General features: G+C 65.4%; 49 protein-coding genes and 1 tRNA gene (1 of these 50 cut by a window edge). 23 read left to right on the forward strand and 27 right to left on the reverse strand.

Annotated features, from left to right (window positions below):
* The 3 genes from F7R19_RS06190 to F7R19_RS06200 all read left to right on the forward strand — a co-directional run.
* On the forward strand, positions 1–626 hold a 626-nt coding region (locus F7R19_RS06190; RefSeq protein ID WP_211922714.1), incomplete at its 5' end, for a glucokinase.
* A gap of 11 nt (positions 627–637) precedes the next feature.
* Entirely contained in the window at positions 638–1354 is a 717-nt protein-coding gene (locus F7R19_RS06195; protein WP_150979678.1) for a response regulator transcription factor, read from the forward strand.
* Entirely contained in the window at positions 1354–2697 is a 1344-nt protein-coding gene (locus F7R19_RS06200; RefSeq protein WP_061955674.1) for a sensor histidine kinase, read from the forward strand. The genes F7R19_RS06195 and F7R19_RS06200 overlap by 1 nt, the downstream gene beginning before the upstream one ends.
* 85 nt (positions 2698–2782) lie before the next feature.
* Here the strand turns inward: F7R19_RS06200 and F7R19_RS06205 are convergent, their stop codons facing one another.
* Positions 2783–3718 (reverse strand): 2-hydroxyacid dehydrogenase, encoded by a 936-nt coding sequence (locus F7R19_RS06205; RefSeq protein WP_150979679.1) that lies wholly within the window; start codon positions 3716–3718, stop codon positions 2783–2785.
* Between the two features lie 501 nt (positions 3719–4219).
* Here F7R19_RS06205 and F7R19_RS06210 point away from each other — a divergent pair.
* Entirely contained in the window at positions 4220–6013 is a 1794-nt protein-coding gene (locus F7R19_RS06210; protein ID WP_150979680.1) for an OPT/YSL family transporter, read from the forward strand.
* Positions 6014–6045: 32 nt separating this feature from the next.
* Here the strand turns inward: F7R19_RS06210 and F7R19_RS06215 are convergent, their stop codons facing one another.
* Positions 6046–7455, reverse strand: coding sequence for an aminotransferase-like domain-containing protein (locus F7R19_RS06215; protein ID WP_211922715.1), 1410 nt, complete (start codon positions 7453–7455; stop codon positions 6046–6048).
* Positions 7456–7562: 107 nt separating this feature from the next.
* Here F7R19_RS06215 and cyoA point away from each other — a divergent pair, with 107 nt between their 5' ends.
* Genes cyoA through cyoD form a run of 4 tightly spaced genes read left to right on the forward strand, consistent with a single transcriptional unit; the run spans position 7563 to position 11567 of the window.
* On the forward strand, positions 7563–8543 hold the full coding sequence (cyoA, locus tag F7R19_RS06220; RefSeq protein ID WP_150979682.1) for a ubiquinol oxidase subunit II: 981 nt from the start codon (positions 7563–7565) through the stop codon (positions 8541–8543).
* 5 nt (positions 8544–8548) lie between these two features.
* Positions 8549–10525 (forward strand): cytochrome o ubiquinol oxidase subunit I, encoded by a 1977-nt coding sequence (gene cyoB, locus F7R19_RS06225; protein ID WP_150979683.1) that lies wholly within the window; start codon positions 8549–8551, stop codon positions 10523–10525.
* Between the two features lie 2 nt (positions 10526–10527).
* Positions 10528–11205, forward strand: a complete 678-nt coding sequence (gene cyoC / locus F7R19_RS06230; RefSeq protein ID WP_150979684.1) for a cytochrome o ubiquinol oxidase subunit III — start codon at positions 10528–10530, stop codon at positions 11203–11205.
* Positions 11202–11567, forward strand: coding sequence for a cytochrome o ubiquinol oxidase subunit IV (cyoD, locus tag F7R19_RS06235; protein ID WP_061955684.1), 366 nt, complete (start codon positions 11202–11204; stop codon positions 11565–11567). The genes cyoC and cyoD overlap by 4 nt, the downstream gene beginning before the upstream one ends.
* A gap of 113 nt (positions 11568–11680) precedes the next feature.
* On the opposite strand, the gene F7R19_RS06240 is transcribed toward cyoD, so the two are convergent.
* Positions 11681–11875 (reverse strand): DUF1059 domain-containing protein, encoded by a 195-nt coding sequence (locus F7R19_RS06240; protein WP_061955686.1) that lies wholly within the window; start codon positions 11873–11875, stop codon positions 11681–11683.
* 194 nt (positions 11876–12069) lie between these two features.
* On the opposite strand from F7R19_RS06240, the gene F7R19_RS06245 reads away from it, so the two are divergent.
* Entirely contained in the window at positions 12070–12720 is a 651-nt protein-coding gene (locus F7R19_RS06245; protein WP_150979685.1) for a DsbA family oxidoreductase, read from the forward strand.
* A gap of 18 nt (positions 12721–12738) precedes the next feature.
* On the opposite strand, the gene F7R19_RS06250 is transcribed toward F7R19_RS06245, so the two are convergent.
* On the reverse strand, positions 12739–13815 hold the full coding sequence (locus F7R19_RS06250; RefSeq protein ID WP_150979686.1) for a porin: 1077 nt from the start codon (positions 13813–13815) through the stop codon (positions 12739–12741).
* A 680-nt stretch (positions 13816–14495) separates the two neighbouring features.
* Here F7R19_RS06250 and F7R19_RS06255 point away from each other — a divergent pair.
* On the forward strand, positions 14496–14810 hold the full coding sequence (locus tag F7R19_RS06255) for a DMT family transporter (RefSeq protein WP_061955694.1): 315 nt from the start codon (positions 14496–14498) through the stop codon (positions 14808–14810).
* Positions 14811–14896: 86 nt separating this feature from the next.
* Here the strand turns inward: F7R19_RS06255 and fumC are convergent, their stop codons facing one another.
* On the reverse strand, positions 14897–16300 hold the full coding sequence (gene fumC / locus F7R19_RS06260) for a class II fumarate hydratase (RefSeq protein WP_061955697.1): 1404 nt from the start codon (positions 16298–16300) through the stop codon (positions 14897–14899).
* A gap of 214 nt (positions 16301–16514) precedes the next feature.
* Positions 16515–16865, reverse strand: a complete 351-nt coding sequence (locus F7R19_RS06265; RefSeq protein WP_061955699.1) for a four-helix bundle copper-binding protein — start codon at positions 16863–16865, stop codon at positions 16515–16517.
* Between the two features lie 275 nt (positions 16866–17140).
* Here F7R19_RS06265 and F7R19_RS06270 point away from each other — a divergent pair, with 275 nt between their 5' ends.
* Positions 17141–17512 (forward strand): hypothetical protein, encoded by a 372-nt coding sequence (locus F7R19_RS06270; protein ID WP_061955701.1) that lies wholly within the window; start codon positions 17141–17143, stop codon positions 17510–17512.
* Between the two features lie 122 nt (positions 17513–17634).
* On the opposite strand, the gene F7R19_RS06275 is transcribed toward F7R19_RS06270, so the two are convergent.
* Entirely contained in the window at positions 17635–19632 is a 1998-nt protein-coding gene (locus F7R19_RS06275) for a sensor domain-containing diguanylate cyclase (protein WP_150979687.1), read from the reverse strand.
* A gap of 287 nt (positions 19633–19919) precedes the next feature.
* On the opposite strand from F7R19_RS06275, the gene F7R19_RS06280 reads away from it, so the two are divergent.
* On the forward strand, positions 19920–22763 hold the full coding sequence (locus F7R19_RS06280; protein WP_150979688.1) for a bifunctional diguanylate cyclase/phosphodiesterase: 2844 nt from the start codon (positions 19920–19922) through the stop codon (positions 22761–22763).
* A 129-nt stretch (positions 22764–22892) separates the two neighbouring features.
* Here F7R19_RS06280 and F7R19_RS06285 read toward each other — a convergent pair whose 3' ends face one another.
* On the reverse strand, positions 22893–23231 hold the full coding sequence (locus F7R19_RS06285; RefSeq protein ID WP_061955705.1) for a PadR family transcriptional regulator: 339 nt from the start codon (positions 23229–23231) through the stop codon (positions 22893–22895).
* A 537-nt stretch (positions 23232–23768) separates the two neighbouring features.
* Between F7R19_RS06285 and F7R19_RS06290 the strand changes: the two genes are divergently transcribed.
* On the forward strand, positions 23769–24680 hold the full coding sequence (locus tag F7R19_RS06290; RefSeq protein WP_150979689.1) for a DMT family transporter: 912 nt from the start codon (positions 23769–23771) through the stop codon (positions 24678–24680).
* Between the two features lie 44 nt (positions 24681–24724).
* Here the strand turns inward: F7R19_RS06290 and F7R19_RS06295 are convergent, their stop codons facing one another.
* Both F7R19_RS06295 and fur read right to left on the reverse strand, forming a co-directional pair.
* Complete coding sequence (locus tag F7R19_RS06295; protein WP_150979690.1) at positions 24725–25066, reverse strand: hypothetical protein; 342 nt, start codon at positions 25064–25066, stop codon at positions 24725–24727.
* Positions 25067–25173: 107 nt separating this feature from the next.
* On the reverse strand, positions 25174–25641 hold the full coding sequence (fur, locus tag F7R19_RS06300; protein ID WP_150979691.1) for a ferric iron uptake transcriptional regulator: 468 nt from the start codon (positions 25639–25641) through the stop codon (positions 25174–25176).
* Positions 25642–26120: 479 nt separating this feature from the next.
* Here fur and F7R19_RS06305 point away from each other — a divergent pair, with 479 nt between their 5' ends.
* Positions 26121–26885 (forward strand): 2OG-Fe(II) oxygenase, encoded by a 765-nt coding sequence (locus tag F7R19_RS06305; RefSeq protein ID WP_407648928.1) that lies wholly within the window; start codon positions 26121–26123, stop codon positions 26883–26885.
* Positions 26886–26894: 9 nt separating this feature from the next.
* Here F7R19_RS06305 and selD read toward each other — a convergent pair whose 3' ends face one another.
* The 10 genes from selD to F7R19_RS06355 all read right to left on the reverse strand — a co-directional run bounded on the left by selD (position 26895) and on the right by F7R19_RS06355 (position 41390).
* Entirely contained in the window at positions 26895–28079 is a 1185-nt protein-coding gene (selD, locus tag F7R19_RS06310) for a selenide, water dikinase SelD (protein WP_150979693.1), read from the reverse strand.
* Positions 28079–29200, reverse strand: coding sequence for a transglutaminase-like domain-containing protein (locus F7R19_RS06315; protein WP_150979694.1), 1122 nt, complete (start codon positions 29198–29200; stop codon positions 28079–28081). Before F7R19_RS06315 ends, selD begins: the two co-directional genes overlap by 1 nt.
* Positions 29201–29330: 130 nt before the next feature.
* Positions 29331–29426: transfer RNA gene (locus F7R19_RS06320), tRNA-Sec, on the reverse strand.
* Complete coding sequence (gene selB, locus F7R19_RS06325) at positions 29405–31531, reverse strand: selenocysteine-specific translation elongation factor (protein WP_150979695.1); 2127 nt, start codon at positions 31529–31531, stop codon at positions 29405–29407. The genes F7R19_RS06320 and selB overlap by 22 nt, the downstream gene beginning before the upstream one ends.
* Positions 31528–32952 (reverse strand): L-seryl-tRNA(Sec) selenium transferase, encoded by a 1425-nt coding sequence (gene selA, locus F7R19_RS06330; RefSeq protein ID WP_150979856.1) that lies wholly within the window; start codon positions 32950–32952, stop codon positions 31528–31530. The genes selB and selA overlap by 4 nt, the downstream gene beginning before the upstream one ends.
* 7 nt (positions 32953–32959) lie before the next feature.
* Positions 32960–33934, reverse strand: coding sequence for a formate dehydrogenase accessory protein FdhE (fdhE, locus tag F7R19_RS06335; RefSeq protein WP_150979696.1), 975 nt, complete (start codon positions 33932–33934; stop codon positions 32960–32962).
* A 40-nt stretch (positions 33935–33974) separates the two neighbouring features.
* On the reverse strand, positions 33975–34619 hold the full coding sequence (locus tag F7R19_RS06340) for a formate dehydrogenase subunit gamma (protein WP_150979697.1): 645 nt from the start codon (positions 34617–34619) through the stop codon (positions 33975–33977).
* The gene (gene fdxH / locus F7R19_RS06345) at positions 34606–35580 is read right to left on the reverse strand and encodes a formate dehydrogenase subunit beta (protein WP_084003933.1); all 975 of its coding nucleotides are present in this window, start codon (positions 35578–35580) and stop codon (positions 34606–34608) included. The genes F7R19_RS06340 and fdxH overlap by 14 nt, the downstream gene beginning before the upstream one ends.
* Positions 35581–35590: 10 nt before the next feature.
* Complete coding sequence (gene fdnG, locus F7R19_RS06350) at positions 35591–38659, reverse strand: formate dehydrogenase-N subunit alpha (protein ID WP_150979698.1); 3069 nt, start codon at positions 38657–38659, stop codon at positions 35591–35593.
* Between the two features lie 118 nt (positions 38660–38777).
* Positions 38778–41390 (reverse strand): autotransporter family protein, encoded by a 2613-nt coding sequence (locus tag F7R19_RS06355; protein WP_150979699.1) that lies wholly within the window; start codon positions 41388–41390, stop codon positions 38778–38780.
* 404 nt (positions 41391–41794) lie between these two features.
* Between F7R19_RS06355 and F7R19_RS06360 the strand changes: the two genes are divergently transcribed.
* The 3 genes from F7R19_RS06360 (at position 41795) to F7R19_RS06370 (ending at position 45167) form a co-directional block, all read left to right on the forward strand.
* Positions 41795–43417 (forward strand): hypothetical protein, encoded by a 1623-nt coding sequence (locus F7R19_RS06360; protein ID WP_150979700.1) that lies wholly within the window; start codon positions 41795–41797, stop codon positions 43415–43417.
* 677 nt (positions 43418–44094) lie between these two features.
* Entirely contained in the window at positions 44095–44667 is a 573-nt protein-coding gene (locus tag F7R19_RS06365) for a hypothetical protein (RefSeq protein ID WP_150979701.1), read from the forward strand.
* A 161-nt stretch (positions 44668–44828) separates the two neighbouring features.
* Positions 44829–45167 carry a hypothetical protein gene (locus F7R19_RS06370; protein ID WP_211922716.1) on the forward strand — a complete coding sequence of 113 codons (339 nt, stop codon included), beginning with the start codon at positions 44829–44831 and terminating at the stop codon, positions 45165–45167.
* 127 nt (positions 45168–45294) lie between these two features.
* Here the strand turns inward: F7R19_RS06370 and F7R19_RS06375 are convergent, their stop codons facing one another.
* Positions 45295–46197: a metal-dependent hydrolase gene (locus F7R19_RS06375; RefSeq protein WP_150979702.1), complete on the reverse strand. Its 903-nt coding sequence runs from the start codon at positions 46195–46197 to the stop codon at positions 45295–45297.
* 332 nt (positions 46198–46529) lie between these two features.
* On the opposite strand from F7R19_RS06375, the gene F7R19_RS06380 reads away from it, so the two are divergent.
* Positions 46530–46880, forward strand: coding sequence for a hypothetical protein (locus F7R19_RS06380; RefSeq protein WP_061953972.1), 351 nt, complete (start codon positions 46530–46532; stop codon positions 46878–46880).
* Between the two features lie 190 nt (positions 46881–47070).
* On the opposite strand, the gene F7R19_RS06385 is transcribed toward F7R19_RS06380, so the two are convergent.
* A complete protein-coding gene (locus F7R19_RS06385) occupies positions 47071–47964 on the reverse strand; it encodes a DMT family transporter (RefSeq protein ID WP_150979703.1) in 894 nt (297 codons plus the stop codon).
* Between the two features lie 288 nt (positions 47965–48252).
* Here F7R19_RS06385 and F7R19_RS06390 point away from each other — a divergent pair, with 288 nt between their 5' ends.
* The 3 genes from F7R19_RS06390 to F7R19_RS06400 all read left to right on the forward strand — a co-directional run bounded on the left by F7R19_RS06390 (position 48253) and on the right by F7R19_RS06400 (position 50809).
* A complete protein-coding gene (locus F7R19_RS06390; protein WP_150979704.1) occupies positions 48253–48846 on the forward strand; it encodes a hypothetical protein in 594 nt (197 codons plus the stop codon).
* A 68-nt stretch (positions 48847–48914) separates the two neighbouring features.
* Positions 48915–50135: a helix-turn-helix domain-containing protein gene (locus F7R19_RS06395; protein WP_150979705.1), complete on the forward strand. Its 1221-nt coding sequence runs from the start codon at positions 48915–48917 to the stop codon at positions 50133–50135.
* Between the two features lie 38 nt (positions 50136–50173).
* Complete coding sequence (locus tag F7R19_RS06400; RefSeq protein ID WP_150979706.1) at positions 50174–50809, forward strand: Vgb family protein; 636 nt, start codon at positions 50174–50176, stop codon at positions 50807–50809.
* Between the two features lie 77 nt (positions 50810–50886).
* Here F7R19_RS06400 and F7R19_RS06405 read toward each other — a convergent pair whose 3' ends face one another.
* Together F7R19_RS06405 and F7R19_RS06410 are read right to left on the reverse strand one after the other, a co-directional pair.
* Entirely contained in the window at positions 50887–51798 is a 912-nt protein-coding gene (locus tag F7R19_RS06405; RefSeq protein WP_150979707.1) for a bestrophin family protein, read from the reverse strand.
* A gap of 80 nt (positions 51799–51878) precedes the next feature.
* A complete protein-coding gene (locus F7R19_RS06410; protein WP_223506323.1) occupies positions 51879–52847 on the reverse strand; it encodes an MBL fold metallo-hydrolase in 969 nt (322 codons plus the stop codon).
* 438 nt (positions 52848–53285) lie between these two features.
* Here F7R19_RS06410 and F7R19_RS06415 point away from each other — a divergent pair, with 438 nt between their 5' ends.
* Positions 53286–53840: a ferritin-like domain-containing protein gene (locus F7R19_RS06415; protein ID WP_061953962.1), complete on the forward strand. Its 555-nt coding sequence runs from the start codon at positions 53286–53288 to the stop codon at positions 53838–53840.
* Positions 53841–53956: 116 nt separating this feature from the next.
* Here the strand turns inward: F7R19_RS06415 and F7R19_RS06420 are convergent, their stop codons facing one another.
* From F7R19_RS06420 to F7R19_RS06430, 3 genes are all read right to left on the reverse strand, one after another.
* Positions 53957–54736, reverse strand: coding sequence for a hypothetical protein (locus tag F7R19_RS06420; protein WP_150979709.1), 780 nt, complete (start codon positions 54734–54736; stop codon positions 53957–53959).
* 243 nt (positions 54737–54979) lie between these two features.
* Positions 54980–55738, reverse strand: coding sequence for a hypothetical protein (locus tag F7R19_RS06425; RefSeq protein WP_150979710.1), 759 nt, complete (start codon positions 55736–55738; stop codon positions 54980–54982).
* A gap of 364 nt (positions 55739–56102) precedes the next feature.
* Positions 56103–56492 carry a putative periplasmic lipoprotein gene (locus F7R19_RS06430; protein ID WP_150979711.1) on the reverse strand — a complete coding sequence of 130 codons (390 nt, stop codon included), beginning with the start codon at positions 56490–56492 and terminating at the stop codon, positions 56103–56105.
* A gap of 335 nt (positions 56493–56827) precedes the next feature.
* Between F7R19_RS06430 and F7R19_RS06435 the strand changes: the two genes are divergently transcribed.
* Positions 56828–57031: the start of a DUF2239 family protein gene (locus tag F7R19_RS06435; RefSeq protein ID WP_150979712.1), read on the forward strand. 387 nt of this gene lie beyond the right edge of the window; only the first 204 of its 591 coding nucleotides appear in the window; it begins with the start codon at positions 56828–56830; its stop codon lies beyond the right edge, outside the window.

Below are 57031 nucleotides of genomic sequence, written 5' to 3' on the forward strand. Positions count from 1 at the left end.
CGGGCACGGCCGTACCCACCGCGCCGCGCGCGCTGATCGGCCCGGGCACCGGGCTGGGCGTCTCGGGCCTGGTGCCGGCGCCCGGCGGCGGCGCGGTGGCGCTGGCGGGCGAGGGCGGCCATATCGAGATCATGCCGGCCACCGACGACGAATGGATCGCCTGGCGCGCCGCGCATGCAGAGCTTGGACGCGTGTCCGCGGAGCGCCTGCTGTCGGGCGCGGGGCTGTCGCACATCCATGCTGCGCTGTCCGCAGAAATGGGTACGCCCCTGGCCGTACCGCTCGCGCCGGCGCAGGTGACCGAAGGCGCGGTGAAGCACGGCGATGCGCTGTGCCGCCGCGCGTTCGACGTGTTCTGCGGCCTGCTGGGATCGGTCGCCGCGGATGTCGCACTGGTGCTGGGCGCGCGCGGCGGCGTGTATATCGGCGGCGGCATCGTGCCGCGCTTCGTCGATGCATTCCGCGCGTCGCCGTTTTCCCGGCGCTTTGCCGACAAGGGCCGCATGGGCGCGTATCTGGCCGATATTCCCGTCCACGTGATCACGGCCGAATTTCCCGCGCTGCCGGGCCTGGCGCGCGCGCTGGCCGACCGGCTCGAAGGCGACATGCGCCACGTCCATCCCTGAACGACGACATCATGCGTGTATTGCTGGTCGAAGACGACGCCATGATTGGCGAAAGCGTGAAGCTGGCGCTGCGCCAGGAAGGCTTTACCGTGGACTGGGTGACTGATGGCGACGCAGGGCTCGAAGCCGCGTCCGATCAGCACGGTCCGCGCGCCGACGGCGGCTATGACCTGGTGCTGTTGGATCTGGGTTTGCCGCGTCGCTCCGGGCTCGACGTCCTCAAGACGCTGCGTGCGCGCAACGTGCGCACGCCGGTGCTGATCGTCACCGCGCGCGACGCCGTGTCGGACCGCGTGGCCGGCCTTAACGCCGGCGCGGACGACTACGTGATCAAGCCGTTCGATCTGCAGGAACTGGTGGCGCGCATGCATGCGATGGTCCGCCGCGCCGAGGGCCGCGCGGAGCCCGTGCTGCGCTACGGCGATATCGTGCTCAACCCGGCCACGCGCGAGGCCACGCAGGGCGGCGCGCCGGTACGGCTGTCGGCGCGCGAATACGCGCTGCTGTCGGCGCTGATGGCCCGTCCCGGCAAGGTGTGGTCGGTGGCGCAGTTGCAGGAGCGGCTCTATGGCTGGGACGACGAGGTGGGCAGCAACACGGTGGAGGTCTATATCCACGCGCTGCGCCGCAAGTTCGGCGCGGCGCTGATCCGTAACATCCGCGGCGTCGGCTATCTGATTCCGCAGCGCGACGCCGCCGCCGAGGGCACGCAAGGGGCCGCCGACTGATGCGATCGATCCAACGTACGTTGCTCTGGTGGCTGGCGGCGGGCCTGGCGGCCGGCATCGCGGTGGCCACCGCGCTGATCTATGGCCAGGCGCGACAGGAAGCCAACGCGCTGTTCGACTACCAGATGAAGCAGGTGGCCGCCGCGCTGCCCAGCCAGTTTTCCGCGCCCGTGGCGCCGCAGTTCGACGCCGGCAGCGGCGCCGGTGCGGATCTGCTGCATGCCGATGAAGACGTGGTGATCCATATCTGGGATGGCTCGGGGCGCAGCCTATACCTGTCGCACTCGCATCCGGTGTTGCCGCCGCGCGCGGAGCTGGGCTTTTCCGATGCGCGCACTGAATCGGGCGAATGGCGCATCTACAGCGTGCAGCTGGGGCCGGCCGTCGTGCAGATCGCCCAGCCGATGAGCGCGCGCCGCACGCTGGCCGCGCACATGGCGCTGCGCACCGTGGCGCCGCTGCTGCTGTTGCTGCCGCTGCTGGGCTGGCTGGTGTGGCTGGCGGTGGGTCGCGGCTTGCGGCCATTGCGCGAGATCGCCACCGAAGTGCGGCTGCGCGACGCCAACACGCTGGCGCCGCTGGCCGTGCGCGACATGCCCGACGAGATCGCGCCGCTGTCCGATGCGCTCAATCAATTGCTGGCGCGACTGTCGCACGCCATCGACACGCAACGCGCTTTCGTGGCCGACGCCGCACACGCGTTGCGCACGCCGTTGACGGCGCTGCAACTGCAGGCCCAACTGGTGGAACGCGCGGATAGCGCAGCGACGCGCCAGCAGGCCGTGGCGCAATTGCGGCAGGGACTCGAGCGCATTACGCATCTGGTGGCGCAGTTGCTGACGCTGGCGCGCCAGGAGCCCGGCGCCGCGCCGCCGCCGCACGAACCGGTGGACCTGCGCGCGCTGGCGGGCGATGTGGTGGCCCAGATGTCGCAGGCGGCGCTCGATCGCGACATCGACCTGGGACTGGAGGACACCGGCCCGGAACCCGTCACGGTGCGTGGTGACGCCGATGCGCTGCGCATCCTGCTGACAAATCTGATCGACAACGCGCTGGCCTATATTCCGCGCGGCGGCCGGATCGACGTGCAAGTAGCGCACACCGCTGACGGCGTGGAACTGGTGGTGGCCGACAACGGCCCGGGCATCCCGGCCGCCGAGCGTGCGCGCGTGTTCGACCGGTTTTATCGCGCGCCCGATGCGCCCACCGGCGGCAGCGGACTCGGGCTGGCCATCGTCGCCGAAGTGGCGCAGTCCCACGGCGCGCGCGTGGCGCTGGAAGACGCGGCGCCCGGGCTGCGCGTGCGGGTGGTCTTTCCGGCCGTGGCCCAGGCGGATGCCTAGGCGCGGATTCGGGCGGATTCCCGCGGCGCTTTAGCGATCATTAGTCGATCCCCAGCGAACAGCCTGGCGGGACAGCCGGACATGCCTAGAGCACCGGCGCCACCAGTGGGGCGCCGGTAAAGTGCCGGCGCGCGTTCTCGATGAACTGGTTCACCGACGCCAGCACTGCCTCCGGCGACCAGCCGGCCACATGCGGCGTGAGCACGACGTTAGGACAATCGAACAGTTCGACGGGTGGCGCCGGTTCGCTTTCGTAGACATCGAGGCCCGCGCCGCCCAACGCGCCCGCGCGCAGCGCATCGGCCAGCGCGGCCGTGTTGACCACGCTGCCGCGCGCGATATTCACCAGATAGCCGTGCGGCCCCAGCGCGCGCAGCACGGCGGTATCGACCATATGGCGCGTCTGCGCGCCGCCCGGCGTGGCCACGACGAGGTAGTCGGCCCATTCGGCCAGCGCCATCAAATCGGGGAAGTAGCGAAACTGCACGTCCGCGCGCGGCTTGCGGTTGTGATAGCCGATCTCCAGATCGAAGCCTTGCCCGCGCTGCGCGATGCGCCGACCAATCGTGCCCAGCCCGACGATGCCCAGGCGTTTGCCGGACACGTTGGGCGGCAGCGGGATCGTATTGCGCCAGACGCCGTCGCGCGTGGCGCGATCGAGCGTCGGCACGCGGCGTACCGTCGCCAGCAACAGCGCCATGGCGTGGTCCGCCACACAGCTGTCATTGGTGCCGGCGCCATTGCCCACGGCGATGCCGCGCGCCTTGCAGGCGGCGATGTCGATGTTCTCGTAGCCCGCGCCCAGCGCGCACACCAGCTCCAGCTGCGGCATCGCATCGATTTCCGCGGCGGTGATGCCGGTGGTGCCGTTGGTCAGCACGGCGCGGAATTTCTTGCCATTCACGGCGATCTCGATGGCGCGGCCTTCGGGTCCGGGCGCATAGAAGACGTCGAAGTGGTGGGAGATAAGGACGATGTGATCCGGTTCGAGCTGAACCATGACGAGCAAGGCGGGCTTCATGATGTGACAGTACTGAGGCGAGGCAGGTTGGGAGGGTTTGCCGGCGGGCCGACGCCACATTCTATGCCCGCCGCGCCATGCGCCGGGCAACGGCGTTGCATGTTCCGGGCGATTATCAAAGCCGGCGTCAGGGGCGTGACGCGCCGTCCCGGGCTGAATCGACAGCGCGTGCGGCGCACGCAGAAACGGGTACGCTCGATGACGCTCTGCGATTGCGGCGTGCTTCGTCGAGCGGACCGCGCGCGGAGTGCCGACGACCGGATCGCGGCCGGTCGCGCCCAGCTGCCGGCGCGTGAGGCAAGGCGCCGCGCGGGATAGCCGGCTTTATTCCCAAACGGATGCGCCACCGCCGCGCAATCGGCACCCATTTGGAACGGCGGTGCGATGGCGCGCAATTTGGGATGGGTGAATGACGCAGAAATGGGTACGCTTGCAGCGTTGCGGCATGTCGTCGGCCGCAGAATTCGCGGCTTCCATGTTCGATCCCCTCAGGCCCATTTCATGCCGACTCTGATCCGTCAATCGCCCCGCTGGCTGCCCGCGCCCGATACATGGCAGTACCACTTGCTGCTTGGCGCGGCGGGCATGCTGGTGCTCGGTCCGCTCGGTTGCGTGGCGGCCGCGTACATGAATTTCTCGCTCGGGTTCTTTGTCGGCGGGCAAGTTCTGGCCGGCATTCTTGGCTCGGCGGTCACCGCGGGCTACGGCGCGGCGGGTCGACACGGCGCCAACTACATCCAGACCGCCGCCGCGTCGGTGGCCGGCATGGGCGGCATGGTGGTGGTGATCCAGGCGATGGGTTGGATGGGCATGCCGGAGCCGCCGGTCTGGCAACTGGTCGGCTACATGCTCTGCATCGGCATGTACGGGGTTGGCGTGGGCATGCTGTACACGCCGCTGCTGGTCGATCGCATGCAGCTGACGTTTCCGTCCGGGCTGGCGGTGGCCAATATCCTGCGCGCGCTGACCGATCCGGTGCTGCTGCGCCGGGCGATTGCGCGGCTGGCTGGCGGTGTCGGACTGGGTGTACTGGCCGGCGTGGGCGCGACGCGCGTGGCCTGGCTGGGCGCCATCGACTTGTCGGCGTCGACGTTCGGCGCGGGCATGATCGTCGGCGCGCGCATCAGTATCGCGGCGCTGGTTGGCGGTTTGGTGGGCTGGGCGCTGACGCCGTGGTTTGTCTCGATTGGCTGGCTGTCGCCCGGCGATCCGTATCGCAAGATCACCTTCCTGTTTGCGCTCGGCATGATCATGGGGGCGGCCGCCATCGACGTGTCGCTACTACTGGCGCGCGCCTGGCGAGCGCGGCTGAGCACGGCCGCGCGCCCGGCTGGGATGCCGCAGCGCTGGATCGTCGCGTGGGTGGTGGTGTGGGGCGTCGCGGTGGTGGCGGCCGGCGTGGCATGGTTCGGCCAACCGGTCGGCTACCAGTCGATGGCCGTGGCGCTGGTGCTGATCTTCGCGCTGGTCAACGGCATCTCGGTCGGCATGGTCGACCAGAATCCGATTTCCTCCGCGTTTGTGCTGAGCGTGATCCTGATGGCCGCCGCGGGACTGCGCGCGCCGCAGATCGGATTGATCGCTGCGACGGTGCTGCTGGTGTCCACTGCCCAGGCCTGCGACATGCAGCAGGATCGCTCGACGGGCTGGCGTCTGGGCACGGACCGGATGGTGCAGTTCGGCTATCAGGCGATGGGCATCGTGGCCGGCGCGGTGCTGGCCGTGGCGCTCGCACGGCTGTTCATGGACGCCTATCCGGTGTTGCGACTGGACCAGACCGTGCTGCCCGCCGACCAGCAACCGGCGCGCTGGACATCCGCGATGACGTACAAGATCGTCGGCGCATTGCGCAGCATGACCGAGGATCGCCCGCACCAGCGGCTGGCCGTGTGGATCGGGCTGGCCATCGGACTGGTGACCGAAATCCTGCGCAAGGCGATCCGCGCATCGGCGCGTTATCGACGGTTTGCCGCGCAGGGCCGCGTCGGCAAGACGTGCGATTTCCTGCTCGATGCGGTACTGCTGCCGTCGCCATACGCGTCGTCGTTTGGCGGCTTCGTCAATCTGGCGGCGTCGGGGTGGATGGCGGCGGGCGGCGTGGTGGCCGGCGTGGTCGAGTGGCGGTCCCGGGCGCTGGCCGATGGGCGCGATCGCGGCGCTGACATGCGCGCTGACCAGCACGCGCTGCCCGACGACATGAGCACGACGTCGCTGGTGGGCGGCGGACTGATTGCCGGCGACGCGCTGGCGGCGCTGGGTTTTGGCATCGCGGGGCTGCTGGCGGTTGTGCGCTAGACCCGCGCGCGTTTCGCCCCGCCGCGGCGCACTCAAATCACGGGCATCGACGCGCTTGGCGGCTTGCGGGCCAGCAGCGCGGACAGCTTCTTCAGTGCCATCGACAACTGCGCGCGGTCGGCCGCGCCGCCCAGCGAAATGCGGATCGCGTTGGGCGGCGCCGCGCCTTCGTAGAACACGTCCGATGCGGTGACGCGCAGCGATTCGTCGCGCGCCGCGCGGCCGAATCCCGCCGACGACCAATAGCTCGGCAGCGCATGCCATACGTGAATGCCGGAGGGCGCCAGCGTACCCGCGCCGCTCAGCCATTGCCGCGCGATCTGCTGCCGTGCGGCCGCCTCGGCGCGTATGCCAGCCAGCAGCCCTGCCGCCGATCCATCGCGAATCCATTGCGTGGCCAGCGCCGTCGCCACCGGCGCGGCCATCAGCGTAATCGCGCGCAGCGCGCCCAGCATCGACGCCTGCATCTCGGCGTCCGGCGCCACCACATAGGCGGTGCGCAGCCCCGGACTCAGGCATTTGGACAATGTGGCGATGTAGAACGTCTGCGCCGGGGCGAGCGCGGCCAGCGGTGGCGGCGCGTCAGGGGTCAGCAGCCAGTACGGATCGTCCTCGACAATCGGCACGCCGTGGCGCGCGGCGACGTGCGCGATATCGCGCCGACGCGCTTCGGGCATGGTGTGCGTGGTTGGATTCTGCAGCGTGGGATTCAGGTAAATCATCTGCACGCCGCGCTCGCTGCATGCCGCGTCGAGCGCGTCGGGACGCATGCCGTCGCCGTCGACTTCGACAGTCACCACATGACGTCCCAGCTCTGCGGCGGCGGCGCGCACGCCGGGATAGATCAGCGGTTCTGCGGCGATGGAAGCGCCGGGCGCGGTGCGGCACAGCATCAGCGCCGCCAGTGCCGACTGCGCGCCGGGACTGGCCACCACGCGGTCGTGCGCCACATCGCCCAGCATCGGCGCCAGCCAGCTTGCGCCAGCCGCCCGGTCTGCCTGGGTGCCGCCGCCGAGCTGATAGGTCATCAGCAGGCTGGCGTCGGCGCGCAGCGTCACCTGCGTCAGGCCGCGACGCAGCATGTCGCCGAAATCGATGCCGTCCGGCGGAGGCGGCACGTTCATGCTCAGGTCCACCGCCGGGGCCAGGTCGAACGACGGCGCGGCGATGAACGTGCCGAGCGATCCGCGCGGCTCCACCAGCCCGCGCCGCCGCGCCTCGGCCAGCGCGCGCGTGACGGTGGTCAGGTCGACGCCGAGCAGCGCCGCCAGTTCGCGCTGCGGCGGCAGCCGATCGCCTGGCGCCAGCCCGCCATCGGCCATCGCACGTTCCAGAAAGTCGGCGATCTGCATGTAGCGCGGCCCGCCCGCCTTGGCGAATTCGCCGATCCAGACGGGTCTCAAGCCGCCTGCGAGACTGCTTGTACGCACGGTTCCACTCATGTTGTATGGATGTTGTCTTACCTTAGCATGCCGCGCAAACCAGGCAAATCCATACAAACACCGGTGCCTGCCGGTAGATGCCTGGGTCCTCAGACAAGGTGTTCGATATGCGTGAGCAACCTGCCGGCCAAAGACGTGCGCGCCGGCGATTTCCCCTCTCCCTGCGGTCCGCGCGCGCGTGGCTGTACGCCGCCGCGCCGCTGATCCTGACTGGCTGCTCGTGGGATCTGCTGAACCCCAGCGGATCGATCGGCGTGCAGACGCGCAACCTGATCGTGCTGGCCACCGCGCTGATGCTGCTGGTGGTGATCCCGGTGATCATCCTGACGCTGGTGTTTGCGTGGCGCTATCGCGAGACCAACACGCGTGCCGAATACGCGCCGCGCTGGTCGCATTCCACGCGCATCGAAGTGGTGGTGTGGGGCATCGCGTGCGTGATCGTGGCGCTGCTCGGCATCATCATCTGGGACACCACGCACAAGCTCGATCCGTTCCGGCCAATCGAATCGACGGTGGCGCCGCTGGAAGTCGATGTAGTGGCGCTGGACTGGAAGTGGCTGTTTATCTATCCGCAATACGGCGTGGCGTCGCTGAACGAATTGCCGATTCCGGTGGGTACGCCGATCAACTTCCGCATTACCGCCGAATCGACCATGAACGCGATGTTCATCCCGCGGCTGGGCAGCATGGTCTACGCAATGAGCGGCATGCAGACGCGGCTGCATCTGATTGCCGACCAGCCGGGCGTGTTCGACGGCCGCTCCGCCGCGTACAGCGGGGCCGGCTTTTCCGACATGCATTTCCGGACCATTGCCACCTCGCGCGCGGAATTCGATGCGTGGATCGCGCGCGCCCGCGCATCGGGCAACACGCTCGACGACGCGGCATACCGCCGCCTGGAACAGCCCAGCAGCAAGGACCCCGTCACGCTCTACGGCAAGGTGTCGCCACGGCTGTTCCAGGGCGTGGTCGATCAATACATGGCCAGCAACGGCGAGATCTGCCGTGCCGACAGCCCCGTGACCCTCGGCGCCATCGCGGGCGCCAACATACCGCCGCTGCCGGCATCGCAGCCACTGGAACGCTAATCATCATGTTCGGAAGACTTTCACTCGACGCCATCCCGCTGCACGAGCCCATCATCATGGGCACGCTGGCGATGGTGATGCTGGGCGGCGCCGCGCTGCTCGGCGCGATCACGTACTACGGCAAGTGGACCTATCTCTGGAAAGAGTGGATTTGCTCGGTCGACCACAAGCGCGTAGGCGTGATGTATATCGTCATGGCGCTGATCATGCTGCTGCGCGGTTTTGCCGACGCGATCATGATGCGCGCGCAGCAGGCCATCGCCGTGGGCGACGCAGCCGGCTATCTGCCTCCGCATCACTACGATCAGATCTTCACCGCGCATGGCGTGATCATGATCTTCTTCGTCGCCACGCCGTTCATCCTGGGTTTGATGAACGTGATCGTGCCGCTGCAGATCGGTGCGCGCGACGTGGCGTTCCCGTTCGTCAACTCGCTCAGTTTCTGGATGTCGGCAATGGGCGCGGTGCTGGTCATGCTGTCGATGTTTGTCGGCGACTTCGCCGCCACGGGCTGGGTCGCCTATCCGCCGCTGAGCGGCCTGGGATACAGCCCCACCGTGGGCGTCGACTACTACATCTGGGCGCTGCAGATATCGGGGCTGGGCACCACGCTGACCGGCATCAACTTCATCGTCACGATCCTGCGCATGCGCGCGCCGGGGCTGAATCTGATGAAGATGCCGGTGTTCACGTGGACGGCGCTGATCACCAATATCCTGATCGTGGCGATCTTTCCGGTGCTGACCGCCACGCTGGCGCTGCTGACCGCGGATCGCTATCTGGACATGCATTTCTTCACCAGCGAACTTGGCGGCAACGCCATGATGTACGTGAACCTGATCTGGATCTGGGGCCATCCGGAGGTCTACGTGCTGATCCTGCCGTGCTTCGGCGCGTTCTCGGAGATCATCGCCACGTTCTCGCGCAAGCCACTGTTCGGCTACACGTCGATGGTGTACGCGACGTCGTCGATCGGCGTGCTGTCGTTCTTCGTGTGGCTGCACCACTTTTTCACGATGGGGTCCGGCGCCAGCGTCAATGCGTTCTTCGGCATCATGACGTCGATTATCTCGATCCCCACCGGCGTGAAGTTGTTCAACTGGCTGTTCACGATGTATCGCGGACGCATCCGCTTTCATTCGTCCACGCTGTGGACCATCGGCTTCATGGTCACCTTTGCCGTGGGCGGCATGACCGGCGTGCTGTTGGCAGTGCCCGGAGCCGATTTCGTGCTGCACAACAGCCTGTTCCTGATCGCCCACTTCCACAACGTGATCATCGGCGGTGTGGTGTTCGGTTGCCTGGCGGCGATGACGTTCTGGTTCCCGAAGGTGTTCGGTTTTACGCTGAACGAGTTCTGGGGAAAGGTAGCGTTCTGGTGCTGGCTGATCGGCTTCTATCTCGCCTTTATGCCGCTGTATGCGCTGGGCCTGCAGGGCATGACGCGCCGCATGAACCATTACAACAATCCGGAATGGCAGCCATACCTGATCGTGGCGCTGGTCGGCGCGGTGATCATCGGCTTTGGCATCCTGGCCATTCTCTGGCAGTTGTTTGTCAGCGTGCGCGACCGCAACCAGCATCGCGACCTGACTGGCGATCCGTGGGACGGCCGCAGTCTCGAATGGTCCACGGCATCGCCGGCGCCGTTCTACAACTTCGCGCAGGTGCCGCATATCACGTCGCTCGAACAGCATTGGGACGACAAGCAGTCGGGCCGCGCCTACGCGGTGCCCGCCCGCTACGAGGACATCCATATGCCGCGCAATACCTCGGCGGGTTTCCTGGTGTCCGTGTTCGGCCTGGCGTTCTGCTTCGGATTCGTCTGGCACATCTGGTGGCTGGCGGGCCTGGGGCTTGCCGCGATGATCATCACGTTCATCGCGCGCAGCTATGACCGCGACGTGGATTACTACGTGCCCGCCGCCGTCGTGGAGCGCATGGAGCATGCGCGCATGCAGCAACTGAAGAGCGCCCACTGATCATGACGACGACTTTGAAACTGCGGACGGAACCGTCCACCGCGCCGCGGCACGACGACCACGGCGCGCACGGCGCGCATCCCGCCGATCACACCCATCACGCCGATCATGCGCACGTCGCTGCCAGCCAGACCACGCTGGGCTTCTGGCTGTATCTGATGAGCGATTGCCTGATCTTCGCGGTGCTGTTCGCCACCTTTGGCGTGCTGGTGCAGAACACGGCGGCCGGCCCCGGTGGCGCGGAGCTGTTCGACCTGCGCTTCGTGCTTGGCGAAACCATGCTGCTGCTGACCAGCAGCCTCACGTTCGGCGTGGCGATGCTCAAGCTGCAGGCGGGCAAGGACAATCGCTACGAAGTGATTCGCTGGATCGTGCTGACCTTCGCGCTGGGCGCGGCCTTTGTCGGCATGGAGATCTACGAATTCCGCGCGCTGCTCCATGAAGGCGCCGGGCCTAACCGCAGCGCGTATCTGTCGGCGTTCTTCATGCTGGTGGGCACGCACGGGCTGCATGTGAGCGCCGGATTGCTGTGGATCGTCGTGATGGTCAACCAGATCCAGGTGTTCGGGCTGGACGCCATCGTGCGCCGCCGCCTCGCGTGCCTGAGCCTGTTCTGGCATTTCCTCGATCTGGTCTGGATCTGCGTCTTTACGATCGTCTATCTGAGGGAGTTCCTGTGAGCACCACCCACCATACTTCCCATGACCATGCGCACGGCACGCTGCGCAGCCATCTGGTTGGCTATGCGCTGTCGCTGCTGCTGACCTTTGTCTCGTTCGGCGCCGTGATGGGCAAGGTACTTCCCGCGCGTGCGGGCCTGGCGCTGATCGTCGCGCTGTGCATCGCGCAATTGCTGGTGCAGCTGGTGTTCTTTCTGCACCTCGGCCCGCGCAAGGGCCAGCGCGGCAACACCGGGATCTTTCTGTGCACGGTGTTCCTGATCGCCATCGTCGTGGCGGGATCGCTCTGGGTCATGCACAACGCCAACCTGAACATGATGCCGATGCAGTCGGCGCCGGCTGGGGCGGGCGCCCGGCCCTGACAAGGGGCCGGAGCACGACGGCAGGCATCTGTATCCGGCCCTGGCTGGGACCCGGATTTGTCGGCAGGCCGCGCACCCCCGCGCGGGCCTGCTTTTTTTTGCGCGCCGCGGATTCAGGCCGGCGGCGTGCCTTCCTTGAAACATGCCTTGAGTTGGGCGCGCAGCTCCGGCGTGTCCTGATGGGCATGCACCTGAACCGCGTGCTGCACGGCCGCTTCGAGCAGCTCTTTTTCGCTATCGGCGCTCAGCGCCACCGTGCAATGTGTATCGCTCGGAAATTCGCGGCAATCGATATATTGGCGTGCCATGGCTGTCTCCCGGCGCGAGCGGATTGTCGCGCCCAAACCAGTATAGGGCGGCGTCTGCGGCTGCCGTAGCCGAGGCGTGGCGCGTACCACATGCGAATTCCGCTTGCGTGGGATGCGCGCGGGCTCTGCAAGCATCGATATTTCCGGCTACCCTGTCGCGTCTGCCTACGAACCCGGCACAACAGGAAAAAGTCATGCCCCAGTCACTCAAGATCGATTTCGTTTCGGATATCGCCTGCCCATGGTGCGCCATCGGTTTGTCGTCGCTGATGCAGGCGCTGGAGCGCACGCGCGACGTGGTGGAGGCCGAAGTGGTGATGCATCCGTTCGAGCTCAATCCGCAGATGGGCCCCGAGGGCGAGGCCATCGTCGATTACCTGGGCAAGAAGTATGGCCGCACGCCTGCGCAGATTGCAGAGACGCAGGCCATGATCCGCGAGCGTGGCGCCAGCGTGGGATTCACCTTCGGTCCGCGCGACTTTGTCTACCACACGTTCGACGCGCATCGCCTGTTGCAGTGGGCCGGCACGCAGGGCCGGCAGCTGCCGTTGAAGCAGGCGCTGCTGACGGCCTATCACGGCCAGGGCAAGGACCCGAGCAATCACGATGTGCTGCTGGAAGCCGCGCAATCGGTGGGACTCGATGTGGCCGAAGCGCGCAACGTGCTGGACAGCGACGCCTTTGCCGACGAAGTGCGCGACGAAGAGCGCGAGTACCAGAGCATGGGGATCCAGTCGGTGCCGTCGGTGATTTTCAACAACCGCTACCTGGTAACCGGCGGCCAGCCGGTCGAGGCGTTCGAGCAGGCGATCCGCGATATCGCGAAGGAAGCGCAGGGCGCCTGAGCGGCGCGCGCTGGCGCGTCAGAAGTGATGGCGCATGCCGACCATCACGCCAACGCGCGTGCTGCGGCTGACGTCTGTCACCGGCGCGCCCGCCCAGTATTCGGTTTCGCGTCCGACCGTGCCGCCTCGCGCATGCACCACGTCCGCTTCCAGATACAGGCTGGTGCGCTTTGAAAACGCGTAGTCGGCCACGAATGCGACGCTGTCGGCGTTGCCGCCGCCCAGGTGCACGGGCGTGTCCTGGAACTGCGTGGTCACGTCGCCCGACTGCCGATACCGGTAGTACGCGCCGGACAGATGCAGCGCCGGCGTGAGCGGATAGCCGAGACCCACGAACGAGATGTTGTAGCGCGCGTCGCCAGCGGATTCGCGCCGGCCCATGTGGCCCAGGTAAGCGGTTGCCTTGCCGATCACGTACGAGCCGCCCACCGAATAGTTGCGCACCGTGCTGGCGCCGTCGTCGCTGCGGCGCTGGTCGTACGCCACGCCCAGCGCCAGCGCGCCCTGCTGATACTTCACGCCGCCGCCCAGCGTGGTGCCGTGACTCATGTTGCCGCGCTGTTCGCCGGCGCCGTAGTCGAGCTGTACGGAAAACGGCCCCACCGTACGTTGATAGACCACGCTGTTGTCGATGCGGTAGTCCTGGAAAAAGATGTCGCCGCCGATATAGAGCGGATCGGACCAGAAGTTGCCCCAGCCCTGATCGAGCGGATCGAACGCCCAGCCGATATTGTTCAGCGCGTTGTACTGGCGGCCGAAGGTCAGGCTGCCCCAGTTGCCGGACAGGCCCACCCACGCCTGACGGCCGAACAACGCGTTGTACGACGTGCGGCCGTCGTCGCTGCCGAAGCCGTTTTCAAGCTGGAAGATGGCGTGGTTGCCGCCGCCCAGATCTTCGTCGCCTTTCAGGCCGAAGCGGCTGCCCACCATGCCGCCGGGCACCAGCGCAAGCTGGTCGTGATGGCGCGCATCGATGTTCGACGTATAGCGCACCGCCGTGCTGACGATGCCATACAGGGTCACGCCGGCGTCGGCGTGGGCGGCGCACGGCAATAGCGCGGCCGCAATCAGCCAAAGGCTGGCTGGTTTCTTCACAAATTGTCCTCCGGAATACGGATCCGCCCGACGCGCGACGGCGCCGGGAAGGGTCGGTTCAGGCTGCAAGTACCTGAGGGGTTCCAGTCCTGCGCGGAAGTTCTCGGGGCGAGACACGCAGGGCGTTATCCGGGATGCGCGCGGCAAGCGGCGCAGCGCCTGGATCGAGGGTCGAAGCTGGGCGGCGAATGCTGCCACACGGGCAGGCAAGCCAAAGGTGGGCGCAAGGCCCGGGTGCGTATCCGCCGGCGCCCACTTCGACAGTGGCGATGACCTAAGTGCCTGAGAAGGCAACTTTGCGGCCGTACCCGGCGCGGCGGAACGACGCAGTTTACCGCATTCGCCGTCGGGCCCTCAAAAAGTGGATCAAACGGCGCAAATGAGCGATCAAGGGCTCGGCTGCCGTGTTCGACGTGCCGATCCGCACCGTCGAGACCTAGCCCGACGCGTTGCTTGCGCGATGGCCAACGACACCGCCGTGGTCGTACTCTACGGCCGCGCGGCGCGCTACGCGGATATTCGATGGCGACGCGGCCCGCGCGCGCACCAAGGAAGACCCGCGCCGCGCGTTTCGCGATGACTGGGCATACCACCTATAATTCGCGCCGAGGACGACCTCGCCCACGTTGGGTTTTTTTCATGTCCGGGACGGCCCGGCTCTTGTTAAAGGGAGAGCCGTCATGGCTTGGATATTCCTGGTGGTTGCAGGTCTGCTCGAAATCGTATGGGCGTATGCGATGAAGCTGTCGGATGGCTTCACGAAATGGCAGTACAGCGCGGTCACGCTGGTGGCGATGATCGCCAGCTTCGCGCTGTTGTCGCTGTCGATGAAGACGCTGCCGCTTGGCACCGCTTATACGATCTGGACCGGCATCGGCGCGGTCGGCGCGTTTCTCGTCGGCCTGTTCATCCTGGGCGAGCCCGCCAGCCTGATGCGTATCGCTGCGGCCGTGCTGATCGTCAGCGGCCTGGTGATGATGAAGCTCTCGTCATAGCGCGCCGCTGGTCACTTCCCCTGCGGCGACGGCTCGGCGCAGCGCCCGCGTGATCCTGCGCGCGGGCGCCCGCCGTCAGCGGCCCGTCAGATTTCCTTCGTCAGCGCCTTGAAGTCGATCCACTGGTCGAACTGTTCGTTGGTGAGGTGGCCCGAGTCGATCGCGGCCTCGCGCAGCGACAGGTTTTTCTTCACGGCGAGCTTGGCGATCTCGGCGGCCTTGTCGTAGCCGATATGCGGGTTGAGCGCGGTCACCGACATCAGCGAACGTTCCAGCAGTTCCTGAATGCGCGCGCGATCGGGTTCCACGCCTTCCACCATGTGTTCGGCAAAACTCGAAGCGGCGTCGGCCAGCAGCGTCACCGACTGCAGCACGCTATAGATGATCACCGGCTTGTAGGCGTTCAGTTCCAACGTGCCAAGACTGTTGGCCAGCGTCACCGTGGTGTGGTTGCCGATCACGCGGCAGCAGACCATCGCCAGCGCTTCGGCCTGGGTTGGATTGACCTTGCCGGGCATGATCGACGAACCGGGCTCGTTGGCGGGCAATTGCAGTTCGGCAAAACCAGCGCGCGGGCCGGAGCCCAGCAGCATGAAATCGCGGGCGATCTTCAGGAACGACGACGCGGTGGTGTTCAATGCGCCGGACAGGTCCGCCAGCGCGTCGTGCGCCGCCTGTAGCGCATAGCGGTTGGGTGCAGGTTCGAACGGCAGCCCGGTGTAGGCGGCCAGCGCGCGGGCAAAGGCTGCGGCGAATCCGGGCGGCGCGTTCAGGCCGGTGCCCACCGCCGTGCCGCCCTGGGGCACCGCCATGGCGCGCAGCATCGCCTGCTGCAGACGCGACTGCGCGTCCGCCACCTGCGTCATGTAGCCGGAAAATTCCTGGCCCAGCGTCAGCGGCACGGCGTCCTGCAAATGGGTGCGCCCAACCTTGACGATATCCGCGAAGGCGTCGACCTTCCTGGCAAACGTCTGCTGCAGCTTTTCCAGCGATGGCAACAGCGTCTGCTGGATTGCGCGCGTGGCCGCGATGTGCATCGCCGTGGGGAAGCTGTCGTTGGACGACTGGCTGGCGTTGACGTGATCGTTGGGGTGCACGGGCTTTTTGCTACCCACCTCGCCGCCCAGCATCTGGATAGCGCGGTTCGAGATCACCTCGTTGAGATTCATGTTGGTCTGCGTGCCCGATCCGGTTTGCCAGACCGACAACGGAAACTCGCCCGGCCATTTACCCGCGATAACTTCTTCCGCGGCCTTTTCGATGGCATCGGCCACATCGGGCTTGAGCACGCCGAGTTCGCGGTTGGCGCGCGCCGCGCACAGCTTGAGCACCGCGAACGCTTCGATCAGCGACGGCGGCATTTTCTCGCTGCCGATACGAAAATTCTGACGCGACCTTTCGGTCTGTGCCCCCCAGAGATGCTCGGCCGGGACGGCAACGTCTCCCAGGCTGTCTTTCTCGATGCGGGTGGCGGACGACTTCTCGGACATGGACGGACTCCTTCGACAAAGGGATCACTGCGGAATCACTGCGAAATCAGGGCAGACCCTAAGCATAGCCGTCCGGTGCCATAGGCGTCGCATGCGGGGCAATGTCCCTGCCGCCGACATGTGCATGTGCACGGCCGGCGGCGGTTGCCCGGTTCAGCCGCGCTCCGGCGGCGCCGGGCGCGTGGGGAAGGCCGGAGTGCCCGGCCCGTTGCGATCAGGCAGTCATTTTCAGGCACATTTCCATGCAGGCCGCGCAGGCCTTTGCGCATTCCTGGCAGTGCCAGTGATCGTAGCGCTCGCATTCTTCCTTGCACCATTTGCACACTTCGGCGCAGTCCTCGCAAACCAGCGGCGCGAATTCGCTATTGCGCAGCATGTACGACGCGGCAAGATTGGCGATGCCTGCGCAATCCATGTCCAGCGCGATGCAGCGCGCCATCTTCTTTGTGTCAGGTTCTTCCAGGCACGCGGCAGCGCACTTCAGGCAGGCCGCCGCCGCAGCGTTGCAGGCGGCGATGCAGTCGGCGTATCGGGAGAAGTTTTCCTGCACGTTGGGTCGAATCATCGGTGTCCTCCTTTGGGGGTGGGCGGGTCCGATCCCGTGGGACAAGACCCAAGGCAACCGTTATCCACAATAGCAGGCACATGGCGAACATGCCGGGCAACGGCGCGGCGCGGTCATGACGAGCGCGGCGGTCAGACTGTTCTACAATGGCCGCCTCTGCCTGGCGCGCGTTGGACCCCAGAGCGGCTGCACAGGCAGCAAAATGGCCGGATCCACGCAGTACCGCGCAAAACGCAGCAAGTTGGCCGAATCAAGCGGCACGAAAGGACAGAATCATGGGTGAGGCAAAACGACGGGGCACGCCGGAAGAGCGTGCGCAACAGGCGCAGGCACGGGTCGACGCGCTGCGTCCGGCACAACTGGTCTGCGGATCGTGCAAGACGGCTTTCACCAATTTCGATGCGATTCCAGCGCCGGGCCTGCGCGGCATCGATGCCGTGTTTGGCGGCCAGTGCCCCAACTGTGGCAATGACGTTGTGGTGTTCAAGGGCGAATCGAAGGCCGTCGCGGAAGCGATGCTGGCCTACGAGAGGATGATGGGCGAGAACGCGAAGCTCGGCTATCAATCGGCCGACGGCAGGCATGTGCCGTTCGACGAGGCGGCCCCGCAGGCGTCGGACGCGTCCGACCAGTCCACGCGTCACTGACCGCTCGCATCGCCACGCGGCGCGGCACGTTCGCGTAAGTGAACGCGGTCGCGCGCGTGATTTCGGCCCCGCTTTCAGCGCCGAAAGTCCTCCCACGGCCTATTCGATGGTCCGCACCTCGGTCACGCGTCGACGTGCGCCAGCTCGGCCGGGCCCATCTCGTAACGACCGCGCCCGAGCGCCTTGGCGCGATACAGCAGCGTATCGGCCATCCGCATCAGCGCCTCCTCGGTCATCGGTGCGCCGCGATACAGCGCCACGCCGATACTGACGTTGACATCGGCCAGCACGCCATCGAAATAGAAACGCCGGCTGACCGATTCCAGAATGGCTTCCGCAACGCGCTGCGCGGTGGCGGGCGAGCCGATATCAGCCAGGATCACCGCGAATTCGTCGCCGCCCAGGCGTGCCACATGGTCCGCCTCCCGCACGCAGCGGCGTAGCCGCAATGCAAACGCCTGTAGCAGCAAGTCGCCGGTGGCGTGGCCGTGACTATCGTTGACGGCTTTGAAGCGATCCATGTCCAGAAACAGCAGCGCCATCAGATGATTCTGATTGCGGCTGTCGGCCATCGCGCCTTGCAGATGCGCTTCGAAGGCGCTGCGGTTTTCCAGCTGCGTGAGGTGATCGGTGCGCGACATGCGTGACAGCCGCAACGTCTCCAGCTTGCGCTGGGTGATGTCCTGCACGTGGATGTGCACGCCCACGACCTGTTTGCCGTCCTCGCTCCATTCGGGTCGATAGCTGGTTTCCATCCAGTGATGATGCGGAAATAGGAATTCGCCTTCGAAGGTGACCACACTGCCCGCCAACGCCTGCTGCAGATGCGGCCGCGCACGCTGGTATCGCTCCTCGCCCAGCAGTTCGCGCATCGACATGCCGCGGATCTGCTCGAGCGGCAGCCCGAATGCGCGCTCGTAGGCGACGTTGTTGAAGACGTAGCGCTCGTCGTTGTCGACAAAGGCCAGCAGCGACGGCAGCGTATCGGTCACCGCGCGCAGACGGCGCTCGCTGCGGGCCAGTTGCTGGCCGCGCTGGCGCACGTCGCGCATCAGGCGGATGAAGGCGCGCGTGACGTCGCCGATTTCGTCGCGCTGCGGCCGTTTCGGCAGGTTCTCGAACGCGTCCTCGTCGCTGGCGCTGGCGCGCACCACCTGATGCAATCGCGACAGCGGCCACAGCAGACGGCGCACCGCCAGCCAGATCAGCAGCGCCACTACGGCCAGCGCGATGCCGGACATCATCACGAAACGCTGCTGCATCTGCCGCAGCGGCGCGTAGGCTTCGCGCGCGGGCAACACCGCCACCAGTTCCCAGCCGGTAGTGGCCATCAGGCGGCGGGCGATCACGGGCCGTTTGGGCGTGAGAAATTCCAGCGTTGCCGCGCTGTCGTCCACGCCGCAGGTGTCGCCCGTGGCGCGCGCGGGCTGGTGAGCCTGTGCGGGATCGGGATGCTGCACGTACACGGGCGTGGCGCCGGCCGAAACCAGGCAGTAGAAGCCCGTGATACCGAGCCGGCTGCGGCTCATTTCCACCAGGAAGTTGGAATTGGCCAGGTTCAGCCAGCCGCCTACCAGCCCGATGAATTCGCCCGACGCGGACATCACGGGCACCGCCACCACGGCGCCCATCGAGCCGTCGATGCGCGCGCGGATCGGTGCGGCCACCACCACGTTGCCCGTGCGGGCCACTTCGCGGAAATAGGTGCGGTCGCCCACGTCCACCGGCGTGCCGCCCATCGTCAGAACCGTGCCGTGGCGGTCAGTGACCATCACGGCGTCGAACGCGGCCGGCACCGGCACCGCGCGTCTCACGGTTTCGAGCAGGCGCGGGCGCAGTGCCTCGCGTTGGGCTTCGTCGCGCGTGGCGGCCGGCGACGCCAGCAGCTCGCGCAATTGCGGCGCCAGATGCTGCAGCATCACGATGCGGTCTTCCATGGCCGTGTCGAGTTGATCGGCCGACAGCTTCACGATGGAATCCTGCTGGTTCTGCAGCGCGTCCTGCAGGTCGTTGTGGGCGTAATAGAGCGACCCGATGACGATGCCGCCGCCGAGTACGGCGGCAAGCACCGTGGTGATCAGCGCAATGCGCGCCTTGAGCGATGGCAGTAACCGGGACATGAAAGCGAGGCGGATAGGGCGGGCGCAAGCGCACGTCGTATCGGTCGGCACTCCCGCGCAGCATGGCTACGCTATCACGGGTCGCGCGTTTGACACATCCCGGACAACACCGATGCGACGACAAAATCCGTGTCGAAGCAGCGGTGGCGCAACGCTGCCGTCGGCGTCGCCGTCATGTGTGCGTGCCGGCACTGTCGGGCTGTAAAACGACGGGTTATAGTGCGCCCGTCACATGCGTCCCACGGCGAGGTCTCCGTCATCGGGGCGCGCTCATCCAGCCCTCGTTCATGAAATTGCCTTCGTTGTCCCCCGCCTTGCTGTCGCTGCTGGTTGCCGTGGGCGGCGCGTTGCTGACAGCGGGCGCGTGGCGTCAGGCGGACCGGCTGGAGCGCCAGGTGGCCGAAAAGAGCGTTGCGGCGCTGCTGGACCGCACCACCGACGCGCTGGCCGACCGGCTCAAGGAAAACGCGCGGCTGCTGCGCGGCGTGGCGGCGCTGATGGCCGCCAACCCCGGCACCACGCGCGCGCAATGGCGCAACTATCTCTATTCCGCCCAGCTTGACGACCTGCCCGCGGGCACGCAGTCGATCGGTTACGCGCCGCTCGTGCCGGCGCCGCGTCTGGCGGCGGTGACGGCGGCGGCGCACGCGGACGGCGTGGCCGATTACGAGGTCTATCCGCCCGGCGCGCGTCCGGTCTATGCGCCGATCCTCTATGTCGAACCATCGAGCGGACGCAACACGCGCGCCGAAGGATTCGATCTGCTCAGCGATCCGGAGCGCCGCGCGGCGCTGGAATCGGCGCGCGACAGCGGCCTGCCGGTGCTGACGCACGGCCTGGCGCTGGTGCGCGAGGCGGAAGCCCAGACACACCAGCGCGGCGCGCTGCTTTACGTGCCGGTATTCCCGGCCGACGCACCGGTGGCAACAATCGACGAGCGCCGCCGCGTGCTGGCTGGTGTGGTCTACGTGTCGCTGCGGCTGGGCGACCTGATGCGCGCGGTGTCGGGCGACACGGCGGCGCAACTGGTGCTGACGCTCTACGACGGCGCGCAGGCCTCTGACGGCGCATTGCTGTCGGGCGAGAGCACCGAGGCGGAACGGCGCGCCGACGGGCACAAGCCGATCATCGAAGCGCAGCGCCGTATCGATTTTGGCGGCCAGACGTGGACGCTGCACGCGGCTACGCGGCCCGCGTTCGAAACCGCGCATGCCGGCCGCTATGGCATGCGGGCGCTGGTGCTGGGCGGGCTGGCGACGTTGCTGATGGCATGGCTGGCATACCGGCTTGCGTGTGGCCGGCGCGATGCGCGGCGACAGGCCGGGCTGGCCCGCGATGCGGGCGGCGCACAGGCGGCGGGCTTGCGCGCCAGCCTGGAACGCGCCGAACAATCCGCGGCCGCCGCCAGCATGCGCTACGCGCGCCTGCTCGATCAGGCGCCGTTCTGCGTGATCACCTTCGACGCCGCCGGCATGATCACCGGTATCAATCGCGCTGGCCAGCGCATGCTGTGGTACGCCGAGGCCGAGTTGGTCGGCCGCATGCCGTATCCAAACCTGCACGACGAGGACGAGGTGGCCGCCCACGCGCGCGAGCTGTCGTACGAACTCGGCGATACCGTGGCCGCCGGCTTGCCCGCGCTGACCGCCAAACCGAAGCTCGGCGTGCCCGAGGATCGCGAGTGGACCTATCTGCGGCGCGGCGGATCGCGCCTGCCGGTGCATCTGACCCTGACCGCAATGACCGACGGCGGCGCGGAAAACGGCTTCCTGGCCATCGCGCACGACCTGACCGAGCGCCGGCGCGTCGACGAATACATCCGCCATCTTGCGCAGCACGACGCCCTGACCGGCCTGCCGAACCGCACGGAGCTGCACGCGCGCACCGGCGCGGTGCTGGCCGAGGCGCGTCGCCAGGGCGCGCGCGCGGCGCTGCTGCTGCTCGACCTCGATCACTTCAAGCACATCAATGAATCGCTTGGGCACCCGGTAGGTGACGACGTGCTGCGCACGATCGCCGACCGGATCCGCGGCGCGGTACGACCGCGCGACGTGGTGGCCCGCATGGGCGGCGACGAGTTCGCGGTGGTGCTGGGCGGCCTGCGGCACGATAGCGAAGCCGAACTGGCGGCCGCCAAGATCCTCGCGCGCGTATCGGAGGATCTGCAAGTAGCGGGGCAGTCGCTGCGCGTGACGCCGTCGCTGGGCATGGCGATCTTTCCAGATGACGGCGATACGTTGACCGATCTGATGAAATCGGCCGATTCGGCGATGTATGCGGCCAAGCAGGGCGGGCGCGCGCAACTGCGCCGCTTTGCCAGCGAAATGGCCGAGGCGTCGCTGGCGCGCTTCACGATCGAGTCGCTGCTGCGCCGCGCGCTGGCCGAACAGGAATTCCGGCTGCGCTACCAGCCCATCGTCGATGTGGCCACGCTGCAAGTGATCGGCGTGGAGGCGCTGATCGCGTGGGAGACGCCCGAGCGCGGCCCGATGCAGCCGTCGGAATTCATTCCGATTGCCGAGCAGTCGGGGCTGATCGGCGCGCTGGGTGCGTGGACGCTGGCGCGCGCGTGCAGCGACATCCAGGCGCTGCGCCGCGAGCTTGGCCGCGATATCGACGTGGCGGTCAATATTTCTCCGTTGCAGCTGCGCGATGCCAGTTTCCCGGAGACCGTGGCGCGTTGCCTGAAGGCGGCGGAACTGCCCGCTTCAAGCCTGACCATCGAAGTCACGGAGGGCATCCTCGTCGATGGCGGCGAACAGACCGTGGAAACGTTCCGGCGCGTGCGCCAGCTAGGCGTGGGCGTGTCCATCGACGACTTCGGCACCGGCTATTCGGGACTGGGCTATCTCACGCGCCTGCCGATCAGCAAGCTCAAGATCGACAAATCGTTTGTCGACGATCTGGCCGTGCCGGGGCACGACCGCGCGGTGGCCGCCGCCATCATCGCGCTCGGTCATCAACTGCACCTGCAGGTCGTTGCCGAAGGCGTGGAGTCGAAGGCGCAGTTCGATTTCCTGCGTGGCGAGGGGTGCGATGCGGTGCAGGGCTATTTGTTCTGTCAGCCGGTCGGCCTTGATGCGTTGCGGCGGATCCTGATCGGCGGCAAGGGGTTTGCCGATGCGGCTTGATGGCTCTCTTAGCCGCACGCAGAAACGGGTACGCCACGCCTGACGGGACTGGCCGGCCACAAAAAGAAAACCCGGCTGACGCACACGCGTGCAGCCGGGTTCCCGCGAGCGGGGGCGCTCAAATATTTGTCAGCTGTTATGGATGGCGGTGTGTGGCGCGGCGCTGGACGCTGTCGCGCCGGAATGGTGGAGGCGGCGATAAAGTTCATCGATGCGCGAGCGGCTGGTCGCCAGTTCCTCGCGGCCCTGTTCGGTCAACTGGTACACCCGTCCGATGCCATCGCGCAGCACGCTTTCCAGATAGCCCTCCATCTGCAAGGCGCGCAGCAGCGGCCGCACGGTGCCGATGTCCACCTGGAATCCGTATTCGATGAGCATTTCTGCAAGCATGGCCACGGTGGCGGGCACCTCCATGGCGAATTGCATCACGTAGACGCGGGCTAGCAAGCCGAGGAACTGTCGTTTCATGAGGCTGGGAACGCAATACCGGGGCGGAAGGTTGACGCGGGAATGCAACGTGCGCGAAACGCCTCACCCCACAGCGCCGCACAATCGCTACGATACGTGTTTTTCCGACGATAGAAAAAAAGAAGCCGCCAGGGTTGCCTGGCGGCTTGTCGGGAATGCGTCGGAGGGGTCAATTAACTCTGGCGCAGACCAGATTTTAATAGAACTGAATACGGGATGTCACGCCCTGTGGTAAAGCCCCCTCCATCAGTAGGGTGCGGGTGAAAGCGAGTCGAAAGCGATCTTGCCGCGCCCGTGCAATTGACATGGCTTTTGCGCCATTTTGGGGCAAATATTCGTTGTTTTCGCGTCATATCGGATAGATCGTGCTGCGCCTAGGCATGTGTCCGAATCCAGCCAGCCATGCGCCGCTTTTAGCGCTGTAATGACGCAAGGCTCATGTGTTTGCCCCGCACGATTTGCTCGAAATGTGGCGCTTTTGTCGCCTCTGGGCAACGGTTCTACGCACTCTGCCGTCATCGCTAACTTCCCACCCCCATGAGACCTGCCGACCTGCTTCGCCTGCTGTCGCTTTCCGCCATCTGGGGCGCCAGCTTCCTGTTTATCCGGATTGCTGCGCCCGTGCTGGGGCCGTTGCCCACAGCCTTCTTCCGTGTGCTGATTGGCGCGCTGACGCTGGCCGCGTGCCTGCCGATGATGGGGCTGAAGTGGAACATGCAAGGCAAATGGCGCCCGGTCATTGTGCTGGGCATCATCAATTCCGGCATTCCCTTTGTGATGTACTCGGTGGCGGCGCTGTGGCTGCCCGCCGGATATTCCGCCATCTTCAACGCCATGACGCCGTTGATGGGCGTGGTCATCGGATCGCTGTTCTTTGCAGAGAAACTCACGCGGGCCAAGGCTGCGGGCGTGCTGATAGGCCTCGCCGGCGTTTTCGTGCTGACACGCACGGGCCCGGTGGTGTTTTCGCACGAGGTGATGCTTGGCGCGCTGGCCTGCCTGGTCGCCACCTCGTGTTACGGGCTGGCCGGATTTTTGACGCGACGCTGGATCACGGCGCGCGGCGGACTGGACAATCGCCTCGTGGCGGGCGGCAGCCTGGTGGGTGCCACGCTGTTCCTGCTGCCGTTCAGCGTCGCGGCGCTGCTGCGTGACAACACGCTGCCTGCAGCCGACTTCGGCGTATGGGGCGCGATGGTCGGCGTCGGCATGTTCTGTACCGCTATCGCCTATGTGCTGTATTTCCGTCTGATCGCGGATCTGGGGCCGGTCAAGTCGCTGACGGTCACCTTTCTGATTCCGCCGTTCGGCATCGTGTGGGGATGGATGTTCCTGGGAGAAACGCTGTCGTGGGCGCACGCCGCAGGGATGCTGCTGATCGGCGTGGCGGTCTGGCTGGTGCTGCGTCCCGCCGCCCCGGCCGCGGCGGCGGCAGTGGCCCGGTCATGACGCCGGGCGGGCAGCGGGATCGGTAGGTCCAAGCTGGGGCGACATCAGCGGCGATAGTAGTCGTCATGGTGATGCCACGCATGATATTCGCGGCGGTCGTACCAGCGGCGGCCGTCCCAGTAACGATCGCCGTGCCAGCCGACGATTACGGCGGGCGGCGCCACATATACCGGCGACGCGGCGCGGTACACCACGGGCGGCGGGGGCGGCGGCGCAACATAGACGGGGCGGGGCGCCACGTAGACCGGCGCTGGGGCCACCACTACCGGCGCGACAGGCACGCCGAGATTCACATCGACATCGACGCGCGCCATGGCTGCGGTGGAAGCCGCCAGCGTGGCGACGCCGGCAAGAAACAGGGAAAGACGGAGTGGGCGCTTGGTCATGGTAGTCACCGTGGGCGAGATGCGATGACTTCACTCTACCCAAACGGCGTATTACCGATTTCGCGCCTTTGTAACGCGGACACGCGTTTATGTAAGAAACGTGCGCGTTAGTCGTGAACCACGCCGGCTGCGGTCTCGGCATCGGCCTGCTGGCAGGCGCGGCAGAGCCCGTACAGCACCAGCATGTGCTCGCGCAGTTCGAAATCGTTCTGCGCCGCCACCTGCCGCTGGCGTTGCTCGATGCTTTCGTCGCGGAATTCCTCGACCACGCCGCAGCCAACGCAGATCAGATGGTCATGGTGGCCGCCCTCGTTCAGTTCGAAAACCGCGTGGTCCGACTCGAAGCTGTGGCGCAACAGGATGTTGGCCTGCACCAGCTGATTCAGCACGCGATACACCGTCGACAGGCCTGCCTCGACATCGAGATCGAGCAGCACGCGATACACGTCTTCCGCGCTCAGGTGGCGGCGATGGCTGCTGCGGAACACTTCCAGCACGTGCATGCGCGGGGAGGTGGCCTTCAGGCCCGCGCGCTTCAGTGGGACGGCTTTGGAATTCACGGTGGAAGTAGTCATGCGCAAGCTCGCGTCCGCTACGGGCACGCGGTTAATACTCCAATCGGTGGATCCGGCGCGACGCGCGCGGTATCGGCGCTCTGGGCCGGATCGCGCGTCCGCCGGCACATGGCGGAATCAGGCGGAAGCGCCCGGACCGGTCGAACCGCGCCGGCCCGGGCGGCGCACTGTTCTTCACAGTGCGCGGAATAAAAAGGTGGCCTGGCTTGTCGCTGGATGACGCGATCGGGAAAACGGGGTCTGGATGTTTTCCCGATCTTCCTGCGACTGGCTACTACCAAACGCTCCGTGTCTCGGAGCGGTCCCCACAAAAGACGGTCTGCGATGATGTTGGTGAAGACTGACTTTCCATGCCAACAGCACCTGGTAATCGGTTCCTGTCCGGTTTCGGCGTTGCCGTGCGTCAGACAGTGAAGCCAGTGTAAATGGGAATTAATCTCATTTCAAGAGATTTTTTCAATGAGTCGATAGGAGCGGCTTTGAGTACGAGGACGAACACGAACACGAACCCCGTCGGGCCATCGGCACTGGTGCGGGACGACGTCGCCGCATGTGTCGATCGACTCGACTGGCCAGCGATCGAGGCAGAGCTCGATGCCTACGGCTGCGCTGCCCTCCCGGGCCTGGTTGATGCGGCGACCTGCGACGCGCTGATCGCGCTCTACGCGCAGGACCACCTGTTCCGCGCCCGCATCGACATGCACCGCCATGGCTTTGGTCGAGGCGAGTACAAGTATTTCGCCTACCCCTTGCCCGATGTGGTCGGCCAACTGCGCGACGCGCTATACCCGCATCTGGCGCCGGTCGCCAATCGCTGGCATGCCGCGATGGGGATCGAAAGCGATTATCCGCAGCGCCATGCGGATTACCTCGCGCGCTGCCATCGCGCCGGACAGCGTCGCCCGACGCCGCTGCTGCTGCGCTACGAGACCGGCGATTTCAACTGCCTGCATCAGGATCTGTACGGCGCGCATGTGTTTCCGTTGCAGGTGGCGGTCCTGTTATCCGATCCAGGCAAGGATTTCACTGGCGGGGAATTCGTGATGACCGAGCAGCGTCCGCGTATGCAGTCGCGGGCGGAAGTGGTGCCGCTGCGCAAAGGCGACGCGGTGGCGTTTGCGGTCAGCCAGCGGCCGGTGCAGGGCGGGCGGGGCGTGTATCGCGTCAACCTGCGGCACGGCGTGAGCCGCCTGCGCAGCGGCCAGCGCCACACGCTCGGCATCATCTTTCACGACGCCGCGTAGGGCGCCCGCCTAGGGTTCCGACAGCGCCGTCCCATAAGGCCGCCGATCCTCCGCGCGCACTCGCACGGTCGTCGGGCCTTCATGCATCTGCCCCACCACCGCGGCGTGCCCGAAGCCCTCGGCACGGAACACGCCCAGCACCGCGTCCACCGCATCGGGCGCGCAGGCCACCAGCAGCCCGCCGCTGGTTTGCGGATCGGTCAGCAGCGCCTGATGGACTGGCGTGACGCCGGCGTCGAGCGCGACGTCGTGCCCATAGGCGGCCCAGTTGCGCCGTGATGCGCCGGTGACCGCGCCGTTTTCCGCCAGCGCCGACACGCCTGGCAGCAGCGGCACGCGCGCAATATCGACCGTCGCGCCCAGCTCGCTGCCGCGGCACAGTTCCAGCAGATGCCCAAGCAGGCCGAAGCCGGTTACGTCGGTCATCGCGTGCACGCCATCCATCTCCGCGAAGCGCTTGCCTGGCGTGTTGAGTCGCGTGGTGCTGTCGATCATCTGCCGGTAGCCGTAGTCATCCAGCAGATCCTTCTTGATGGCCGACGAATAGACGCCTACGCCGAGCGGCTTGCCGAGGATCAGCACGTCCCCTGCTTGGGCGTTGCGATTGCGCTTGATGTGGTCTGGATGGACCAGCCCCATCACCACCAGGCCGTAGATGGGCTCGACCGAATCGATCGAATGACCGCCGGCCACGGGGATGCCGGCCTGCGCGCAAATCGATTCGCCGCCTTCGAGAATCCTGCCGATGGTGTGCGGCGACAGCATGTCTATCGGCATGCCGACCAGCGCCAGCGCCATGATCGGCGTGCCGCCCATGGCGTAGATATCCGAGATGGCGTTGGTGGCCGCGATACGGCCGAAATCGAAGGGATCGTCCACCACGGGCATGAAGAAATCCGTGGTGGCCACCAGCGCCTGCGTGTCGCTGAGCCGATAGACTGCGGCGTCGTCGCTGGTCTCGATGCCCACCAGCAATTCGGGCGGCGTGGGGAAATGGCGGGTGTTGCGCAGGATATCGCGCAGCACGTCGGGCGCGATCTTGCAGCCGCAGCCGCCGCCATGGGCCAGCGACGTCAGCCGCGCCTCGCCGCCGCGGCTTCCGGATTCGTGAGGGTCCAGCTGGGCGCCCCCAGCGCCGGACGCGCCGGTTCCGTCGGTATTCCAGTTGCCAGCCTGCACGATCAGTTCCCTCATCAAGCCACCCTGCGCGAAGTGATGCGATAGCCGAACGCCGCCGGATCCAGGCTGTCCAGCGTGCCGCCCGCCACCTTGCCGTTGGGATACATCAGGAACGGCAGGGGCGCCATGCCGCTGCCGGGCAGACGCACATCGTGCCCGTGGTTGTAGGCGACCCAGTTGCCTTCCCACGCGCCGAACAACATGGCGCGTGCGGCGCGCACCTTGGCGTCCGTCATGGGCAGCCCGCCTGGCGCTTCTTCCAGCGCCACCTTGCGCACGTCGGCGGGATCGGCCGGAATCCAGCCCAGGCCGGCCGCGTAGAACTCGGCGCGGCAGTGCTGCGCGCGCGAGATATCGCCCGATTTGCCCAGCGCGCGGAAGCCCAGCGAGGAATCGTCGACGCGCACGCCGTAGGCGTCGCGGGCCGGGATGCCGACCGCGCGCGTCAGCGCCACGAACAGCGCATTGATGTCGGCGCACTTGCCGTTCATGATGCCGCCGGTCTTCAGCATCGTCACCACGTCGCCGGTGCCGCAGCCGCGTACGCGGGCGTCGCGGCAAGTGTGATCGACCACCCATTGGTAGATGGCCTGCGCGCGCGTCATGTCGTCGGTCATGCCCGCAGTGATCGCCCGCGCGGTGTCGCGCACGATGCCGTCGGTGGGCATCCAGCGCGTCGGCTGCAGATAGCGGCGCAGCGCGGCGGCGTTTTCGCGCGGCGCACGGGCTGGCGTGGCTGCGCCGAGATCGACATCGCGGTCGCGCAGCGCCACCGTGCTGGTCAGCCGCGCGGTCAAAGGCGCGCCATAGGTGGGCGTGGGCCATTCGACCACCACCATGTTCACGTCGAAGGCGGACGCGCGCACGGCGCGGGCGTTTGCGCCCGGGGCCTGCCAGTCGGTGGAAAGCGTGCGCTGATAGTCGCCAAGATGAGGCGCCGTGAGTGGCAGCCAGACCGTGGCGGGCGCGGATGACGCCGGCAGCATCACCTCTGTGGTCAGCTCGTAGGTGCGCCAGCCGTCGGTCGCGGAAATGGCCTCAGCCGAGGGGGTTGTGGAAAATGCCGGGGCGATGCCGCCCGCGCCAATCGAAACCGGGACCGCGGCGCCGAGCCGCAGAAACGCGCGTCTGTCCATGAAAGATCCTTGGATGAGTAGTTCGAGACTCGAAACATGCCCAACCGCTGCTCATGCATGGTAGGTCACGTGGCGCGCAACAGGAAAGGCTCGTTTGGAGGGGTATTGGCGCAAATGCCGGCCAAAGAGATGGCGGAAAGCAGCAGGAGTCGAACCTACCAGGGAACGTCTGGCGCCCCCAACCGGGTTTGAAGCCCGGCCGCATCACCGGATACGGATGCCTTCCTTGGATGACGGCGCCCGGTCCGTCGCAACTGCGCGCTGTGCCGATCCCCGTGCGCCGCCGGCCGTGCCGGGCGCATTGGGAGCGTCGGGGCTTTCGCCCGTTTCGGCGCTGGCCGGCTTGGATGGTCCGGCGCCTGACGCGTGTGGCCGCCATTCGCTGTCCGGGCGCAGCATGCGAGCGTTGGCCACGCGGCGAGTGTATCCCGCGCGATCGAAGAATTCCAGAATCTGGATCGCGCGTTTGCGACCGAGGTCCACGGCATCGCGGAACACGGCCGCCTGCACATGGCGATGCATCGCCGCCAAATTGCCGAACCGCGTGGCCAGCGTCTCGATCGCATCGGCCGCATAGAACAGGTCGTGCACCACCTGATGCACCGCACCCTGCCGCGCCAGCTTTTGCAGCACGGCACGCACGTGCGCTTCCGGCGCGTTGAGCGCCACCGCGTGCTGGCGCACCCATGGCGGGTCGAAGCCGCCGGCGGCGACGCGCGGCAGCAGCGTGCCCGCAAGCGCGCGCTCGGCGTCGGTGAAGGCGATCTCGTGGCCGGGTAGGCGTAGCCAGCCGCCATGGCGTTCGATCGCGTGCTGCTGCAACAGCGTGTCGAGCAGCGCCGACCACAGCGCATCGGGAATCGGCGCACCAACAAAAGCCACGCGCCGCAGCGACCCGGCGCCGAGTCCCGGCTCGTCCGGCATGCGCGTATGAAACGCAGCCAGCGTGTCGATTGCCCTGGCGCGCAGCGCATCGAGATGGCGCGACAGGATCAGGCTGTCGCCGATGCGCAGCACATCGTCAGGCAACTGCCATTCGCCGGGCGTCAGGCCCGTAAGCTGCACCAGCCGCGTTTGCGTGATGCCATGCGGGGCGTGCGCCAGCAGCGGCGACAGGCCGTCGCCACCGATCATGCGCTGGATGCCGCGCAGCCACGCCAGCCGCTGCGGCGTGCGGCGGTGGCGCTCGGGCGCAACGTTGTCGAGCACCACGCCGCCGCCCACGGTTTGCGTGGCCTGCGCATTGCGCACGATGAAGCGGTCGCCGGCCAGCGCGACAACCGGCGCGGACAAGACCAGCTGCGCCAGCGCCGAACCGCCCGGCGCCAGCGATTCGGCGTCCAGCAGCACCACGTTGGCGGTGCGATGCGCCGCGCCGAGATGCACGTGCAGCGGCGTCCAATGGCCCACGCGGAACTCGCCCGGTGCCTGTGCATCGGCACGGTCCTTGTTCCGGCCGGCGTGGCTGCGCGCCGCGCCATCGGCATGCCAGCCCGGCGCCAGCGTCAGCTCGACGTCGAGCCGCGTGACCGGCGCCATCAGCGCGGCATCGACGATCCAGTCGCCGCGCCGCACGTCGTCCTTTTCGACGTTGGCGAGATTGAGCGCGCAGCGTTGCCCGGCAACGCCGATCGATGCGGGCCGTTGCTGGGCGTGAATGCTGCGCACGCGCACGGGCAGCCCGGCGGGCGCCACCCGCATCGAATCGCCCACGTTGACGCGGCCGTTGAAAACGGTGCCGGTGACCACCGTGCCGTGGCCGGCGAGCGTGAATACGCGATCGACCGCCAGCCGGAACAGGCCGCTGGCGCGATGGACCGGCAGGTCCTGGGCGGCGGCGTGCAGGAAGTCTCGCAGCTGCGTGATGCCCGGGTGCTGCGCATCGGTGGCATCGAGCGCGAACAATGGCGCGTCCGCATACGGGGTGGCCGCCAGCCACGCGGCAATTTCGCGGCGCACTGTGTCGCATCGCGCCGCGTCCACGCGATCTGTCTTGGTCAGCGCCACCACGGCGCGCGGCACGCCCAGCCGTTCGACGATGGCCAGATGCTCGCGCGTCTGCGGCATCACGCCATCGTCGGCGGCAATCACCAGCAATGCCAGGTCGATGCCGCTGGCACCGGCGGCCATGGTATGGATCAGCCGCTCGTGTCCGGGCACATCGATATAGCCGAGCACATCGCCATTGGGCAGCGGCGTATAGGCGTAACCGAGTTCGATCGAGATGCCGCGCGCTTTTTCTTCCTTGAGCCGATCGGTGTCGACGCCCGTGAGCGCGCGGACCAGCGTGGTCTTGCCGTGGTCGATATGCCCCGCGGTGCCGACGATCATGGACGCGCCGCCTCCGGCAGTTGCGGCCACTGCGCGACGAAATCCGCTTCGTCCGGTGCTTCCAGGCAGCGCAGGTCGAGCCACAACGCCTGCTCGTTGATCCGGCCGATCACGGGGCGCGGCAGCGCGCGCAACGCCGCTTCCAGCTGCTGCAGGCGGCGGCCGACGCCACGCTTGCCCGCGTTGCGCACACCGATCGCCAACCCGCAGCTTGGCAGTTGCCCGCCTGGCATGGCACCGCTGCCGATCTGGCTGACCATCGGCACCACCTGCACCTGCCAGGCATCCCCCAGCGCCGCGGCGATTGGCGGCAGCAGGCGCTGAGCCATGTCGGCGATCTCAGCGGCGGGGCGTGTCAGCAGCCGCAGTGTCGGCAGCGCCTGCGCCAGCGTGTCGGGGTCGCGATACAGCCGCAGCACGGGCTCCAGCGCGGCAAGGGTCAGCTTGCCCACGCGCAGCGCGCGCTTGAGGGGATTTTTCTTGATCTTCGCGATCAGATCCGCGCGCCCGACGATCAGCCCCGCCTGCGGGCCGCCGAGCAGCTTGTCGCCGCTGAAGGTCACCAGGTCGGCGCCGGCCTCGATGGTTTCGCGCACCGTGGTCTCGCGCGGCAGTCCCCAGCGCGTCATATCGCACAGCGTGCCGCTGCCCAGATCGACCACCACCGGAATGCCATGCGGGCGCGCAAGATGCACCACCTCCGCCACGTCGACGCTGCGCGTGAAGCCTGTGATCTCGTAGTTGCTGCAATGCACCTTCATCAGCAACGCGGTGCGCGCGCCGATGGCGTTGGCGTAGTCGTGTGGATGCGTGCGATTGGTGGTGCCGACTTCGACCAGCCTGACGCCTGCACGCTGCATGATGTCCGGGACGCGGAAGGCACCGCCGATCTCGACCAGTTCGCCGCGCGAAACGATGACCTCGCGTCGCGGCGCGAGCGTGTTCAGCATCAGCAGCACGGCCGCCGCGTTGTTGTTGACCACCGTGGCGGCTTCGGCACCCGTCAGCTCGCGCAGCAGATCGTCGATCAGATCGTCGCGGTCGCCGCGGCCACCGGAAGCGAGATCGAACTCGAGATTGGCCGGCGCGGTCATCGCGCGCATCACGGCCTGCACCGCGGCATCCGGCAGCAGCGCGCGGCCCAGATTGGTGTGCAGCACGGTGCCGGTCAGATTGAACACGGCGCGCAGGCGCGGCTGGTGCGCGCGGAGCAGTCGGGCGGCCAGCGCATCGCGCAGCGCGGCGTCGCCGAGCGCGTGGCGTGGCAGCGTTCCCGCGACAGCCTCGGCGCGCAGGGCCTCGAGCATCTGCCGCAGCGCGGCGGTGGTCGGCGCGCGGCCATAGCGATCGAGCAGCGGCTGCATCGTCGCATGGTTGAGCAGCCGATCGACGGAGGGAATGTCGGCCGGCCGCGCCGGCATTGACACGCTATCGTTCATCGCGCGCGGTCCCGCCATCGTCGCCGGCCCGGGAGTCTTCGCCATCGCCGTCGCCCTCATCGCTCTGGTCGCCCAGCCACAGCAGCGGATTGCCGTTGGCGCGCCCATAGCCCGCTTCACCCATCATCACGTCCAGCGCCAGCGTCGCCAGGTCGTCGGCCACGGGTTCGACCATCTGGTCCTTTTCCATATAGCCGATCTTGCGGTAGCGATGGCACTGGTCGCAGGTTTCGGCCTTCAGCGCGTCCCCGTGACCTTCCACGTTGTAGTAGCTGATGCCTTCGGTCGATTCGCAATGGCTGCATTTGACGCGCACCATGTGCCATTCGGTGGCGCAGAGGCCGCAATGCAGATAGCGCAGACCCTGATAGCGTCCGCCGATGCGCACGATGCTGGCCACTGGCGGCACGCCGCAGACCGGGCAGACGGTTGGCACATCGAGCACCGGGATATCGCGCTCGCGCAGCGCGCTGGCCAGCACGGTGCGGTCGACTTGCAGCGCTGCCATCAGCAGCGGCGCGACCGTGGCGTCGATCGGCGCGTCGCCAAAACCCAGCAGCGCCTGCAACTGGGCGATGCGGGCATCGGCGGACATCGCGTGCAGAGCGGCCAGCGGCGCGGCGAGTGCACCTGCCGTGACGGCCAGCCGCTCGAACAGGGGTCCGGCGGAGTACAGCGTGTCGGTGTGCTGGGCATTCACGAGTGGCATGCAGTGCTCGCCGGCGCGCGCGATGTCGTCGGCGGACGGCGCGGGCACCTCGATGCGCTGCGCAACCTCGTGCTGTGCGTCCGCCACTGCGGCCATCAACAGCAGGTAGGGTTCAATCGGATTCGATGGCGCAAGCTGGCGCAGGCGTTGCGCCCGCGCGCCAAAGACTTCGTTGCGATCCGGCAGACGCACGCGCGCAATTGCAACGTGGTCGATCGACTCGATTTCTGACGGCTCGAGAATGCGCTGCACCATCGTATCGTCCTCTGGCGAGCGCCGCTGTCAGCTTGCTCGCCTATTTGTCGCCTGGCCGAAAGGTTTCCCGGAACCACGCACGATGATGCTTCCACGCCCAGCCCGGTGTCACCGTGCCGCGCGTCATCGCCTGTACCGACCCCTTGACCCAGACCGCTGCATAGATGTGCACAATGATGCCGCAAATCAGCGCGAAGGCGCAAACCGCATGCACCACCGCGGCCAGGCGGATCGCCCAGATCGGGAACAACGCCGAGAAATACGCGCGCCACATCACGATGCCGCTCAACAGCAGCAGCACCAGGCAGAACACCATCACGAAGAACAGCAGCTTCTGTCCGGCGTTGTAGCGGCCCACATCGGGCAGGTTTTCCTCGTGGTTGGTCAGCACGTCCCTGCCGTGCCGCAGCCATTCGCGGTCGTTCCACGTGATCAGGTTGTGATGCCAGAATCGCAGCGCAAGAATCATGAACGCCACGAACATCACCACGCCGATGAACGGGTGCAGGATCCGCGTCCATGTACCGCCGCCCAGCAGGGCGCTCATCCAGTACATCGACGGATGAAACAGCGCGAGGCCCGACAGCGCCATCAGGACGAATGTCAGCGCGACGATCCAGTGGTTGGTCCGTTCGCCGGCGCTGTAGCGGCGGATGGTTGCCTCGCGGCGCTTATCGATTCTCATCGCGGACCTCCTCTGGCGGCACGATTTCATCGGGGGTGCCGCGCGGCCTGGGGTTGTCGCGGCCCCAGCGCACGATTTCGTCTTCCGCCGCGGCTTCGTCCTCGGGGCCGGTCTCGTTCGGTCCCACGCGGATGTAGTGGAAGAATCCGGCCAGCGCCGCCAGCGCCATGCCCGCCACTGCCAGCGGCTTGGAGATGCCCTTCCACAGGCTCACCAGCGGACTGATATGCGGATCGTTGGGCAGGTTGTGATAGAGGCTGGGCTGGTCGGCATGATGCAGCACGTACATCACGTGCGTGCCGCCGACGCCGGCCGGATCGTACAGACCGGCCTTGTCGAAGCCGCGCGTCTTCAGGTCCTCGATGCGTTCCTCCGCGTGCGCGATCATGTCGGTCTTGGTGCCGAACACGATCGCGCCGGTCGGGCACGTCTTCACGCAGGCGGGCTCCTGGCCCACGGCCACGCGATCCGAGCACAGCGTGCACTTGTAGGCCTTGTGGTCCTGTTTCGAAATGCGCGGGATATTGAACGGACAACCGGCAACGCAGTAGCCGCAGCCGATGCAGTTTTCCTCGTGGAAATCGACGATGCCGTTGGCGTATTGCACGATTGCGCCCGGCGCCGGACACGCCTTCAGGCAGCCCGGATCTTCGCAGTGCATGCAGCCGTCCTTGCGGATCAGCCATTCGAGATTGCCGTTCGGATTCTCGTACTCGGTGAAACGCATCAGCGTCCACGTGTGTTCGTCCAGATCGGCGGGATTGTCATAGACGCCGACATTGGTGCCCACCTCGCCGCGCAGGTCGTTCCATTCCATGCACGCGGCCTGGCATGCCTTGCAGCCGATGCACTTGGTGGTGTCGATCAGCTTGGCCACGCTGCCGGTAACCGGCGCGCGCACGCTGGGCGACGGCGTGGTGGTGGCCGAGCGGCGCACGATATCGAGAGACTGTAGTGCCATCGTGTGTCCCCTATGCCTTTTCGACCTTCACCATGAACGACTTGAATTCGGGCGTCTGCGTGTTGCCGTCGCCCACGAATGGCGTGAGCGTGTTGGCCAGGTAGCCCGGCTTGGTCAGCCCCGTAAAGCCCCAATGCAGCGGAATGCCAACCATGTGCACCACCTTGCCGTCGATGTGGAAGGGCTTGATCCGCTTGGTGACCAGCGCCACGGCCTTGATGTAGCCGCGCGTAGACGTCACCTTGACGCGGTCGCCGGCCGCCACGCCCACCTGCTTGGCCAGGTCCTCGCCAATTTCCACGAACTGTTCCGGCTGCAGGATCGCGTTGATGCGCGCGTGCTTGGTCCAGTAGTGGAAATGCTCGGTCAGCCGGTAGGTGGTGGCGATGACCGGATACGCATCGGGCTTGCCAAATTGCTCCCAGTCCGGCTTGAACACGCGCGCGGCCGGATTGCTGACCGCGTTGGGCGCCTTGTCGTTGAGAAGGTTGTAGCCGAGCGGATTCTCGAAGGGCTCGTAGTGCTCGGGGAACGGGCCTTCCACCAGGTTCTGGCGCGCAAAGAAGCGCGCCACGCCTTCAGGCTGCATGATGAACGGGCCCATGCCCCTGGCCGGATCCTCGTCGAGCTTGAAGTCGGGTGTGTCGAAGCCGGTCCAGCTCGATCCGTTCCAGCCGATCAACTTGCGGTTTGGATTGAACGGCTTGCCATTCACATCGCACGATGCGCGGTTGTACAGCACGCGCCGGTTTGCCGGCCACGCCCAGGCCCAGTTCAGGGTCTGGCCGATGTTGGTCGGGTCCGAGTTGTCGCGCTTGGCCATCTGGTTGCCGGCCTGCGTCCACGACCCGCAGTAAATCCAGCAACCGCTCATCGTGCTGCCGTCGGCCTGCAGTTCACCAAAGCTGTTCAACTGCTCGCCGGCCTTGCGCACGATCTTGGTGGGATCCTTCGGATCGGCAAGATCGGTCAGCGCGCGGCCGGACAATTCCTTGGCCAGCTCGTCGGGCGTGGGCGAGTGCGGCACCGCGTACGGCCACCACAGGTTGACGATGGGATCCGGGAATTTGCCGCCGTCCTTCTGGTACATCTCGCGGATCTTCAGGAACAGCGCGGACATGATCTCGATGTCCGAGCGCGCCTCGCCGGGCGGATCGGCGCCCTGCCAGTGCCACTGCAGCCAGCGCGAGGAATTCACCAGCGAGCCGTTTTCCTCGGCAAAACAGGTGGTGGGAAGACGGAACACCTCGGTCTTGATCGATTTCGGATCGACGTCGTGCGTTTCGCCCGCGTTGCGCCAGAACTCGGAAGTCTCGGTGGCCAGCGGGTCCATGATCACCAGGAACTTCAGGTTGGACAGCCCCTTCTGCAGCTTGGCCTTGTTGGGCGCTGCCGCCAGCGGGTTGAAGCCCTGCGCGATGTACCCGTTCATGCGGCCTTCGTTCATCAGCTGGAAGACCTGCAGCAGGTCGTACGGCTTGTCCAGCTTGGGCAGGTAATCGAACGCCCAGTTGTTTTCGGCAGTGGCCGCCGGACCCCACCATGCCTTCATCAGGCTGACGTGGAACTTCGGCACGTTTTGCCAGTAGCTCAGTTGGTTTGGCCGTAGCGGTTTGAAGGCGCGCGCCTCGATGTACTTGTTGTAGTCCTGCTCCGATTCGGCGGGCAGCGTCAGGTAGCCGGGCAGCAGGTTCGACATCAGGCCGATGTCGGTCAGCCCCTGGATGTTCGAATGCCCGCGCAGCGCGTTCATGCCGCCGCCCGCAATGCCGATATTGCCCAGCAGCAGTTGCACCATGGCGCCGGTGCGGATCATCTGCGAGCCAACCGAATGTTGCGTCCAGCCCAGCGCATACATGATCGTCATGGCGCGGTCGGGCGCGGCCGTGCTGCCGAGCATCTCGCACACCTTCAGGAATTTGTCCTTCGGCGTGCCGCACACGCGCTCCACCATTTCGGGCGTGTAGCGCGCGTAATGCGCCTTCATCAGATTGAACACGCAGCGCGGATGCGCGAGCGTCGGATCGGTCTTTACGTAGCCGTCGTCGCCGCGTTCGTAATCCCAGCTTTCCTTGGCGTAGCTGCGCTTTTCCGCGTCGTAGCCGGAAAACAGGCCGTTCGCGAACTGGAAATCCTCGCGCACGATAAACGTGAAGTCCGTGTAGTTCTTCACGTATTCATGCTGGATCCGGTCGTTTTCGAGCAGCCAGCGGATCACGCCGCCCAGGAACACGATGTCGGTCCCCGTGCGGATCTGCACGTAATAGTCGGCCACGGACGCCGAGCGCGTGAAGCGCGGGTCCACCACGATCAGCCGCGCCTTGTTGTGCGCCTTGGCTTCGGTTACCCATTTGAAGCCGCACGGGTGCGCTTCGGCGGCGTTGCCGCCCATGATCAGTATTACATCCGCGTTCTTGATGTCGACCCAATGGTTCGTCATCGCTCCACGGCCAAACGTCGGGGCAAGACCTGCCACCGTCGGGCCATGTCAGACACGCGCCTGATTATCGAACCCCAACATGCCAAGACTGCGGACAGTCTTGTGCGTGATGTAACCCACCTCGTTGCTGCTGGCAGAGGCCGCCAGCATGCCCGTGGTCAGCCAGCGGTTGACCGTCTGGCCCTGATCGTTCTTCTCGACGAAGTTGGCATCGCGGTCCTGCTTCATCAGCTTGGCGATGCGGTTGATCGCGTCGTCCCAGCTGATGCGCTGCCATTTGTCCGATCCGGGCGCGCGGTACTCGGGATATTGCAGACGGCTCGGGCTGTGGATGAAATCGATCAGCCCCGCGCCCTTGGGGCACAACGTGCCGCGATTGACCGGGTGATCGGGGTCGCCCTCGATATGGATGATGCTGGCCTTGGCGTTCTTTGCCTTGTCGCCCAGGCTGTACATCAGCAGGCCACATGCCACCGAACAGTAGGGGCAGGTATTGCGGGTCTCGGTGGTGCGCGCCAGCTTGTAGGCACGCACTTCCGCCAGCGCGGCGTCGGGCGCGAACCCGACCAGCGCAAGGCTTGAACCCGCCAGCGACGCTCCCGTGAACTTCAGGAACTGTCGGCGGTTCATCGTAACCATGGGGAAACCTCCTAGTACCGGGCCGCTGCCCGGTCATGGATTTATCTGCAAAGACAGAGAACAGTATAGGCAATAGTGGCGTTTTCGCTATGTGCGCCCGCCGCGCGGCGGGCGCCTGTCACCAGAGCCAGCGCAGGCCGAGGTTGCCGCCGAGATTGTTGCGGTGCACACCATCAAGATTGGTGGTGTAGGCCACGGTCAGGTACAGGCTGCTGCTGCGATCGAGCCGGGCTGCCACGCCAGCGCCGAACTGTGCGGCCGTGCTGGCCAGCGACGCATCCACGGCGTCGGTCGATGCGAAGACGATCTGGTCCGTGCCGCCGAAACTGCGCAGCAGGTTGGCGCGCAGCCACGGCATCCACGTCACGCCGTTGCGCTGGAATTGCCGTTCCGCCCGCACACCTACGCGCGCCAGCCAGCCGCTGGCGGTCTGGAAGCTGACCGGCGAGATGCCGTCGTCGATATCGTTCAGCGAGATGTGCTGCCAGATCAGTTGCGCCTGCGGCTCGATGGCGTAGCCGTTGCCGAGCCGGAGCGGCAGGCCGGCTTCGATCGACGTGGAGGCGGCGGTGCCATGCGTGCTTGAGCCCACGCCGCGCGCCGAGCGCGGGTTGGCGATCAACGTGCTGCCCTGCAGCACAGCGTCGGTGTACCAGCCGGTCGGGCCGACATGCGTCCAATAGCCACCCAGGCTGTATGCATCGACCGACAGCGTGCCGACGGTTGCCCCGCGGAAGCCCTGCGCGAAACCGTTGACGTCGCCCGATGCGCGCGCGAATCCCAGCATCAATCCGTAGTGATTGCGATGGCCGCTTGCCGTCGCGTCGGCATAGACGTCCTGCCCGATCTGCACGCCTGCCACGGTGCCGTCGAACGCTGCGTCGACACTGCCTTGTTGCCCCTGTTGCATCCGGCCGCCCCAGAGGCGCGCCCAACTGGCGGGCAAGCGCCCGCGTTCTTCGAGCAACGCCTGCTGGCCCTGGCGCTCATGGAAGGTGCCGATCTGGTCGAAGCCGATCTGCCGCACCACCGCCGGCGTGGCCGCGTACGGCGGCACCTCGGGGCGATAGAGCACCACCGGCCCGCCATCGGCCAGGTCCAGCGACGGCAGCGCCGGCGTGCCCGGCGCCGGCAATTCGGGCGTGCCGGGCGCCGCAGTTGGCGCGATTTCCGCGCCGGACGTAGGCACCAGCGACGATCGCAGATACCAACTGTTTTCCGACCCGGCAGAGGCGCCGCCATGGAACAGGTAGTAGATATAGGGGCCCGCGCTGATCGATCCGCCGCGCAATGCGAATGCAGTCGCGGTGGACGTGGTCCCGTTAGTGGCCAGCACCAGCGGGATGCCGTCCGCGGTGGTCAGCCCGCCCGCGCCACTCAGATTGACCAGCGAAATCAGGGTATTGCCGCCGATGGCGCCACCCGACACCACCAGGCGCGCCGCGGGCGCTCCATCGCTGCCGAGCACCGATTCCGTCTGCAGCACGCCGTTGGCGCCGGTGTAGTCCCCGACGATGGTCAACTGCCCGCCGCCGCTGCCGTCGCCCGGATGTAGCGTGCCCTGATTGGTCACGCTGCCGGTCAGCGTGCCGGTGCCGGCCAGCGTGGCGCCGGTGCGCACCTGCGCGGCGCCGCCGATCGCGCCGGCGAGGGTCAGAGTGCCACTCTGAATGTCGATCGTGTTGAACACGCCGCTGCCTGACCACGTCCACGCCGAACCCTGCATCTGCATCAGCGCAAAGCGGTTGAAGGCGTTGTCTGCGGTGCCGCTGCCTTGGAGCACCAGTTGCGTGGCGGCATTGCCGCCGCCGTCCGCCGCGCCGCGAATCGTCGAACCGGTCTGCAGGATCAGCGTGTTGGCGCCCGCGCCCATCGACACCGCGGTGCCGGCGTCGCTCTGCAGCAGCCCCGCGTTGATGACGGTGGTGGCGCCGTTGAGCGTGCGGATCGCTGCTGCTTGACGGCTCACGATCTGGCCGCCCGCCTGGTTTTCCACGGTCGCCGTGAAACTGCTGCCGGCCGTATTCGAGAACACCGCATCGGCGCCAGCCCCGCGCGTCTCGATGCTGCCGCTGTTGGTCATCCGGTCGCCGTTGCCCTGCAGATAGACGCCGAAACTCGATGTGCCGGTGGTCAGCAGGCTGCCCTGGTTGGTGGCCGTGCCGCTGCCGCCCAGGATCGACATCGCGCGTGCATTGCTGCCCGTGGTGCTGATCGATCCGCTATTGATCAGGCCGTTGCCGGTCTGTCCGGTGTTGGTCTGGCCCCATGCCGCGGTCATGCCGTAGGCGTTTGGACCGGCCGTGCGGATCACGCCCTGGTTGACCAGCGTGTTGTTGCTGCCGTTGGCGGCCATGGCGTCGTTGAACGCGCCCGTGGTGGCGATCACGCCCTGTGTCGCGTTGGTCAGCGTATTGCCGTTGCCGCGGCCCAGCAGCACGGCGCCGCGATTGCTACCGGAGGCCGCGCCGCCGCTCAGCGACAAACTGCCGCCGTTGCTGACGCTGCTGCCACTATCGACCCGCATCGCGACCGGATTGACAGCATTGACAAAACTGCCTGACGCACCGGGCGCGATATTGATCGACACATTGGTGGCACCCACATCGGCCCGTGCAGGCGCCGTGATGCTGCCCGTGCAATTGACTGACGTGCCAGAAGCCGGCGCGATGTTGTCGCATTCGGCCAGCGCCGCTGTCGGCATTGCCAGCAGCGTCATGGCAACGGCCATTGCGATCGGTCGGGCCTGCGGGGGCGCGCAGGCGCACGTCGATCTGGAATGCAAGGCGGGGGCACGCGTCGTCGGTCGCAAGCGTCGTCTCCGTGCTTTGCATGCCAACGAGCATAGTAAAAATTGCGCTGCTAGTCGCGGATCGCCTCGTCGCATACAGGCGAACGATTCCCTGCCGATGTTTGACCCAGTCAGTCGCGATACGGGCCGCAATCGACAGAAATAAGTGAAACCGCAGATATGTCAATTCCCTCGTCGGGGGGTTATTCGGCTTAAAAGGGTTGCGACACACTTCACGTCGCCTGGCACGGTCCGCGCGGGCCGTGCGAAATGCGCATCGATCGATAAAGACAGCCAGGGTCGGCTGTTCCGATCCAAAAAATCAACATAACGAGATAACAGGGATGAAATCGAGACTTCTTTTGACGGGTTTGACCGCTGCAGTGCTTTCCGCCTGCGGTGGCGGAGATGGCGCGCCGTCGGCAACGCCCACGGTTACCACCACGTCGATCAGCGGCACCGCGGCGGTTGGCGCGGCGCTGGAAAATGCCACCGTGCAGGCCAAGTGCGCATCGGGCAGCGGCAGCGCGACGACCGCCGCCGATGGCACATTCACGATCAATATCGCGAACGCCGTTCGCCCCTGCGTGCTGAGCGTGACCACGCCTGACAATACGGTGCTGCATTCCGTGGTGGAAGCCGGTAGCGGCACCACCGCCGTCGCCAACATCTCGCCCTTCACCGAACTGATCACGGCTGCGCTGGCACAGGGCAGCACCACCGCGTTCTTCAACCAGTTCGACGCCGCCGCGCAAGGCCGTCTGACGTCGGCAAACCTGTCTACCTCCAGCGAAACGGTGCGTCTGGCGCTGACCGGCGTCGTCGACCTGAACGGCTTCGACCCGCTCAAGGGCGCACTGGTGGCCGCCAACAACGGCAAGCCCGGCAACGCGCTCGATCAACTGCTCGATACGCTGGGCGCCCGCCTGAAATCGTCGAAGGCCACTGTGGACGACCTAGCCACGGCCATCGTCAGCAATGCCGGCAGCGCCGCGCTGGGAACGCTGCTGCAGAAAGCATCGGCCACCTGCGCGGGCCTGCGCACCGGCGAGTATTTCCTGGCAGGGCCTGGCACGGCAACGGCCACGTCGGTAACCGTCGACGCCGACGCGCTGACGCTGACGCAGAAGTTTGCGGCCAACACGGTTTCGGCAACCGCTGTCGCATCGACCGTGCTTCTCACGCCGACCGACGAAAACTGCCGCTTCGCATTGAAGGACGTGCCCATCAGCGTGCTGGTGTCGAAGCTCGGCGTGAGCGTGCTGATGCAGACGCCGAACGACGTGCCGACCGGCTTCCCGATGTTCATGGTGCCTGTGCAGCAATTGCCGTTGTCCGATCTGGCCGGCGACTGGAACGCCGTAGCCGTAGCGTTGGGCAGCGGCTCGGCCCCCACATCGCGCTCCACCTTCACGCTGGACGCCAACGGCAAGATGACGGCAGCCTCGTCCTGCAACGACGATAACGTCTGCACGCCGTGGGACGCATCATCGCTGCCCTCCTTCGTCAAGCAGGCGGACGGATCCTTCCTGGCCAGCGGCGCGAACGGCAGCACGGTCGCCATCGCATTCAAGAGCACGGACGGGGTAGTGTCCGCCGTGGTCAGCGATCAGGGTTCCCTCATGGTTGCCAGCAAACAAGTCGTGCGCACGCTGCCGGCAGTCGGTAGCAAGAACGCGTATTGGGACTACGTCGCCTTCTCGGATGGAAGCGTCAATTTCTCGCGCGCGTCGACGGAGATCCTCAGCACGGATCCAGTCAACAACATCTACACCCGCAAGCGTATCGAAGACGGTCGTGTGGATGCCTGGAAGCTGAACGTGCCGGCAACCGGCTTGCGCTATCGCGCCAAGAGCAGCAGTGCCGACGAAGCGGTGCAACTGGCGCTGGGCAATACCGGCGTTGGCGTGAACCTCGGCCTGCACGTCAGCAAGCCATACTTCGACGTTTCGGTGAATCGTCCGTAAAATCCGGCGCTGGCGGCGTGTAAGCCGTCGGACGTCTGGTTCCGTTGAAAACCCGCCTGCATAGGCGGGTTTTTTATTGCCGCGCGCAGGTGGATGCATCGCAGGCATTTATTGGCACGTGCTTCAAGGGCTTCGTGTCCTCTAATCATCAGCTCACGTTCGCACAGCGTGACGCCGATCTGGTCGAACCGTTTTTTTCATGTTCGCTCAGTGCTCGACAAGCATGCGGTAAAACTTGAGTGGTGTCGTCGTCGTCCCGGCTTTGGGCATTACTTTTAGTCAGTGTTTCCATAGGATTCGACTGATTTCAGACGTTGTTTAACTTTCGTCGTTGCGCGATGTCTCGGCAATTCCCGGCTAAATGAAAACGTCGTAAATTGGATTATCGCGGGCGCGGATGCTGTTCTGAATTTGGTTTCAATGCACAAAGAATATAAACAGGCCAGTGGTATTGATGTGGTTGCAAACCCAGCAAAGTCCAAAATGGTCCGTATGTCGCGGCAGATTCATCAGCGTGGTTTTTGTGTGTGCAATCAATGAATGCGCAAGCAGACCTGAATAACGTCAAACGTTGTGACGAAGATGATTAATCCACCATTAAAAGATTTGGAGCGGCGAAAGGCGGAGGTGAAACGGCGTTTTGAGCTGAATGCGGGAAATAACCCTCGCAAACATGATTGGAGTTCGACGCCGACAATGGAGAGCGGGTCGTGAAGAGAATAGCGATGATAGTGATGGTGCTTTGGTGCGCCCTTAACATGATCGGAGCATCTCATGCTGCCCACCAATCACAAGAGGAATTCTCCGCGGATGCGATCCGCTTGGGGTGCACCGTATCATTTCCTAAGCAGTTTCACGCTATTAGTGACGACCCTCTCAGTACCCCGCTGTTTGATGTGTCAGTGGAGTGGCACTGTCGCGACGGCGAAACTGCAATAATCGATAAATATGAAATAGATGGATCGAGCCCTGAAATTTCGACCTTCTTCTACTGGCAGGGTCACAGTATGGTAGTTCTTGTCAAATGGTCGGTGAACTCGCAGGCTTCAGACTACGTTGGTGATTATTACAAAGTCTTCTCGTACCGATACGAACGAGTGGGGGCTGAAGGACGGTTCGTAAAGAACGAAACAATCATGAAGAACTTTCCTGCTGGCCTAGATGGCCGCTCAAAAAACGGCCTGAGAATAATCTATCCATTTAAGAACGCGGCATCGATTCGCAAGAGGTTGCAGAGACTTAATGATTAACAACTGGCCATCAGCTAGTGCTCATAGAGAGCGGTGATGACACGAACAACAATATGATGACCAGGATGGATGGGTGTAGGGAGGGTAGCTGAGTGTGTTAAACCGAGACCGCCAGCACGAACAAAAGCTTTGAGACCGAAGGTGTCTGGGCCTGGGTCCGCATGCTGGAGCATGCGCGGGTGACGCCTGTTGACAGTGCGACGGCCCAACTCACGTTCCAGGCTGTTCCCGACACCTTTGTTTCAGGCCAAGGCAAAAACGGCAGTGAGTCGGCAGACGCGGCCGATCGACCGGAGCATTCAGAAAGCCTGCTGCCGCGCGCAGCCCAGCTTGCCGCACCGGCTGACATGCGATATCCGATCCGCTATCAGATGCGCGCGGCCGTGGGGCGCGGCCCGCTGGAAGCGCTGGAGCTGCGCAATCTGCGGATGCCGGAGCGGATCTTTGTGGGCAGGGAGTCGCTGGCTCTAGCCGGAATGACGGCGGCATTGCGTAAGTAATCGCCCGGTTCATCTACGAAACGCGTCGCGCCACAGCTCGCGCACGATGAGCTGAGATCCGACGACGACATGACGCAGCCGGTCATCGTCAGGCCCGCCGCGCATAGCGGCCTTCGCCGCAATTCCCTCAAAAGTCCACTTTCTGGCCCGGCTGCGGCACGATCACGGCGGTGTTCGTTGACGTGCCTAAAGCCGCTTTCAACTCGTCGGGTGTGCCGCGCAGCATCGGTGAGGTTCCGTAGTGGATCGGGATCGCGTACCGGGGCTTGATGAAATCGCGCAAGGCGATGGCGGCGTCCTGCGGGCCCATGGTGAAATGGCCGCCGATCGGAATCAACACCAGATCGGGCTTGTAGCGGTCGGCCACCAGCAGCATGTCGCCATACAGGCCGGTGTCGCCCATGTGCCAGATCTTGAAGCCGTTTTCCATTTCGATGATGTAGCCCACGGGCTCGCCGCCATAGTGGGTCTCATCTTTCCCCGTGGCGGGATTTTTCCACACCAGTTCGGACGAATGTTCGGCGTGCACGGCGGTGATTTTCGGACCGTTGGCGCCGAATGGCTGGATCGTCCCGCTCTTGCCGAAGCGTTGCGAAAGGTTGGCCGGCACCATGCCCAGGCTCACCAACTGCTGGCCCATGCCGCCGCCGTTCCAGATCGGCGCGTTGTTCAGCTTGGCCAGATCTGGCGCATCACCAAGGTGATCGCCATGTGCGTGCGTCACCAGAATCAGGTCCACCTTGCCCAGCGCCGACAACTGCTTGAACCCGGCAGGCGTCTTGGGATTGGCGGTCAGCCAGGGGTCTACCACGATGACCTTGCCGCCTGGCGTGGTGATCCGTATGGCGGCCTGGCCAAGCCACAACACTTCGGTCTTGCCCGCGGCGACGGGTGCGGTGGATCCCGCCGGGGCCGCAGGCTCGGCCGGCACGGGCGCGTTGGCGACGTTGCTGGCGCATGCGGCAAGTGTGCAGACGGCGCCGGCCAGCAGGATCAGGCGGGGGCGAAGCGGGATGCGGCGGGTGATCATGGTGGTCCCTTGTTTGAAGTTGTCTTGACATTGCCAAACCGCGTCGCGCCTGGTCGGAGATCGCGGTGGCTGCACCGCCTCGGGAAGACTCACGTTCGCGCCCAAGCGTTGCGAGGGGCAGTATTTGCAAGCTGTCAGACGCTGTCAACTGGCGCTGGCGCGCGGCCTCCGGATTGCACTTGTAACGCTTGATTTAAGAAAACGGCCATGCAGGCCGGTTTTATCGACTTGCATTTACATCTGCTCACGATGGCGTAACCCACTGTAATCGTTCGTCGACCATCATAGTTTCCGTAAAGCAGGGCCAGTGCTGGCCCGACAAGGAGCCTGAAATGCGCAAGTCGATTCGTTACACCGGTATTGCTGTCATCAGTGCCGCCATGCTGGCGGCCGGGACCGCCTCGGCCCACGACCGCTACCACCGTGGCGGCGGAGGCGGGTCTGCGGGCGCCGCGATTGCGATTGCCGCCGTGGCCGGCCTGGCGCTCGGTGCGATAGTGGCCAGCAGCCAGCCAGTGGTAGCGGCACCGGCGCCGGTCTATGCGCCGCCGCAGCCGGTCAGCTATGCCGCCCCGCAGGTGCCGCCGGGCTACTGCTATAGCAACTACCAGGGCGCCTACGTGCCGTGCGGCCGCGGCGCGCCAGTGCAGTACGCCCAGCCGCAGCCGTACTACGGCTATTGAGCGCGACGTACGACGGAGCGAGATGGACGGCGCCTGACGCCCACCCGACGTTGACCGGCCGCCGGCCTACGAAAGAGGGCGGCGCCGCCGTTGAATCGGTCTCGGCGGAACGTGAGGGATGCTTGGACGGACTTCCGGCAGCCACGCGGCGAGAACCGCCGCGCGCGTGCCTCGCGACCCGCCGGTGGCTTCAGTCGATGGCACCCGGTCGTCGGCGCATCACCAGATACAGGCCAGCCGCGGCGATGGCCATGCCCGGCCAGGCCATCGCAGGTATCGCTTCGCCAAGCACCACAAATGCGATCACCGCTGTAACAGGCGGCACCAGGAAGAACAGCGCGGACACGCGCGACGCCTCGCCATGCCGAATCATCGCCAGCAGCAGCGTGATGGCCACCAGCGAATTGCCGATCACCAGATACGCCAGCGATCCAAACAGGCCGGCGGTCCATTGCACGTGCATCGGCTCCAGCAGAAAGGCCAGCGGCGCGGTCACCATCAGGCCGACAGCGTATTGCACGGTGTTGGCCAGCACCGGGTGCACCGACACGCCAAAACGTTTCTCCCACAACGTGCCCGTAGTCATGGCCAGCAACGCTAGCACCGCAAACACCAGCGCCAGCGGTGAACTGAGATCGATCGACGATTTCGCCATGATCACCATCGTCGCCCCCGCAACGCCGAGCGCCAAGCCGGCCCAGCGGGTGGCGTCGACGCGCTCGCCCGCCAGCGCCGGCGCAAGCAGTCCTATCAGGATGGGCTGCTGCGACGTCACCAGCGCCACCGCGCCGGCGGACATTCCGAACTTCAGGCTGAGATAGGTGAAAGCGAAATAGCCAGCCTGAATCAGCAAGCCGACCATCGCCAGGTGCAGCCATGGCGCGATGCCGGGCGGCAACGCGGGCCGTATCCACAGGCACGGGCCGATCAGCAGCGCCACCACACATGCGTAGCGTAACGCCAGGAAGGTCAGCGGATCGGCGTACTGAAGACCGAGTTTCAGGAATACGAAGCCGCTCGACCATAGCAACAGAAACATCGCGGGCGCGATACGCAGCCAGAGCGGCGTGGTCGAAGCATGCATGGTGCGTTCTGGCATCAACGATGGGCGGGCGCAGTCGGGAACAACCGAACGATAGCACCGGCGTCCCCAACACCGCCGTCGGGCGGAATTTTTGATCGTTCGACGGGGGAAAAATTGATTCAGTCTTACTCTGATCAGTGCGGAATACAGCGCAACCAAGGACAATCCAGCGCCTGTTTGGATGAATGAACGGGCGGCAAATTTCCGCGCGTTTGTGAAAGGCTGATTACCGTGAACAGAATAGTATTTGCGAATCTGGATTCCTATTGCATTTCGATCCCATCGGAAATGCCGGGAAAACGATGGCTGATCATCAGTGCATATCGCTGCCGGGATTTTCGGGCGGTGCACATCGATGGCCGCATGATGGATCCTGGCAAGCTGGTGGCGGAGCTGCAGCGGCATTGCCCGGATTTCAGGACCACCGTCAATCAGATCGTGATCGCGGCGGGGAATTCGGCCACCACCACCGGTATGGCCAGCATATCGAGCCTGCTGTCGGCGCGTCTTTCGCCCATACTGGTGCGCGGGTTTGAAACGGATGTGACGACAGAATCCCCGAAAGACATGATTGCGATTGCCGCGTTGCCGGGGGATGGCAATGGCAACGAGCTGCAGAATTTCCGTATGTGCGTGGGGCGCTCGGGGGCGGCGGTATCCGTACTGCATCTCAACGGATTCGGCGTGGCGGTCCAGGTTCACGAGGGCGGTCCGGGCGCCGATATCGATCTGTCGCTCGATGAACAAGAGCGGCGCGCGCTCTGGTATCACGCGGCCCGTACTACCTCCGACGATGCGATGCTGAGGTACTTCTCCCGCCTTGGACTGAACAGGCGTCGCCATGGATTTTCCCGGTTCCTGCCGTTGCGTACGCGTCGCTAGAGCGCGCGAACCCTATGCTAGATTAGGCGCCGGCATCGATCAGCGGAGCGACATGTGGCGGGATTCCAATGGATTCATTGATCACGGCGGCGGCGCGTGCGCTGGCGGCGGGCGACCCGCTTGGCGCGCTGAATCGCATTGCGCTGCGCGACGATGCGCCCGCGCTGGCCTTGCGCGGCATCGCCATGGCTCAGTTGGGCGACTTCGCCCTGGCGCGCGGATTGCTGCGCGCCGCCGGTCGGGCGTTCGGTCCCAAGGAAGCACTGGCCCGGGCGCGCTGCGTCGTGGCCGAAGCGGAGATCGCGCTGGCTTCGCGCGATCTGAACTGGCCGCAGAAATCGCTGGACGCCGCACGACGCGTGCTGGAAAACCACGCCGATGTCGTTAACGCCGCGCATGCGCGCTATCTGGCCGCACGCCACCATTTGCTGGTGGGCCAGCTTGACGCCGCCGAACATGTCATTGCAGATCTCGATCCGTCGCCGTTGCCGCCGCCGTTGCGCGCATCGCACGAACTGGTGGTGGCGGGCATCGCCATCCGTCGGCTGCGCTCGGCCGCCGCGCTCGCGGCGCTGCAGCGCGCGGAACAGGCCGCCCGGCACGCCGGCATCGCCGCCTTGTCCACCGAAGTCGAACACGCGATGCAGCGCTTGCGCTTGCCGGTGGCACGCCTGATATCGCGCGGCAGTGTGCGGCCGATGTTGCTGAGCGATGTGGAAGCGCTGCTGGCGTCTCAGGCGTTGATTGTCGATGCGTGCCGCATGGCGGTCCGCATGGGCGCGGAAATCGTGCCGTTGACGCGGCGTCCCGTGCTGTTCGGCATCGCCCGCGCGCTGGCCGAGGCATGGCCCGGCGATATGGCCCGTGACGACCTGATTGCGCGAGTGTTTCGCATTCGGCGTGCCGACGAAACACATCGCGCACGGCTGCGCGTCGAGATCGGCCGCCTGCGGGCCGCGCTGCGGCAGATCGCCAGCGTGCAGGCTACCGCGCGCGGCTTTGGCCTGGTGGTACGCAGCACGGGCGACGCCGTGGTGCTCGCGCATCCCGTCGATGCGGCGCATGCTGCCGTGCTGGCTTGTCTTGCGGATGGACAATCGTGGTCGAGTTCGGCGCTGGCTCTGGCGCTAGGCGCCAGCCAGCGCACGGTGCAGCGCTCGCTCGATGCGCTGGCCGGTACAGGCCATGTGCAATCGATCGGAAATGGCCGCGTGCGCCGCTGGATGACGCCGCCGCCAACCGGATTCGCGACGCCGTTGTTACTCCCGGTACTGCCGCCCGGCGCGTAGCATGGTTTCATCATCAACGTGTTCGAGAGGAAACCATCATGAAGCGATCCACCGCAGATATCGTTCGGGAATACGGCCCATTCGAGGGCGTCACCCATGTGCATGGGCTGACCTACGACGGGCGGCAGGTGTGGTTTGCCGTTGGCGACAAACTGCTGGCGCTCGATCCGGCCAGCGGCAAGACGCAGGGCGAGATCGCGGTGCCGGCGCATGCGGGTACCGCGTTCGACGGCCGTTACCTGTTTCAGATTTCCGAGAGCCACATCCAGAAAATCGATCCGCAAACCGGTCGCGTGGTGGGGACGATTCCGGCCCCGGGACATGGCAATGACTCCGGGATGGCGTGGGCCGAAGGGTCGCTCTGGGTTGGGGAATATCGCGCACGCAAGATCCACCAAATCGACCCCGAAACGGGCCACGTGCTGCGCACGCTCAATTCCGACCGGTTTGTGACCGGGGTGACGTGGGTCGATGGGCAACTGTGGCATGGCACGTGGGAAGGCGATCAGAGCGAGCTGAGGCGCATCGATCCGCAATCGGGCAAGCTGCTGGAATCGATCGAGATGCCGCCGGGCGTGGGCGTATCGGGGCTGGAAGCCGATGGTGCCGAGCGCTTCTATTGCGGCGGGGGCGACAGCGGCAAGGTGCGCGCGGTCAGGCGTCCGAAGGCGTAGGCGGTGCGCGGGGGCCGCGGGGCACGCGCCGGCCCTGACCGTGCGAAAGGGATTCTAACCACGCGCCCCCCCGCCGCTCAGATCTGGATGTAATCGCGCGGCTCGGGCGCGGCGCTGCGCGGCGGCTCGCCAATCATCTCCAGTACCGTCGATTCGATCATGTACGTCATCGCCGTGAGCGCCAGATCGTTGGCTTCCTCGCCGAACGGCTCCTCGATTTCCGCGCTGAGCGCTTCGAGCGCAAAAAACGTGTAGGCGATAAAGCAGACGATCACCGGCGTCATCAGGCCAATGGTGTCCAGCAGGCCAAACGGCAGCAGCGCGCAGTACAGATAGATGCAGCGATGGATGATGACCGAATACGTGAACGGAATCGGCGTGCCGGCAATGCGTTCGCATCCGCCCAGCGCGGTGCTGAGCTGATTGAGCGAGGTTTCCATCGAATGCGCGAGCGGCGCGGCCAGTTGGCCGGCGCGCAAACGGTCGCCAACCCATTCGCCCGCCAGCAGCAGCGCAATGGCCGGCCGATACCGCACCGCTTTCAGGCGCGCGGCGTCCTCCTCATCCATGAACGGCGCAAGGTCGGCCCAGGCGTCGGTGCCGCGCAGTTGATGGCGCAGCGCGTGGATGAAAATGCAGAGCCGGTAGGCCAGCTGCCGCGCGTGGCTCTTGTCCGCCACCAGCGTCAGCGCCTGGCGCGTGAGCGAGCGCGATTCGTTCAGCACGCTGCCCCATAACGTGCGCGCCTCCCAGTAGCGCGCGTAGCTAGTGCTGTTGCGAAAGCCCAGGAAGATCGCCAGCGTCAGGCCGATCAGCGAAAACGGTACGAAGTTCAGCGACACCTTCCAGTCGCCGATGCGCCCGTGCGCGGCCGTGATGACCGCCGCGAACAGCGTGATGGCCACCAGTTGCGGGGCAATCCTGGGCAGGACCGACCCACGCAGCACGAACAGCATGCGGAACCAGTGAAGCGGCGGGCGAATAATCATCGGAATGACAGGCCGGGACGATCAAGGCTGCCATGTTCGCACGGCGGCGCGCTGGTGTGCACGCCGCCGTGTGTGGGCCATCAACGATCGTTGCGGATCGGCCCGAACTCGACCGGCACCCAGGCGTAGCCGACAGAGTCGCGCCGCACGTGCCCCAGCCCAGGGAACGGCAGATGCGCACCGCCCACCCACAGCTTGCCCTTGGCCGCCTCGGCCAGCACGCGCTGGCGCGTCAGCGCGGCCTGATGGCTATCGGTGTCGAATTCGATCGAAATGTTGGGACGACGGAACTGCGTGGCGTGGCTATGCACGATATCGCCCCACAACAGCAGCCGGTCGTTGCCCGATGTGAACAGATAGCTCGTATGGCCCGGCGTGTGGCCGCGCGTGGCCATGGTCTGCACGCCAGGAATCGGCGCTTGGCCTGCCGCGGCGTTGAAGGTCTGGAAGCGATTGGCGGCCTGGTACGGCGCCATCGCGTTGCGCGCCATCGCAAATAAACCCTTTGCCGATTCGGGCGCGGCGGCCTCGCTGGCCTCGCTGAGCCAGTAGTCGGCGTCGGCCTTGTCGGCGTAGACCGTGGCGTTGGGGAATACCGGCTTGCCGTCGGCGCTGAGGCCGCAGGCGTGGTCGCCGTGGAGGTGCGTCAGCAGCACGGTATCCACCTGCTCGGGCGTGTAGCCGGAAGCGCGCAGGTTGTCCAGGATCCCGCCCAGTGTGGGCCCGAAGCACGCGGCGGCACCCGTATCCACCAGCACCAGGTGCGAGCCGGTGTTCACCAGGTAAGCATTGACCGCCGTCTGCATGCCGGGCGTGGAGGCGACGAACATGCGCGCCAGCAGGCTCTGCACCTCGCGTGCGCTGGTGTATTTGAGCACCTTGGGATCGATATCGATATAGCCGTCATACAGCGCGGTCACCTCGAACTGGCCGACCATCATGCGATAGAAGCCCGGCGCCTGTGTCTTCTGCTGTGCTGGCGGCGCGGCCTGCGCCGCGGTGGCAGCCAGCGGCAGCGCGGCGACGCCAATGGCGAAGGCGACGGCCATCGGTCCCAGAACAGCGGCGGCGGCGCGGCGGATGCGATGCTCCGAATGCGGTGTCATAAGACGGATTCCCCCTGAATCGGTGATTTGAATGGGCCTGATAAGACATAAATGGCCGATACGAACCCTACCCGCCTCCAGAGGGCCAGGCAAGTCACGCATAGGGTTGCGCCTCTCATACCTTCGTCGGATTTCGCGCCAAGGCCGCGAGTCGTCGATATTGCAAACAGGCCACCCGCGCGATTGTAAAAAACACATCCCATTGGCAAGCGGGCGACGGTTTTACCAGCGTTGGCGGAGTGGCATCGATTTTGCCTGCAGCGGTAAAGTCCGCTCCCCCATCTCGCGCGCGGCAATGTGCCATTGAGTCGCTTGACCACGGCCATCCACGCACGGGGTTATCCGGGGCGGGATTATTCGAACGATGACGAAGGAGTCCCCATGGCTGAGAAGCAACCGTTCCTAACGGATATCAAGACGCTGCGCGAGCGCGCCCGCCAGCACATCGACGACGGCGCGGTGACCGCCGGATACAGCGCCGAGCGTGACACCGTAATCAAGCTGCTCAACGACGCGCTGGCTACGGAGATCGTTTGCGTGCTGCGGTATCGGCGCCATTACTTCATGGCCAAGGGCCCCAATTCGAAAAGCGTAGCGGAGGAGTTTCTGGCGCACTCGAACGAGGAACAAGGCCATGCGGACCAGATCGCCGAGCGCATCGTGCAACTGGGCGGTGAGCCCAATTTTTCGCCCGAGGGCCTGGCCTCGCGCAGTCATGCCGAATATGTGGAAGGCGCCACGCTGACCGACATGATCAAGGAAGATCTCGTGGCCGAGCGCATCGCGATCGACACCTATCGCGAAATCATCCAATACATCGGAGAAAAGGACCCGACATCGCGCCGCTTGATGGAAAGCATCCTCGCGGTAGAGGAAGAGCACGCCGACGATATGGCCGATCTGCTTGCGGCCAATCCGGGCGACAAACAGGGGTAAAGCGAATCGGCGCTATCAGATTCAGACATCGCCGAAATTTGTGTGTGCCGCAGCGCAGGTCGCCACGATGGGGCCTGCGCTGTTGCATGTCTGGTTGCCGTCTGTTTCGGTGGCAACTATCGCCCGCGAGCGCTAATGAACATTCGGCGCAGCTGGTCGGGAACGCCCAATTTGATCTTCGTCCCGTCCCGTCCCGCCACATCCACGCCCAGCCCGTGGCCGCCCCGATAGACGACTGTCATCAGTCCGCCGACGCCGGTGGCGCCCACGGCCTTGACGTTGACTCTACCGCCGTGGTGCGGTTTGATCGGCAAGAACTTGGACAGGATAGAGTGCGCCCTCGACGGCTCGTTGTAATGAACTGATGCGTAGATGGCCCACGCGTCGCGCGTGCGGATTTCGCCGCGAAAACCCCGCACGAAGCGATTGCGCCCGAGCGCTACCGAAAGTTCGTGGGCGATGCTCCGGTCTTGTCCAGCTGCAGCGTTCGGATTGCGTGCTTCGGTAAAGCCGAGTGTATCGGCGTAGGCCGGTGGCGGCGCGTCGGGCGCTCGAGCGGCCAACGCCGAAACGTATGACGGCACCGGCCCTGCTATATGCGACGTATAGGAAGGCGGCGGCACGATTGGCGTGGGTTGCCGGAACAGCGAGGCCGAATTGCTGACGGCAAGGACGACTTGCTCGGTTTTCCTCCAGATGTCTGCTGGCACCGTCTGTTTTAGCAGATCGGCCAGTTGGAAACCGGTCAGGAATGTGCCATTGATGCCGATTCGTCCTATCCCGTTCGAGTGGGAAGCGCCCATCGATGAACCGATGATCAACCAGTACTTGTCCGAAGAGTCCGTTGAGCGCACTTTTACGCAATAGGAATCGGAATGAGAAAAAATGATTTGCATGGTATGTCCAATTACGTTGGGTTAGACCATGCCAATCTGAATCGTACGGTTTGTCAGAAACTTGGTATGGCCACAACACAGTTTGCGCTAAAGGGTTGCCATGCGTTTTGATCGCTGTGGGTGCTGAATTGCTATTAGTAAATGTTCTACGGAATAGTCAGAATCTGATAAAGCATTATCGCCAGTAAATTCCCACAGCGGCCACACCGGCGGCGATTGGCCTGTGTGGGAATACGACGATTTTCAGATCACCCGGCCGTGGTCGCCGCGGGCCCAATAATTACTGTCCCTGAACGTCACGCGCAGGGAGTCCATCGACACAGGCGCGCCTTGTCCGCGGTTATATCGAGTGCCGCACCACAGATCGCCGTGAAAGAGGTAGCTGTGCAGGAACGGGCCACCGATCCTGATCGCAAAGGGTTCCTGATGGGCGGGAATCGTGCGGAATCGTCGCCATGGCAGGGCATTCACGCGTGGCGGCCGGTTGTAGTGGATCGAGGCATAGATGTTCCACGCATTGCTCACGTCGAGCTGGCCCTGGAAGCCCAGGACAAAGAACGGCCGCCCCAGGCCTTTTGCCAGGTCCTGCGCGATGCTGCGGTTGATCGAATTCTCGAAGGACGGGCTTGGGTGTAGCGATTGGTACGACGGTGGGAAGGGTCTTCTTTCGCACGCAGCGCTGTATGAAGGCAGCGGGGCCGCGGGTTGCACGTGGTAGGCGGGCGGAGAGCCCTCGTGCTGGGCGACATATGGCGCGCCGGAATTGCTGATCGCCAAAATCACCTGCTGCACGCGGCTCATGATTTGGCCCGGCACGGTGCGCCTGAGGAAGGCAGCAAGCTGGTGACCGTCAAGCACATTGCCGTTGATGCAGATATGGCCCGTTCCATAGTGATTGCGGGCGCCGGTCTCTGTGCCGATGATCAGCCACGTGAAATCAGGGTTGTCGACCGAATCGACCTTTATGCAATAGGCATCAGGATAGGAAAAGACAATATCCATTAGAGTTTATATGAAATGAATAAAACAAATGAAGCAAGAAGCAGGCGATTCGACTTTGATGCGATAGGCATCGGCAAAAAATAATTCCCATGGCGCGAAGGGATATCGCTTGGCCGACGACTTCGAAAGCAAACGGGGACGCTGGCGAATTGCAACCTGGCGCTTGACCGTGCGGGAGTGTGCACGACCGATGGGTGGCGCGTATTGATTGCGCTTCGCGAACGATGTGATTAGCGATACGGCGCTGCATGCGACAAGCGACGAGCGTTGTGGTCAGGCGGCGGTCGGGGAAATAAAAAAGCGAGGGGTGTCAGCCCTCGCTATGCATTGTCCTGGTAGACGCCTGCCGCTGGCGTCGGAATGCTTACTTGATGGCCGTACCGGGCTTGCAGTCTTGCACATACCCGGTGACGCGGCTTTTGCTCAGCATCGGCCGCCATTGGTCGGCGCTACGAATGTCCACGTCGGTGCCTGGTGCCGCCGCGCGCAGCGCTATCAGGTAGGAATAGCCGGCGCTGGCCTGGTGACCGTAGCCGACGCGCACATCGACGCGGCCCGGTTCCGGATAGGCCTCGATTTCAGCGTCGTCGCCGAGCTTGCGCTTCAGGCACAGGACAAGATCTCCCACGCTGGCATCGGAGTGGATGCGCGTGGCGTCGCGCGATTCCAGATACTCGGGGTTGGCGCCGCTGGCGCAGGCGGCCAGCAATGGCGTGGCCACTGCCGCAATCAGCAAAAACCGCATTCCGGTCATTCAATCTCCTGTTGGTGGGTTCGAGGCGTCGAGACCCGCGATCGTGCCATGCGCGCATCGGCCGGTCAAAAACCGAGATCAAGCCTGATGCGTATCCGACCCTGCGTCGTCGGCCTCAGCAAAGAGCCAACCTCTGAGGCGTCCACGCGGCAAATCCTGATGGGTTCCCACCTGCGGGAATCCGCGCGCAAGCTCCCCAATGTGCGATATCGGTCCGGCCAACTTTGATCCTCGGCAAATTATTACCCGGATATAATTGACGGCCAAATATTACCCGGGTAATATCGCGTCTTCGATCGAATCTCGATCCCAACACGATCCCAACGGAGACCCAAATGGAAGACGTGGAAAGCTGTACCGCCTTTGCTGGCGAGCGTCGCCTGGCCGCTGGCACGCCCGCGCAGGTGGCGCTGGCGGTGGCCGCCGCGCTGCGCGCAGACCCCAACCAATCGATTCTGGCCTTTGACGACCAGAGCGGCCGTCAGGTCGATTTCGACCTGCGCGGCAGCGACGCGGACATCGCCGCGCGGCTGTCCCCA

The organism is Cupriavidus pauculus, assembly GCF_008801835.1.
In the GTDB taxonomy this organism is placed as follows: Bacteria; Pseudomonadota; Gammaproteobacteria; order Burkholderiales; family Burkholderiaceae; genus Cupriavidus; species Cupriavidus pauculus.

What these genes read in the sequence shown, in the direction of transcription:
- F7R19_RS06195 (WP_150979678.1), top strand. Translation starts at nt 638, where the DNA reads ATGCGTGTATTGCTGGTCGAAGACGACGCCATGATTGGCGAAAGCGTG.
- F7R19_RS06200 (WP_061955674.1), top strand. Translation starts at nt 1,354, where the DNA reads ATGCGATCGATCCAACGTACGTTGCTCTGGTGGCTGGCGGCGGGCCTG.
- F7R19_RS06205 (WP_150979679.1), bottom strand. Translation starts at nt 3,718, where the DNA reads ATGAAGCCCGCCTTGCTCGTCATGGTTCAGCTCGAACCGGATCACATC.
- F7R19_RS06210 (WP_150979680.1), top strand. Translation starts at nt 4,220, where the DNA reads ATGCCGACTCTGATCCGTCAATCGCCCCGCTGGCTGCCCGCGCCCGAT.
- F7R19_RS06215 (WP_211922715.1), bottom strand. Translation starts at nt 7,455, where the DNA reads ATGAGTGGAACCGTGCGTACAAGCAGTCTCGCAGGCGGCTTGAGACCC.
- cyoA (WP_150979682.1), top strand. Translation starts at nt 7,563, where the DNA reads ATGCGTGAGCAACCTGCCGGCCAAAGACGTGCGCGCCGGCGATTTCCC.
- cyoB (WP_150979683.1), top strand. Translation starts at nt 8,549, where the DNA reads ATGTTCGGAAGACTTTCACTCGACGCCATCCCGCTGCACGAGCCCATC.
- cyoC (WP_150979684.1), top strand. Translation starts at nt 10,528, where the DNA reads ATGACGACGACTTTGAAACTGCGGACGGAACCGTCCACCGCGCCGCGG.
- F7R19_RS06240 (WP_061955686.1), bottom strand. Translation starts at nt 11,875, where the DNA reads ATGGCACGCCAATATATCGATTGCCGCGAATTTCCGAGCGATACACAT.
- F7R19_RS06245 (WP_150979685.1), top strand. Translation starts at nt 12,070, where the DNA reads ATGCCCCAGTCACTCAAGATCGATTTCGTTTCGGATATCGCCTGCCCA.
- F7R19_RS06255 (WP_061955694.1), top strand. Translation starts at nt 14,496, where the DNA reads ATGGCTTGGATATTCCTGGTGGTTGCAGGTCTGCTCGAAATCGTATGG.
- fumC (WP_061955697.1), bottom strand. Translation starts at nt 16,300, where the DNA reads ATGTCCGAGAAGTCGTCCGCCACCCGCATCGAGAAAGACAGCCTGGGA.
- F7R19_RS06265 (WP_061955699.1), bottom strand. Translation starts at nt 16,865, where the DNA reads ATGATTCGACCCAACGTGCAGGAAAACTTCTCCCGATACGCCGACTGC.
- F7R19_RS06270 (WP_061955701.1), top strand. Translation starts at nt 17,141, where the DNA reads ATGGGTGAGGCAAAACGACGGGGCACGCCGGAAGAGCGTGCGCAACAG.
- F7R19_RS06275 (WP_150979687.1), bottom strand. Translation starts at nt 19,632, where the DNA reads ATGTCCCGGTTACTGCCATCGCTCAAGGCGCGCATTGCGCTGATCACC.
- F7R19_RS06280 (WP_150979688.1), top strand. Translation starts at nt 19,920, where the DNA reads ATGAAATTGCCTTCGTTGTCCCCCGCCTTGCTGTCGCTGCTGGTTGCC.
- F7R19_RS06285 (WP_061955705.1), bottom strand. Translation starts at nt 23,231, where the DNA reads ATGAAACGACAGTTCCTCGGCTTGCTAGCCCGCGTCTACGTGATGCAA.
- F7R19_RS06290 (WP_150979689.1), top strand. Translation starts at nt 23,769, where the DNA reads ATGAGACCTGCCGACCTGCTTCGCCTGCTGTCGCTTTCCGCCATCTGG.
- F7R19_RS06295 (WP_150979690.1), bottom strand. Translation starts at nt 25,066, where the DNA reads ATGACCAAGCGCCCACTCCGTCTTTCCCTGTTTCTTGCCGGCGTCGCC.
- fur (WP_150979691.1), bottom strand. Translation starts at nt 25,641, where the DNA reads ATGACTACTTCCACCGTGAATTCCAAAGCCGTCCCACTGAAGCGCGCG.
- selD (WP_150979693.1), bottom strand. Translation starts at nt 28,079, where the DNA reads ATGAGGGAACTGATCGTGCAGGCTGGCAACTGGAATACCGACGGAACC.
- F7R19_RS06315 (WP_150979694.1), bottom strand. Translation starts at nt 29,200, where the DNA reads ATGGACAGACGCGCGTTTCTGCGGCTCGGCGCCGCGGTCCCGGTTTCG.
- selB (WP_150979695.1), bottom strand. Translation starts at nt 31,531, where the DNA reads ATGATCGTCGGCACCGCGGGGCATATCGACCACGGCAAGACCACGCTG.
- selA (WP_150979856.1), bottom strand. Translation starts at nt 32,952, where the DNA reads ATGCCGGCGCGGCCGGCCGACATTCCCTCCGTCGATCGGCTGCTCAAC.
- fdhE (WP_150979696.1), bottom strand. Translation starts at nt 33,934, where the DNA reads ATGGTGCAGCGCATTCTCGAGCCGTCAGAAATCGAGTCGATCGACCAC.
- F7R19_RS06340 (WP_150979697.1), bottom strand. Translation starts at nt 34,619, where the DNA reads ATGAGAATCGATAAGCGCCGCGAGGCAACCATCCGCCGCTACAGCGCC.
- fdxH (WP_084003933.1), bottom strand. Translation starts at nt 35,580, where the DNA reads ATGGCACTACAGTCTCTCGATATCGTGCGCCGCTCGGCCACCACCACG.
- F7R19_RS06355 (WP_150979699.1), bottom strand. Translation starts at nt 41,390, where the DNA reads ATGGCCGTTGCCATGACGCTGCTGGCAATGCCGACAGCGGCGCTGGCC.
- F7R19_RS06360 (WP_150979700.1), top strand. Translation starts at nt 41,795, where the DNA reads ATGAAATCGAGACTTCTTTTGACGGGTTTGACCGCTGCAGTGCTTTCC.
- F7R19_RS06370 (WP_211922716.1), top strand. Translation starts at nt 44,829, where the DNA reads ATGCTGGAGCATGCGCGGGTGACGCCTGTTGACAGTGCGACGGCCCAA.
- F7R19_RS06375 (WP_150979702.1), bottom strand. Translation starts at nt 46,197, where the DNA reads ATGATCACCCGCCGCATCCCGCTTCGCCCCCGCCTGATCCTGCTGGCC.
- F7R19_RS06380 (WP_061953972.1), top strand. Translation starts at nt 46,530, where the DNA reads ATGCGCAAGTCGATTCGTTACACCGGTATTGCTGTCATCAGTGCCGCC.
- F7R19_RS06385 (WP_150979703.1), bottom strand. Translation starts at nt 47,964, where the DNA reads ATGCATGCTTCGACCACGCCGCTCTGGCTGCGTATCGCGCCCGCGATG.
- F7R19_RS06390 (WP_150979704.1), top strand. Translation starts at nt 48,253, where the DNA reads ATGCCGGGAAAACGATGGCTGATCATCAGTGCATATCGCTGCCGGGAT.
- F7R19_RS06395 (WP_150979705.1), top strand. Translation starts at nt 48,915, where the DNA reads ATGGATTCATTGATCACGGCGGCGGCGCGTGCGCTGGCGGCGGGCGAC.
- F7R19_RS06400 (WP_150979706.1), top strand. Translation starts at nt 50,174, where the DNA reads ATGAAGCGATCCACCGCAGATATCGTTCGGGAATACGGCCCATTCGAG.
- F7R19_RS06405 (WP_150979707.1), bottom strand. Translation starts at nt 51,798, where the DNA reads ATGATTATTCGCCCGCCGCTTCACTGGTTCCGCATGCTGTTCGTGCTG.
- F7R19_RS06410 (WP_223506323.1), bottom strand. Translation starts at nt 52,847, where the DNA reads ATGGCCGTCGCCTTCGCCATTGGCGTCGCCGCGCTGCCGCTGGCTGCC.
- F7R19_RS06415 (WP_061953962.1), top strand. Translation starts at nt 53,286, where the DNA reads ATGGCTGAGAAGCAACCGTTCCTAACGGATATCAAGACGCTGCGCGAG.
- F7R19_RS06420 (WP_150979709.1), bottom strand. Translation starts at nt 54,736, where the DNA reads ATGCAAATCATTTTTTCTCATTCCGATTCCTATTGCGTAAAAGTGCGC.
- F7R19_RS06425 (WP_150979710.1), bottom strand. Translation starts at nt 55,738, where the DNA reads ATGGATATTGTCTTTTCCTATCCTGATGCCTATTGCATAAAGGTCGAT.
- F7R19_RS06430 (WP_150979711.1), bottom strand. Translation starts at nt 56,492, where the DNA reads ATGACCGGAATGCGGTTTTTGCTGATTGCGGCAGTGGCCACGCCATTG.